The sequence below is a fragment of the Bradyrhizobium sp. SZCCHNS1022 genome (assembly GCF_032484835.1).
Lineage (GTDB): Bacteria > Pseudomonadota > Alphaproteobacteria > Rhizobiales > Xanthobacteraceae > Bradyrhizobium.
In genome coordinates, this window is the sequence record NZ_JAUETT010000007.1 from 365,001 (window position 1) to 421,923 (window position 56,923).

50 protein-coding genes, 1 tRNA gene and 1 pseudogene (2 of these 52 only partly in view) are annotated in these 56,923 nt (G+C 63.3%); 22 read left to right on the forward strand and 30 right to left on the reverse strand.

Annotation, left to right across the window (positions count from 1 at the left end; translation table 11 throughout):
- Positions 1–646, reverse strand: the start of a protein-coding gene (locus QX071_RS31960) for an NAD(P)H-dependent oxidoreductase (RefSeq protein ID WP_315706388.1). It extends 659 nt beyond the left edge of the window; the window shows 646 of its 1,305 coding nt (coding positions 1–646); its start codon is at positions 644–646; its stop codon lies off the left edge, out of view.
- Between the two features lie 153 nt (positions 647–799).
- On the opposite strand from QX071_RS31960, the gene QX071_RS31965 reads away from it, so the two are divergent.
- Entirely contained in the window at positions 800–1,342 is a 543-nt protein-coding gene (locus QX071_RS31965) for a methylated-DNA--[protein]-cysteine S-methyltransferase (protein WP_315706387.1), read from the forward strand.
- Between the two features lie 15 nt (positions 1,343–1,357).
- Here the strand turns inward: QX071_RS31965 and QX071_RS31970 are convergent, their stop codons facing one another.
- From QX071_RS31970 to QX071_RS31985, 4 genes are all read right to left on the reverse strand, one after another.
- Positions 1,358–2,227, reverse strand: coding sequence for an MBL fold metallo-hydrolase (locus tag QX071_RS31970; RefSeq protein ID WP_315706386.1), 870 nt, complete (start codon positions 2,225–2,227; stop codon positions 1,358–1,360).
- Between the two features lie 30 nt (positions 2,228–2,257).
- On the reverse strand, positions 2,258–2,872 hold the full coding sequence (locus QX071_RS31975) for a glutathione S-transferase family protein (protein WP_315706385.1): 615 nt from the start codon (positions 2,870–2,872) through the stop codon (positions 2,258–2,260).
- A 128-nt stretch (positions 2,873–3,000) separates the two neighbouring features.
- Positions 3,001–3,843, reverse strand: a complete 843-nt coding sequence (locus tag QX071_RS31980; protein ID WP_315706384.1) for a fumarylacetoacetate hydrolase family protein — start codon at positions 3,841–3,843, stop codon at positions 3,001–3,003.
- A 136-nt stretch (positions 3,844–3,979) separates the two neighbouring features.
- The gene (locus QX071_RS31985; protein WP_315706383.1) at positions 3,980–4,828 is read right to left on the reverse strand and encodes an MBL fold metallo-hydrolase; all 849 of its coding nucleotides are present in this window, start codon (positions 4,826–4,828) and stop codon (positions 3,980–3,982) included.
- Between the two features lie 113 nt (positions 4,829–4,941).
- Here QX071_RS31985 and QX071_RS31990 point away from each other — a divergent pair, with 113 nt between their 5' ends.
- Entirely contained in the window at positions 4,942–5,400 is a 459-nt protein-coding gene (locus tag QX071_RS31990) for a DUF3775 domain-containing protein (RefSeq protein WP_315706382.1), read from the forward strand.
- 24 nt (positions 5,401–5,424) lie between these two features.
- On the opposite strand, the gene QX071_RS31995 is transcribed toward QX071_RS31990, so the two are convergent.
- A complete protein-coding gene (locus QX071_RS31995) occupies positions 5,425–6,207 on the reverse strand; it encodes an SDR family oxidoreductase (RefSeq protein ID WP_315706381.1) in 783 nt (260 codons plus the stop codon).
- A gap of 152 nt (positions 6,208–6,359) precedes the next feature.
- Positions 6,360–6,875 carry a CvpA family protein gene (locus tag QX071_RS32000; RefSeq protein WP_315706380.1) on the reverse strand — a complete coding sequence of 172 codons (516 nt, stop codon included), beginning with the start codon at positions 6,873–6,875 and terminating at the stop codon, positions 6,360–6,362.
- A gap of 110 nt (positions 6,876–6,985) precedes the next feature.
- Between QX071_RS32000 and QX071_RS32005 the strand changes: the two genes are divergently transcribed.
- Complete coding sequence (locus QX071_RS32005; protein WP_315706379.1) at positions 6,986–7,747, forward strand: SDR family oxidoreductase; 762 nt, start codon at positions 6,986–6,988, stop codon at positions 7,745–7,747.
- Positions 7,748–7,811: 64 nt separating this feature from the next.
- On the opposite strand, the gene QX071_RS32010 is transcribed toward QX071_RS32005, so the two are convergent.
- Genes QX071_RS32010 through QX071_RS32020 form a run of 3 tightly spaced genes read right to left on the reverse strand, consistent with a single transcriptional unit; the run spans position 7,812 to position 11,032 of the window.
- Positions 7,812–9,410, reverse strand: coding sequence for a GMC family oxidoreductase (locus QX071_RS32010; RefSeq protein ID WP_315706378.1), 1,599 nt, complete (start codon positions 9,408–9,410; stop codon positions 7,812–7,814).
- Between the two features lie 10 nt (positions 9,411–9,420).
- Positions 9,421–9,546 (reverse strand): hypothetical protein, encoded by a 126-nt coding sequence (locus tag QX071_RS32015; protein ID WP_315706377.1) that lies wholly within the window; start codon positions 9,544–9,546, stop codon positions 9,421–9,423.
- A 52-nt stretch (positions 9,547–9,598) separates the two neighbouring features.
- On the reverse strand, positions 9,599–11,032 hold the full coding sequence (locus QX071_RS32020; protein ID WP_315706376.1) for a coniferyl aldehyde dehydrogenase: 1,434 nt from the start codon (positions 11,030–11,032) through the stop codon (positions 9,599–9,601).
- A 457-nt stretch (positions 11,033–11,489) separates the two neighbouring features.
- On the opposite strand from QX071_RS32020, the gene QX071_RS32025 reads away from it, so the two are divergent.
- A tRNA-Met gene (locus QX071_RS32025) sits at positions 11,490–11,566 on the forward strand.
- Between the two features lie 177 nt (positions 11,567–11,743).
- Here the strand turns inward: QX071_RS32025 and QX071_RS32030 are convergent.
- The 7 genes from QX071_RS32030 to QX071_RS32060 form a co-directional block, all read right to left on the reverse strand.
- The gene (locus QX071_RS32030; RefSeq protein WP_315706366.1) at positions 11,744–12,202 is read right to left on the reverse strand and encodes a helix-turn-helix domain-containing protein; all 459 of its coding nucleotides are present in this window, start codon (positions 12,200–12,202) and stop codon (positions 11,744–11,746) included.
- Positions 12,203–12,497: 295 nt separating this feature from the next.
- Positions 12,498–13,052 carry an isoprenylcysteine carboxylmethyltransferase family protein gene (locus QX071_RS32035; protein WP_315706365.1) on the reverse strand — a complete coding sequence of 185 codons (555 nt, stop codon included), beginning with the start codon at positions 13,050–13,052 and terminating at the stop codon, positions 12,498–12,500.
- Between the two features lie 86 nt (positions 13,053–13,138).
- Positions 13,139–15,046, reverse strand: coding sequence for a PQQ-binding-like beta-propeller repeat protein (locus QX071_RS32040; RefSeq protein WP_315706364.1), 1,908 nt, complete (start codon positions 15,044–15,046; stop codon positions 13,139–13,141).
- A gap of 4 nt (positions 15,047–15,050) precedes the next feature.
- Positions 15,051–16,127 (reverse strand): prolyl oligopeptidase family serine peptidase, encoded by a 1,077-nt coding sequence (locus tag QX071_RS32045; RefSeq protein ID WP_315706363.1) that lies wholly within the window; start codon positions 16,125–16,127, stop codon positions 15,051–15,053.
- A 90-nt stretch (positions 16,128–16,217) separates the two neighbouring features.
- On the reverse strand, positions 16,218–17,327 hold the full coding sequence (locus QX071_RS32050) for a helix-turn-helix domain-containing protein (RefSeq protein WP_315706362.1): 1,110 nt from the start codon (positions 17,325–17,327) through the stop codon (positions 16,218–16,220).
- 995 nt (positions 17,328–18,322) lie between these two features.
- Positions 18,323–18,598: a conjugal transfer protein TraD gene (locus tag QX071_RS32055; protein WP_315706361.1), complete on the reverse strand. Its 276-nt coding sequence runs from the start codon at positions 18,596–18,598 to the stop codon at positions 18,323–18,325.
- Complete coding sequence (locus QX071_RS32060; protein WP_315706360.1) at positions 18,595–18,921, reverse strand: conjugal transfer protein TraD; 327 nt, start codon at positions 18,919–18,921, stop codon at positions 18,595–18,597. Before QX071_RS32060 ends, QX071_RS32055 begins: the two co-directional genes overlap by 4 nt.
- A gap of 171 nt (positions 18,922–19,092) precedes the next feature.
- Between QX071_RS32060 and traA the strand changes: the two genes are divergently transcribed.
- From traA to thrS, 8 genes and pseudogenes are all read left to right on the forward strand, one after another.
- Entirely contained in the window at positions 19,093–22,104 is a 3,012-nt protein-coding gene (gene traA, locus QX071_RS32065; protein WP_316172175.1) for a Ti-type conjugative transfer relaxase TraA, read from the forward strand.
- Positions 22,105–22,222: 118 nt separating this feature from the next.
- Positions 22,223–22,411 (forward strand): annotated as a pseudogene (locus QX071_RS32070) (helix-turn-helix transcriptional regulator); the annotation flags it as partial.
- 264 nt (positions 22,412–22,675) lie between these two features.
- Positions 22,676–23,311 carry a tyrosine-type recombinase/integrase gene (locus tag QX071_RS32075; protein ID WP_315707299.1) on the forward strand — a complete coding sequence of 212 codons (636 nt, stop codon included), beginning with the start codon at positions 22,676–22,678 and terminating at the stop codon, positions 23,309–23,311.
- A gap of 137 nt (positions 23,312–23,448) precedes the next feature.
- Positions 23,449–23,739 carry a hypothetical protein gene (locus QX071_RS32080; RefSeq protein WP_315707298.1) on the forward strand — a complete coding sequence of 97 codons (291 nt, stop codon included), beginning with the start codon at positions 23,449–23,451 and terminating at the stop codon, positions 23,737–23,739.
- A gap of 301 nt (positions 23,740–24,040) precedes the next feature.
- Complete coding sequence (locus tag QX071_RS32085; RefSeq protein WP_315707297.1) at positions 24,041–25,288, forward strand: hypothetical protein; 1,248 nt, start codon at positions 24,041–24,043, stop codon at positions 25,286–25,288.
- A gap of 291 nt (positions 25,289–25,579) precedes the next feature.
- Positions 25,580–26,020 (forward strand): hypothetical protein, encoded by a 441-nt coding sequence (locus tag QX071_RS32090; protein ID WP_315707296.1) that lies wholly within the window; start codon positions 25,580–25,582, stop codon positions 26,018–26,020.
- Between the two features lie 280 nt (positions 26,021–26,300).
- Entirely contained in the window at positions 26,301–26,915 is a 615-nt protein-coding gene (locus QX071_RS32095; protein ID WP_315707295.1) for a hypothetical protein, read from the forward strand.
- A gap of 507 nt (positions 26,916–27,422) precedes the next feature.
- Positions 27,423–28,634, forward strand: a complete 1,212-nt coding sequence (gene thrS / locus QX071_RS32100) for a threonine--tRNA ligase (RefSeq protein WP_315707294.1) — start codon at positions 27,423–27,425, stop codon at positions 28,632–28,634.
- A gap of 266 nt (positions 28,635–28,900) precedes the next feature.
- Here the strand turns inward: thrS and QX071_RS32105 are convergent, their stop codons facing one another.
- A complete protein-coding gene (locus QX071_RS32105) occupies positions 28,901–29,776 on the reverse strand; it encodes an isochorismatase family protein (protein WP_315707293.1) in 876 nt (291 codons plus the stop codon).
- A gap of 408 nt (positions 29,777–30,184) precedes the next feature.
- Between QX071_RS32105 and QX071_RS32110 the strand changes: the two genes are divergently transcribed.
- The 3 genes from QX071_RS32110 to QX071_RS32120 all read left to right on the forward strand — a co-directional run bounded on the left by QX071_RS32110 (position 30,185) and on the right by QX071_RS32120 (position 33,324).
- Complete coding sequence (locus QX071_RS32110; RefSeq protein WP_315707292.1) at positions 30,185–30,730, forward strand: hypothetical protein; 546 nt, start codon at positions 30,185–30,187, stop codon at positions 30,728–30,730.
- A gap of 474 nt (positions 30,731–31,204) precedes the next feature.
- Complete coding sequence (locus QX071_RS32115; RefSeq protein ID WP_315707291.1) at positions 31,205–31,447, forward strand: hypothetical protein; 243 nt, start codon at positions 31,205–31,207, stop codon at positions 31,445–31,447.
- Between the two features lie 17 nt (positions 31,448–31,464).
- Positions 31,465–33,324: a recombinase family protein gene (locus tag QX071_RS32120; protein WP_315707290.1), complete on the forward strand. Its 1,860-nt coding sequence runs from the start codon at positions 31,465–31,467 to the stop codon at positions 33,322–33,324.
- A gap of 85 nt (positions 33,325–33,409) precedes the next feature.
- Here the strand turns inward: QX071_RS32120 and QX071_RS32125 are convergent, their stop codons facing one another.
- Complete coding sequence (locus tag QX071_RS32125; protein ID WP_315707289.1) at positions 33,410–35,719, reverse strand: phosphocholine-specific phospholipase C; 2,310 nt, start codon at positions 35,717–35,719, stop codon at positions 33,410–33,412.
- Positions 35,720–35,857: 138 nt separating this feature from the next.
- On the opposite strand from QX071_RS32125, the gene QX071_RS32130 reads away from it, so the two are divergent.
- Positions 35,858–37,852, forward strand: coding sequence for a tetratricopeptide repeat-containing sulfotransferase family protein (locus QX071_RS32130; RefSeq protein ID WP_315707305.1), 1,995 nt, complete (start codon positions 35,858–35,860; stop codon positions 37,850–37,852).
- A gap of 142 nt (positions 37,853–37,994) precedes the next feature.
- Here QX071_RS32130 and QX071_RS32135 read toward each other — a convergent pair whose 3' ends face one another.
- The 3 genes from QX071_RS32135 to QX071_RS32145 all read right to left on the reverse strand — a co-directional run bounded on the left by QX071_RS32135 (position 37,995) and on the right by QX071_RS32145 (position 41,655).
- The gene (locus QX071_RS32135; protein WP_315707288.1) at positions 37,995–39,260 is read right to left on the reverse strand and encodes an alkaline phosphatase family protein; all 1,266 of its coding nucleotides are present in this window, start codon (positions 39,258–39,260) and stop codon (positions 37,995–37,997) included.
- A gap of 417 nt (positions 39,261–39,677) precedes the next feature.
- Entirely contained in the window at positions 39,678–40,607 is a 930-nt protein-coding gene (locus tag QX071_RS32140; protein WP_315707287.1) for an AEC family transporter, read from the reverse strand.
- A gap of 151 nt (positions 40,608–40,758) precedes the next feature.
- The gene (locus QX071_RS32145) at positions 40,759–41,655 is read right to left on the reverse strand and encodes a LysR family transcriptional regulator (protein WP_315707286.1); all 897 of its coding nucleotides are present in this window, start codon (positions 41,653–41,655) and stop codon (positions 40,759–40,761) included.
- A 309-nt stretch (positions 41,656–41,964) separates the two neighbouring features.
- On the opposite strand from QX071_RS32145, the gene QX071_RS32150 reads away from it, so the two are divergent.
- On the forward strand, positions 41,965–42,768 hold the full coding sequence (locus tag QX071_RS32150; protein WP_315707285.1) for an MBL fold metallo-hydrolase: 804 nt from the start codon (positions 41,965–41,967) through the stop codon (positions 42,766–42,768).
- 36 nt (positions 42,769–42,804) lie between these two features.
- Here QX071_RS32150 and QX071_RS32155 read toward each other — a convergent pair whose 3' ends face one another.
- Complete coding sequence (locus QX071_RS32155) at positions 42,805–44,031, reverse strand: MFS transporter (RefSeq protein ID WP_315707284.1); 1,227 nt, start codon at positions 44,029–44,031, stop codon at positions 42,805–42,807.
- Positions 44,032–44,288: 257 nt separating this feature from the next.
- Between QX071_RS32155 and QX071_RS32160 the strand changes: the two genes are divergently transcribed.
- Positions 44,289–45,065, forward strand: coding sequence for a hypothetical protein (locus QX071_RS32160; protein ID WP_315707283.1), 777 nt, complete (start codon positions 44,289–44,291; stop codon positions 45,063–45,065).
- Between the two features lie 33 nt (positions 45,066–45,098).
- Here QX071_RS32160 and QX071_RS32165 read toward each other — a convergent pair whose 3' ends face one another.
- Genes QX071_RS32165 through QX071_RS32175 form a run of 3 tightly spaced genes read right to left on the reverse strand, consistent with a single transcriptional unit; the run spans position 45,099 to position 48,902 of the window.
- Complete coding sequence (locus QX071_RS32165; protein ID WP_315707282.1) at positions 45,099–46,421, reverse strand: MFS transporter; 1,323 nt, start codon at positions 46,419–46,421, stop codon at positions 45,099–45,101.
- 25 nt (positions 46,422–46,446) lie between these two features.
- Positions 46,447–47,928, reverse strand: a complete 1,482-nt coding sequence (locus QX071_RS32170) for an NAD(P)/FAD-dependent oxidoreductase (protein WP_315707281.1) — start codon at positions 47,926–47,928, stop codon at positions 46,447–46,449.
- Entirely contained in the window at positions 47,925–48,902 is a 978-nt protein-coding gene (locus QX071_RS32175; RefSeq protein WP_315707304.1) for a LysR family transcriptional regulator, read from the reverse strand. The genes QX071_RS32170 and QX071_RS32175 overlap by 4 nt, the downstream gene beginning before the upstream one ends.
- A gap of 128 nt (positions 48,903–49,030) precedes the next feature.
- Here QX071_RS32175 and QX071_RS32180 point away from each other — a divergent pair, with 128 nt between their 5' ends.
- The 3 genes from QX071_RS32180 to QX071_RS32190 are packed head-to-tail and all read left to right on the forward strand — an operon-like array spanning position 49,031 to position 51,248.
- Positions 49,031–50,191, forward strand: a complete 1,161-nt coding sequence (locus QX071_RS32180; protein ID WP_315707280.1) for a PLP-dependent cysteine synthase family protein — start codon at positions 49,031–49,033, stop codon at positions 50,189–50,191.
- On the forward strand, positions 50,188–50,679 hold the full coding sequence (locus tag QX071_RS32185; RefSeq protein ID WP_315707279.1) for a hypothetical protein: 492 nt from the start codon (positions 50,188–50,190) through the stop codon (positions 50,677–50,679). Before QX071_RS32180 ends, QX071_RS32185 begins: the two co-directional genes overlap by 4 nt.
- Complete coding sequence (locus QX071_RS32190; protein WP_315707278.1) at positions 50,676–51,248, forward strand: peroxidase-related enzyme; 573 nt, start codon at positions 50,676–50,678, stop codon at positions 51,246–51,248. Before QX071_RS32185 ends, QX071_RS32190 begins: the two co-directional genes overlap by 4 nt.
- Before the next feature lie 24 nt (positions 51,249–51,272).
- Here QX071_RS32190 and QX071_RS32195 read toward each other — a convergent pair whose 3' ends face one another.
- The 4 genes from QX071_RS32195 to QX071_RS32210 all read right to left on the reverse strand — a co-directional run bounded on the left by QX071_RS32195 (position 51,273) and on the right by QX071_RS32210 (position 54,328).
- Positions 51,273–51,659, reverse strand: a complete 387-nt coding sequence (locus tag QX071_RS32195; protein ID WP_315707277.1) for an MAPEG family protein — start codon at positions 51,657–51,659, stop codon at positions 51,273–51,275.
- Positions 51,660–51,734: 75 nt separating this feature from the next.
- Positions 51,735–52,871: an MFS transporter gene (locus QX071_RS32200; RefSeq protein ID WP_315727966.1), complete on the reverse strand. Its 1,137-nt coding sequence runs from the start codon at positions 52,869–52,871 to the stop codon at positions 51,735–51,737.
- Positions 52,872–53,108: 237 nt separating this feature from the next.
- Complete coding sequence (locus QX071_RS32205; RefSeq protein WP_315707276.1) at positions 53,109–53,519, reverse strand: hypothetical protein; 411 nt, start codon at positions 53,517–53,519, stop codon at positions 53,109–53,111.
- Positions 53,520–53,671: 152 nt separating this feature from the next.
- Positions 53,672–54,328, reverse strand: coding sequence for an Mpo1-like protein (locus QX071_RS32210; protein ID WP_315727546.1), 657 nt, complete (start codon positions 54,326–54,328; stop codon positions 53,672–53,674).
- A 739-nt stretch (positions 54,329–55,067) separates the two neighbouring features.
- On the opposite strand from QX071_RS32210, the gene htpG reads away from it, so the two are divergent.
- Positions 55,068–56,923 carry the 5' portion of a molecular chaperone HtpG gene (gene htpG, locus QX071_RS32215; RefSeq protein WP_315727548.1) on the forward strand. The gene runs 19 nt beyond the window's last position, so 1,856 of the gene's 1,875 nt are visible here — the first part of the coding sequence; its start codon is at positions 55,068–55,070; its stop codon lies off the right edge, out of view.

The window sequence follows — 56,923 nt, forward strand, 5'->3', positions numbered from 1 at the left end:
TCGCGGATTTGGTGCCGTCGAGGAATGAGTTGAACATCTGCGGGTTCATGCCCGCGGATTGCGCCGCGGCGGCGGTCAATCCGTAATGCTGCCAGACGCCTTCCGGCGTCACGTCGTGGTAGGCCGGCAGGTACTTGGTGCCCTTGCCTGCGGCCACGACGCGAAAGCCGGTGGCGCGGGCCCAATCCACCATCTCGGCCGTCAGCGCCGGCTGGTCGCCATAGGCCAGCGAATAGACCACGCCGGCCTTGCGCGCTTCTTGCGCCAGCAGCGGGCCGGCGAGCACGTCGGCCTCGACGTTGACCATCACGATATGCTTGCCGGCGGCGATCGCTGCGCGCGCATGCCGGATCCCAGCCGCTGGATTGCCGGTGGCCTCGATCACCACCTCGACATCCGCACTCATCGCCTTCGCCGCATCGGACGTGAACGCGGTCGCGGCGATCAACGCCTCGTCCCACCCCACGGTCTTGCACGCGTCCTTCGCACGCTGCGGATCGAGATCGACGATCGCCGTCACGTCCAGGCCGGGCACATGCGGGACCTGCGCCAGGAACATCGAGCCGAATTTGCCGGCGCCGATCAGCGCCACGCGCACCGGCTTGCCGGTGGCGTTGCGGGCCTGCAGGAGGGAGAAGAGGTTCATGGGATCATTCCGATTGGCGTGATTCCTGGGTCGCGTGGTCCTCAAAACGGCGGGACGGCCGGCCAAGATTGGCAGAATCCGGGTGGATCGCAACATTCTCCAAGACTAGATTCTGTCCATGTTGATAGGGGGCAGCAAACGATGGAGCCCGCCATGCAAGATGAATATTTCGCATTGTTCGACACCGCGGTCGGCGCCTGTGCGATCGCCTGGGGACCGCGCGGCATCAACGGCGTGCAGCTGCCGATGGGCAGTCCGGAGAAGACGCGCGTGCGGATGCGGCAGCGATTCGGCGAGATCGAGGAGGCCGCGCCGAGCTCGCAGGTCAGCCTCGCGATCGCGCGGATCACGCGTCTGTTAGCCGGTGAGGCCGATGATCTCAGCGACATCCCGCTCGATCTCGACGGCGTGCCGGCATTCCATCGCGGGGTCTATGCGATCGCGCGCACCATTCCGCCCGGCAAGACCATGACCTATGGGGAAATCGCCAAGAAGCTGGGCGGCGTCGAGCTGTCGCGCGAGGTCGGTCAGGCGTTGGGCCGCAATCCGTGCCCGATCGTCGTGCCCTGCCATCGGGTGCTCGCGGCCGGCAACAAGCCGGGCGGCTTCTCCGCCAATGGCGGCGTCGAGACCAAGTTGAAGATGCTGGCCATCGAAGGCGCCGCCGTGAATTACACGCCGAGCCTGTTCGGGTGAGCGCGGAGCGCGCGCTTACACCCACTCGCAGCTGAAGCCGTTGCCGTTGCGACGGATCCGGCCGATCGAGGGCGAGGGGAAATGCGCCGGGCAGCACAATGCGCCGCTGTCGCAACAGCGCTCCAGGAATTGCCGTCGCGTCGTTGCGGCCTGTCTCGGATCGACGTCGAATTTCGGCGACAACTCCGGATAACGCAGCTGCAGCGGCGAGTGCATCAGGTCTCCGCCGAATAGCGCCTCGTCCCGGCCCTTGCCGACGGCAATGGCGACGTGGCCCGGCGTGTGGCCGGGGTTCGGTAGGATCCGCACGTGATCGCCGATCGCGAAATCATCGCCGACGATATCGGCGCGGGCCGCCTCGACCACGGGCAGCACGCTGTCCGTGAACGGTGGGACCTCGGCCTTCGCGTTCTGCGCCGTCCAATGGTCGTATTCGTGCGCGCCGAAGATATAGCGAGCGTTCGGAAAGCTCGGCGCCCAGCGACCGTTGTCGAGCCGCGTGTTCCAGCCGACGTGATCGACATGCAGATGCGTGCACATCACGAAGTCGATGTCGTTGACGGAGACGCCGGCGCCGGCGAGCGCGCGCATATAGGTGTCGTCGGTCTTCATGTTCCAGGCCGGCCGCCCCGGTCGCGGCTTGTCGTTGCCGATGCAGCTGTCGATCAGGATGGTGTGATGCGGCGTCTTCACCACATAGGACTGGAAGCAGAGGATCAGCGTATCGCGATCGTCGATCGCCTTCGCCTGTTTCAGGCTCTCGCGGCTTTCATCGAGCATGCCAGGCGTAAGATCAGGAAACATCTCGTGTGCTGCGAGAAATGGGACTTCCTGCTCAACGATACGCTGTATGGTGAGATCGTTGACGGACAATGTCGCGCTCACGAGCCGCTTCCTTCGCCTGTTACGTGCCGGTTACGCCGCCGGGGGCGCCGAGACCCTGACGGACTCGCGCTCCTGCATCTTCTGATAGAACGCATCGAGCGTGGGATAGGCCTTGCGCCAGCCGCAATCGGCAAAGCGGAAATCGGCATAGCCGAGCACGCAAACCAGCCCGATCGCTGCGACGTCGAAGGGACGTGACAACAGATCCGCCTGCTGCGCAAAGCGCGCCATGCCGGTCCAGGCCCGGTTCCAGTGATCATCGCTCCAGGCCTTCCAGCGCAACGCCTCCGGGCGCACCAGCGCCTCGTAACGGCACAGCAGCATGGAATCGAGCATGCCCTGCAGCATCGAATGCTCTGTCTTCACCTTCCAGCGCGAAGGGCCGGATGCGGGGATCAGCTTGCCGCCGCCCGCGAGCTCGTCGAGATATTCGACGATCACGTAGGAATCCAGGATCACATCGCCATTATCGAGGATCAGGACCGGGAGCTTCTTCAGCGGCGTCAGTCGAGAATATTCGTCGTTCGGCTGGCCCGGCGTGACCGCCGCCGGCACGAACTCGATCTGATCGATCAGCCCGAGCTCGATCGCGGCGATGCGCACCTTGCGCGCGAAGGGTGAAGCGGGAGAGAAGGTGAGTTTCATGATGGTGCCCCTTACTGACGCGAGCAGAACGTTGTCATTGCGAGGAGCGTCAGCGACGAAGCAATCCTGGGTCTTTCCGCGGTGACAGTTCTGGATTGCTTCGCTTCGCTCGCAATGACGGCGTCGGCTTAGGCCTCGATGATCACCTGGCGCTGCTCGCCCAGCCCTTCGATGCCGAGCGTGACGACGTCGCCAACATTGAGGAAGGTCGGCGGCTTCATGCCCATGCCGACGCCCGGCGGCGTCCCCGTGGTGACGATGTCACCCGGCAGGAGCGTCATGAATTGCGAAACATAGGAGATGCACTTGGCGATCGAGAAGATCATGGTCGCCGTGGTCCCGGTCTGGCGGCGCTGGCCGTTGACGTCGAGCCACATCGAGAGGTTCTGCACGTTCGCAATCTCGTCCTTGGTGACCAGCCAGGGGCCGACCGGGCCGAAGGTGTCATGCGACTTGCCCTTGGTCCATTGTCCGAGCCGCTCGATCTGGAAATTGCGCTCGGAGACGTCGTTGCAGATGCAATAGCCGGCGACATGATTGAGAGCATCGGCCTCAGAGACGTATTTGGCGCGGGTGCCGATGATGACTGCAATCTCGACCTCCCAGTCGAGCTTGGTCGAGCCGCGCGGCTTCTCGACAGCGTCATTCGGGCCGCACAGCGCCGTGTTGGCCTTCAGGAAGAAGATCGGCTCAGCCGGAATCGGATTATTGGTCTCCTTGGCATGGTCGGAGTAGTTCAGGCCGATGGCGACAAATTTCGAAATGCCGGTCACGGGTGCGCCGAGCCGCGGATTGCCGGAGACGGCGGGCAGGGAGGCGGGATCGATCGCCGCGAGCTTCTTGAGGGATTCCGGCGCATAGGCGGCGCCGTCGAGGTCCCTGACATGCGCCGACAGGTCGCGCAGCTGGCCGGATGTGTCGATCAGGCCCGGCTTTTCCGCGCCCTTGTCGCCGTAACGCACAAGCTTCATCTGGTTTCTCTCCCTAGACCGTCTCTGGTATTCCAGAGGGCATTGTCATGGAGCAAGAGGACATGAAATTCAATCGCAGCCGCGCATGGCTGGCCCTGGCTGCCCGGCGTTTCCGCATCCCGCGCCGACCCGAGGATCAGGCCAGCGCCTCGAAGCGGAAGGCGCTGTGATCCCGCCTGATGTGCCCGGCATCGAAATGGCCGCCGATCACCAGCACGTCCTGGTCGGCGACGCGGCCGAACAGCGCGCGCCGGGTCTCTGCCGCTTGCGCGGGGTCCGAATCCGCCGTGGACGACCAGTCCAGATGGGCCATCTGGCAGGGGTGATGGGCGACGTCGCCGGTCAGCAGCCCCTGTTCGCCGGCGGAGCGGATATGCAGGCTCATATGGCCCGGGCTGTGGCCCGGGGTCGGAATGAGGCTGATTTCGTCGGTGAGCCGGGCGTCGCTGGCGACGAGCTCCGCCCGGCCGGCTTCCATGACCGGCTGCACCGAATCCTCGAAGACGGCGATCTGCTCCGGCCTTTCGCTATGGTCGCGCCAATGCTCATATTCGGTGCGGCCGAACACGTAGCGCGCGTTGGCGAAGGTCGGCACCCATTTGCCGTCAGCGAGCCGCGTATTCCAGCCGACGTGATCGACATGCAGATGCGTGCAGACCACCATGTCGATGCTCTCTGGGGGAAAGCCTGCGGCGTCCATCGTCTCCAGGAACGGCGTGCTGCGGTTGTTCCAGGCCGGCACGCTGCGGTCCTGCTTATCGTTGCCGAGCCCGGTATCGACCAGGATGCGGTCGGTCGGAGTTTCCAGCACCAGTGCATGGATCGAGAGCTTCAGCCTGCCTTCGGGATTGGCGAAATGTGGGATCAGCCAGGGCAGTTTCGCGATTTCCTCAGGCGTCGCCTGCGGCAGGATGAAGCGGGTGTGGCCGATCGTCTCCAGCTCCACCAGCTTGGTGATCCGCACCCGCCCGACCGTCCATTGCATGATCTCCTCCCCGATCTCATCTTGTCGTTGAACCGCGACGATGCGGGCTTATGCTGGCCCGTGCAATGGATCATCTTTCGAAAGCCGGCGTTATCGGCGAAGAGGAGAGCGAGATGCCAGAGCTGACCATATCGCCCGAGAAGGTCGCGTTCCTGATCGAGAAGGCGCGGGAGTTTGACGTCAAGGAGGACGCGAGCGATCCGGAATCGGGATCGAATGCCGCCGATGACGACATGGTCGACGTGCTCGAGGATACCCCCGACGATCCGGTGGTACGGGAGATCACCGGCTTCATCAATGCGCTCACCGAGGACGAGCAGACCGATCTCGTCGCCTTGATGCGGCTTGGCCGCGGCGACGGCGATATCGAGGATTGGGACGATCTGCGGGCCGAGGCGGCCGGACAGCGCGATCGTCACACCGCGCGCTATCTGCTCGGCGAGCCGATGCTCGGCGATCTGCTCGCCGAGGGGCTCGCAGCGTTCGGCGTCGATTGGACCGAGGAGCGCACGACTGCTGACTCCGCCAGTCCGAGCGAGCGCGACGAGGACGAGATCACCAAGCGGTCGTGATCGTCGCGCCGCTCGCGCGTCCCGTTACAGCGTGCCCGGGAAAGCGCCGCCATCGAGCAGGATGTTCTGCCCGGTGATGTAGCCGGCCTTGGCCCCGCACAGGAAGGCGCAGAAAAGGCCGAACTCTTCCGGATTGCCGAAGCGGCCCGCCGGATTGGTCTTGGCGCGATCGGCGAGGATCTGCTCCGGCGGGATCCCGCGTTTTTCGGATTCGGCCTTCGCGGTGCCGATCAGGCGGTCGGTCTCGAACGGCCCCGGCAGCAGCGCATTGATGGTGACGTTGTTGATCACGGTTTTGCGCGACAGGCCTGCGACGAAGCCGGTGAGGCCGGCGCGGGCGCCGTTGGACAGGCCGAGAATATCGATCGGCGCCTTCACCGCGGCCGAAGTGATGTTGACGATGCGGCCGAACTTGCGCGCCATCATGCCGTCGACCGTCGCCTTGATCAGCTCGATCGGGGTCAGCATGTTGGCGTCGAGCGCCTTGATCCAGTCGTCGCGGGTCCAGTTGCGGAAATCACCGGGCGGCGGACCGCCGGCATTGTTGACCAGGATATCCGGCTCCGGGCAGGCCTTCAGCACGGCCGCACGCCCCTCCAGCGTGGTGATGTCGCCGACCACCTCGGTCACGGTGATGCCGGGCGAGGCGGCGCGGATCTCGGATGCCGTCTTGGCCAGCGCCTCGGCGCCGCGGGCAGTGATCGTCACATCGACGCCCTCATTGGCGAGCGCGAAGGCACAGGCGCGGCCCAGTCCCTTGCTGGAAGCACAGACGATGGCCCGGCGGCCCTTGATCCCGAGATCCACGATTGATCACTCCACGATATCAGTTGAGGCTTGAAAGAAGCTGGCATTCTAGCCAAGGCAGGCGGCGCTGATAAGCGCAAACGGCCCCTGCCGAATTGCATGCCTCATTGCAGGCCTCGCCTCGCACGCCGATGCCGTGCCGCAACGCGGCATCAGATGCGCTGTTGCTGCTTCAGGCGCTCGATCGCCGCGGCGGCTTCCGGAGGCAGCGAGCGGAAACCGCGCTGTGCCGCCAGCGAGAACAGCGGCCGCAGCTGCGAGCCGGTGAGAAAACCTGGCTGGCGTTCGGCCGGCACCAGCTGATCGAATACCAGCACCAGGGTGGTTGCGACCATGCCGACGCGCACCGCGCCGAGCGCCGCCCCGCCGAGCCGGTCGCCGAATCCGGCCTCCGGCCCGATCGCCTCGTCCAGGAGCATGCGCGCGAGTTGGCCGAAGGCCATCCCGATCAGGAGGAAGGCGGCGAAGAACAGCACCCAATTCTGCAGGAAGGGCGAGACCGGCTGGGCCTGCAGAATTGGCCCGAGGCTTGCGGTCGCCGCCGCAGCGAGCGGCATGGCCAGGAGATAAGCGAGGATGTTGACGGCGCTGCGCAACAGCCCGGTGCTGAAGCCGTTATAGACGGCAATCACAAGTGCGACGTAAACGGCGAGGTCGAAGCTGTTCATGGCTGATCCGCCTGGGTTGTACGCGGCGTGCGTAAACAATTCGCCTTTGCGCGCCTTCAAATCGTCTGTATCAATCCGCGCCAACACATAAAGGAAACGCAAGGTCGCCCATGTCCGATCTGTTCGATGTCAGCCGGGAAGTGATCCTCATCACCGGCGCGAGCCAGGGCCTTGGCCGGCAATTCGCGCGGGTCTTGTCGGCGCATGGCGCGGCCGTGGCGCTCGCGGCCCGGCAGACGTCCAAGCTGAAAGCGCTCGAGGACGAGATCAAGGCGAAGGGCGGCCGCGCTGCGGCGGTGCAGATGGACGTCACCAGCACGGCGTCGATTGCGCAAGCGATCGATGCGGCGGAAGCCACGCTCGGCCCGGTCACGGTGCTGATCAACAATGCCGGCATCGCGGTGGAGAAGCTCGCGATCGAGCAGAGCGAGGCCGATTGGGATGCCGTGATCGGCGCCAATCTGAAAGGCGCCTATTTCGCCGCCACCGAGATCGCGCGCCGCATGATCGCGCGGCAGTCGGGCGGCAACATCATCAACATCGCCTCCGTGCTTGGCTCGAGCGTGGTGAAGTTCGTCTCGCCTTATGCGATCTCCAAGGCGGCCGTGATCCAGGCGACCAAGGCGCTCGCTCTGGAGCTGGCCGCCAACGACATCCGCGTCAACGCGCTGGCGCCCGGCTATATCGACACCGAGATCAACCACGACATCTGGAATACGCCGGCGGGCGAGAAGCTGATCAAGCGCATCCCACAGCGGCGCGTCGGCCACGAAAGCGATCTCGACGGCGCCATCATGCTGCTCGCCTCCCCCGCCTCACGCTACATGACCGGCAGCGTCGTCACCGTCGATGGCGGGTTCTTGCTGACGTAGTGCGCCGCTGATTCAAAGCTCTCCGTCAAGCCCGGCCATGACGGCGCAGTCGCAGCTTTATCGCTCACCGCATCTCGCCTCTGATCATATCGGCCGCTTTCTCCCCGATCATGATGGTTGGCGCGTTGGTGTTGCCGCCGATCAGCGTCGGCATGATCGAGGCATCGACCACGCGCAATCCTGACATGCCCCGCACCTTGAGTGTGGGGTCGACGACGGCGAGTGGATCGTTCACGCCCATCTTGCAGGTGCCGACCGGGTGATAGACCGTGTCGACGCGGGCGCGCAGGATGGCTCTGATGTCATCGTCCGTTTTCACGTCGGCGGTGAACAGATCGCGCGTCTGCAACCCGCGCATCGCCGGGGTTTCCATCAGACGGCGTGTCGTCTTGTAGCCGGCGACCATGGTCGCGAGATCCTCGTCTTCACCGAGGAAGTTCGGATCGATGAGGGGGGCCGCGAGCGGATCGGCGTTCTTCAGCGTCACCGTGCCGCGGCTCTTCGGCCGCAACAGGCAGACATGGCAGGAGAAGCCGTTGCCGTGCCGCTTGCGGCCGTGATCCTCGGTGACGGCCATGCCGAAATGCAGCTGGATGTCCGGGACGTCGAGGTCCGGCCGCGTCTTCAGGAAACCGCCACACTCGGCGAAGTTCGACGTCATCATCCCGCGGCGTTCGCGCCGATATTGTCCGATGCCTCGGATCAGCCGCGCGAGCCCTTTCGGCGACAGCGAGGAGAAGTTCGGATTGTCGGAGGTGTAGGCGAAGATGAAATCGGGGTGGTCCTGCAGGTTCTTACCGACCCCGGGCAGATCGTGCACGCTCGCGATGCCGAGCCGTGACAGCTCGGCGGCATCGCCGACGCCCGATAGCATCAACAGTTGCGGCGTCTGGAAGGCGCCGGAGGCCAGGATCACCTCCCGCCTGCAGCGGATTTCCTTCACCTCCTTGCCTTGCCGATACTTCACCCCGACCGCGCGCTTGCCGTCGAACAGGATCAGTGTCGCGCGCGCGCTCGTCTCGACGCGCAGATTGCTGCGCTTGCCCAGATGCGGCTGCACATAGGCGCGCGCCGCGCTCCAGCGCTCACCATTGTGCTGGGTGACCTGGTAGAGGCCGAGTCCCTCCTGATGCTCGGCATTGAAATCGTCGCGGATCGGAAACTGCGCTTCCCGCGCCCCCTGCAGGAAAATCTCATGCACGGGATTGTCCGTGCGCAGCCGGCTGACATGCAACGGTCCGGTCGTCCCGTGATAGTCGCCGTCGAAATCGGCGTTGTTCTCGGCACGCTTGAAATAGGGCCGCACGTCGGCGAACGACCAGCCGGTGTTGCCGAGCGCGGCCCAATGGTCGTAATCGGCGCGATGTCCACGGATATAGACCATGGCGTTGATGGCGGAAGAGCCGCCGAGCCCGCGTCCGCGCGGCTGATAGCCGGTGCGGCCGTTCAGGCCCTTCTGCGGCAGCGTGGTGAATCCCCAATTGTTGACGGGACCCGCCACCATCAGGAACAGCATATAAGGCGTGGTGACGATCCAATTGTCGCAACGCCCGCCGGCGTCAAGGAGCGCAACGGACGTTCCGGAATCCTCCGACAGCCGCCCGGCCACGGTGGCGCCGCCGCTACCGGCGCCGACCACGATGAAATCGACCTCGTTCGCCACGTATTTCTCCCTAGGTGTACCAGTTTTCTTGTGTTGCTTCCGTCGTCATTGCGAGGAGCTGAAAGCGACGAAGCAATCCAGCTTTCTCGGCAAGACTGGATTGCTTCGCTTCGCTCGCAATGACGACGTCGTGCATTCGAGATCCCGAGTTCGGACTTCGCGTTCCTCGGAACGATGAATGGGTTTCCTCAGCTCAGCCAACGCAGCAGTTTTTCGATCCGCGCGATCTTGGCGCCATAGGGCGGATAGAGATCGGCCATGCGGTTGAGCGGCGACCGGTAGAACACCGGTTTCAGCTTGCTGAAAGTGTCGAAGCCCCATTGGCCGTGATAGCAGCCGGTGCCTGAGGCGCCGACCCCGCCCATCGGCTGGTTGATTTGCGCGAAATGCAGGAGGCAGTCGTTGATGGTGACGCCGCCGGAGACCGTGCGCGAGAGCACCTCGTCACGCGCGGCGTCATCGGTGCCGAACCAATAGAGCGCGAGCGGCCGGTCATGCGCGTTGATGTAGGAGACGGCCTCCTTCGGCTCGCGGTAAATCAGGACCGGCAGCAGCGGCCCGAAGATTTCCTCCTGCATGATCGCCATCTCTGGCGTCGCGCCGACGACCACGGTCGGCGGGAATTTACGCAAGCCTTTCCAGGCGGGATCGCCGGCAGCTGCCGGCTGCAACAGTTTCGCGCCTTTCGCCACAGCGTCATTGGCGAGGCTCTCGAGCCGGCTGTAATGGCGCTCGGAGATGATCGCGGTGTAGTCCTTATTGGCGGGATCGGTGCCGAACATCGCCTGCATGTGCCCATGTACCTTGCCGGCAAACTCAGCCAGCGAGGCCTCCGGCACGAACACATAGTCCGGCGCGATGCAGGTCTGCCCGGCATTGAGCAGCTTTGCATAGGCGATGCGTTGCGCGGCTTCGTCGAGATTTGCGGAGCGATCGACGATGGTCGGTGACTTGCCGCCGAGCTCGAGCGTGACCGGCGTAAGATTCCTTCCGGCGGCTTCCGCGACGATGCGGCCCACCCGGGTCGAGCCGGTGAAGACGAGGTGATCGAACGGCAGGCGTGCGAAGGCTTCCGCGACGCCATCCTCGATGCCGGTGACGGTCAGTTCCGCCGGCTCGAAATCGGCGGCAATCAGCTCCTTCAACAGCGCCGAGAAGCGCGGAGTGAGCTCGCTCGGCTTGATCACGACGCGGTTGCCGGCGGCGATCGCGCCGATCGCCGGCGCCAGCGTCAGCTGCAGCGGATAATTCCAGGGCGCAATGATGCCGACCACGCCGAGCGGCTGTGGCATCAGCCGGTTGGCGGCCGGCCAGAATTGCAGCGCGGTGGCAATCCAGCGCGGCTTCATCCAGCGCGGCAGCATCTTGATGGTATGCCGGAGCTCGCTCTGCAGAAACAGCGTCTCGGCAATGGTGGTCTCGATCGCGCAGCGATGGCCGAAATCCTCGGAGATCGCCGCGACGAAGCGCTGCTCATTATCGGCGAGCAGCTTGCGCAGCCTCTTCAGCCGCGACAGTCGCGCCGGCAAAGCGGGCGGTGGCGCGCTCCGCGATGCCTCGACCATGGCGTGGAAAGTGTCGTCCAGCGCGGATAAAGGCGGGCTTTTCAGCGACCGGTCCATGGACGTCTCCTTCACCGTTTCCTGCGGATGCGTTTATCGTCTCGGCCTGCGCGACCGTCGTTTGCGCCGAAAGCTCGCGCTTTGCGGAACCGTTGGCAAGGGGAGGGGAAGGGCGTGGCCAGGCAATGGCGGGTTCAGCCAGGCGCGGTGCTGAGGCATGCGCTTCAAGCCGATCCGTGCCGGAGGCCTGTGCCGGTCGTATCCTATTGACGTATCATCAGAATTCGATCTTGGCCCCAGCCGTCCCCGAGTGTCACAAATCTGGAAAAAAACTTGCGCCAAGCCCCTTTCCAAACCGGTCCGGCGTTGGTACATACCGGCCGCGCCCCACAGCCGACCCGGCCGTCGGGGCCTAAGCCTTCTCAGGAAGCCTTAATAGACGGATGACTGGCGCGCGAGGAGCGTTAGCCAGGATCATTTGTCTCTTCGGTTTGTTGGCAAGCGCGCTTCGGTTTATCGCGGGGTGGAGCAGCCCGGTAGCTCGTCAGGCTCATAACCTGAAGGTCATAGGTTCAAATCCTATCCCCGCAACCACTTCTGTCATGACTCGCTCACCGTCCCGGTCTAACTATCGGGGCGGTATTTGCGGTCGTGCCGGCTTGAATGGCCAGAGCCCAGGGCGGTCTTAGCTGCACCCGCCGAACCAGAGTTCAGTCAAAACCCGGGCAGGTTTTGACCGAGACCGACACTTGTTGGCCGTGGAAATCTAGACTAAAGATTGCCCCTGCAACCATTTTTTATAGCCCATTCCGCACCTTCTCGACGAACAGGGGATCGCTCGACAGCCTGAAGCTCTCCGTGCGGTGCGGCTGAAGGCCGAAGGCTTTCCAGATGCGATGGATGGTCGAGGGCGCATGGTCGACGGCCCTCGGCCATCGCGCGCAGGCTCCAATGCGTGGAGCCTCTGGGCGTCGCCTCCAAGGTCTGCCGGACCGTCTCGGCGATCTCGTCATCCCCGATCTCGCGCGGCCGGCCCGAGCGCGCCTCGTCAAGAAGTCCATCCACACGCTTTTCGGCAAAGCGCCGCCGCCATTTGCCAACCGTATTCTCCACGGCGCCAGTGCGATGGGCGATGGCCTTGTTCTCCAGCCCCTCGGCCGCCAAAAGCACGATCCTCGCCCGCTGCGCCAAGCCCTGACCCGTGCGCCGTCGCCGCGACAGACCCTCCAACTCACTCCGTTCCTCCGCGCTCAGCTTGATGCCGCCGCAAGCTTGCCCATCGATCCGCCTCCATCCAAATCAGAGGTGAACAGAATCGCACAAACTATTCGATCAGGACACTAGGTGCGCTGTTTTCCGATCGCCCTTCAAATGTCAGGAGGACGTCTACTAGGTGTTCGACGTCACGCTGATCGACCGGAAGCGAGCGACAAGAGACTGTGGCCACACAAGATGGTTGATGGCGATCAATGGAATGGGAGATCGGCTGCGCGATCGTACCGCGTGTTACTGGCGAAGTGGTCCATCACAATTGCGGCTCCGCCGTTCCGAGCTTTGGCCAAAGCATTCCGGCGGTCTTGCGATACTTCGCATACTCTTCGGTGAGCGGGGAAGTTTCGAACGAGCGCTCCTCGCGATAGGCAGCGGTCACGTTCATTGCGCTGAACGCAACCAGAAAAAGAAGCATAACAGGGTGCAAAGTTGCGATCATGCACCCAAACCAAAAAAGGATATAGGACGTATAGAAGGGATGCCGGATGTAGCGATAAGGGCCGGTTCGCACGACAGAGCCGGGTGAACCGGGGTCGAACGCCAGTCTCAGCCGCTCCGATCGAGTTGTTTTGGCCGCCCACAGGAATAGCGTCAAGCTGGTCGCGAAGATCGCGAGCGCGGCCACCCGCGCCGCGACCGCATGCGGGTCCCGCAGCGTCAGGTAGACGAATGCGGCAATACCGCCATAAGACGCTATGATGCTGAGACGGGTCACGGGCGGCGTCGTCGCCGATGCGAAGTGGCGCCGCACGACCGCACCCATCGTCAGATAGCACAGCAAACCAAAAATCAGGACTAGCTTGTCCATGGCGTACCCCAGCTTGTAGTTCAGAGCGTTTGGCTCCGACAACGGACTATGTCCTACGCGATGACGCTCCTCGCTGCCTCCGCGCGCTATCTGCCATCGACCGAAAAGGCGATCAGCAAGTTGCCTTCCTTGCCCTTGAGGTCATAGATGTTCGCGGTTGATCGTCCGGCATAGCCCGAGTGGACGTAGACTATGCCGTTTACGATCGTTGGTCCCGCACCATCCATCACGCCGCCATAGGCGGGCTTGTCCAGCACATCGTTTATAGCTTCGGCCGCCGTGTTAAAGTCCCAGATGACGTTGCCATTTGCCGTTGCATAGGCGCGGAAGTGCCCGTCCATTGAGGCAGCGAACACCGCGCCGGGGATGACTGTGACCGCCATGGAGATGGCACCGGAACAGTAGATGTTGGTCCAGCGGCAGGACGTTTTGGGCGCAGGTGTGTTCCAAAGAATCTTGCCGTCGGCGATGCGGATCGCGGTTAACCCGGGCTTGGGGTCGCGGAAGTTCGCTACGTCGGAAATGCCGACATAGACATTGTCGTCGTCCGCCGCCGAGCCAAACTCAACGCCGCCAAGGGCGCTACCGCTGCTCAGGCGATGGCGCCAGATGATCTTGCCATCGGCATCGGGATCAAGCGCATAGACATCGCCCGATTTCTGACCCGCGATTAGCATCTGCCTTCCGTCCTTAAACGTATGGAGGATGACGGAGTCACCCAGTGCGAAATCCGGTCCAACCGGATGAGGACAATTGGCGGCGGCCGGGCAGCCGATGATGTAGTTGTCGTCCTTCAGGAGCTGGTTCTTCCAGCGGATCGCGCCAGTCTTGAAATCCATCGCGATTACGGAATCGGCGCCGTCATGGAAGGCGTCGGTGTGCGAGTTGGAGGTGGCGACGTAGATCAGGTCCCGTGCCGGATCGATCGTCGGGGCACTCCAGATTGAACCGCCCGACGGGCCCCACAATGGCTTGCCCTTGGTATTCATTCGATATGGCGCTGGCTTCTTGTTCGTCGTGTAGGTTTTCCAGAGAATTTCACCGCTGTTCGCATCAAGCGCGACTAGCGAGCCGATGAACTTGCAGCAGTCATAGTCATCATTGCGGGCGAAGGCCTCGTTGCCGGTCGAAATCGGCACTAGCAGCACGCCGTTGTACAGCGTCGGCGATCCCGTCATTTGGAGCCCGGAACTGTCATCGACTTTCGTGCGCCACAGAGGCTCGCCGGTTTCGGCGTCGATCGCGACCGCGCTCTTGGTCCAGTCGGAGAAGTAGAGCGCGTAGCGATGGCCCGGTCTGTTCGCGATCGGACCGATCGAGACGCTGGAGCGGGTCGCTGCCAGCGAGTCGAAGCGCCAGTAGACGCAGCCAGAGCGCGCATCGAGCGCGTACACCGCGCCCGACATGCTGGTGACATAGAGTCGATTGCCGATCACGGTGGCCTGGCCGTTCTTCGAGCCGGCATAGTGGAAGGCCCATTTGACCCTGAGCCGCGGCACGTCGGCGACAGTGAACCCCGGATCAGGCTGATAGCGGGCGTTGTCCGGCCGCGGGCTCCAGCCGTTCCACTTCCGGTCTGAAAGATCGATCGGTGGTGGCCGGCCGCCGCATTGCGGGCCGTCGAGCGGCATCTCGGCCGATGACGGCCCCCAGATCGCGTACGGGTTAGGATCGCCGGGTTGCGGCGCAGCGGTGCTAAGAAAGAGCGCGATCGCCTTCATTTCGTCTTCGGACAGGCCGGCAGCCATCGGCGCCATTACTGCGCGCATAGCGTTGAGGATGAAGGTGGGGGGATTGTGCGCCAGGATGTCGCGCGACGGCGTGCGGTCGCTGGCGCGATCGTGGCAACCGGCGCAGCGCGCTTCGTACAGCATCTTGCCGGACGCGGCGGCCGGCGCGGAATCATCTGTCGCGGCTGCCGCGAGTGGCAAAGCCACGCAGCCAAGCAACGCCAGCAGCACCGATGACCATTTGCTCACGCGGGAGATCCCCATGCGATCAATCCCTCTGCGGATAATGATCGGTGAATCGGCCGATGCGGCATTGATAACCGTCTGGCGGCGGCGTCAGGACGAAGTCCTTGGCGCTTGTGCCTTTCGGATGCGAAGCCATCGTCTTCAGAGCCCAGATGTTAAAGGCCTGGGTATTGATCTGCGGCCACATGTGTCCGTGGGTAGAACTGCATGCGACATGCACCACATCAGGCTGAGCGGCAAAGAAATTGGAGCTTGCCTGCGTCGCCGGCCGGTAGTCCGCGCACAAGCCGATCGATGGACCACAATCCCAGAGGTCCTTGTCGCCGCCCCACACCGTGATGACGATCATCGATCCAAGCCGCGCCGGCAGCGGATAGGGGCCGACCCTGCCTTGCACGATTTTCGTGGGATCGGCGGCGACGAAGCTGCGCGCGTCATTGAAGGACAATCTGCTACCGTCATCCCGCGTCACATACCACTCGCCCGAGATAGGCATTCCGCCGGCCCAGAAATCCGAGTCGAACAGCAGGGCCCGATTGGTCATCGTGCCGCCGGAGGAGATGCCGCCGATATAAAGGCGATCGGGATCAAGCCGCCATTTGTTCCCGGCACACTTGACCGCTGCCTGGAAGAAACTGGCGTCGGGACCGGCGTCTTGCTTCCAGCGGTCGCCGATCGCGTTCGCGGCGCGGCCCTCATTCCATGGCCGCCAGTTCCAGCCATCGGTGCCAGGCCCGTTGCAGCGCCCTCCGGTGTAGGTGGGATCACCGTCGGCGCATTGGCGCACCGGCCCGATCACCAGAAAACCCTGCTTGGCCATCAGCGCATTGGCGCCGCTGCGGGGCGCGGTGAGGTTTGCGTTAGTGGATTCGACGGTGCCGGTGAGCGGCACCCAGACCGGGGCCTGCGAGGCGCCGCCGGTTGGCGGATAGACCCAGAAGGATCGCTGCAATCCCTTGTGGGGAAACCCAACATTCAGGCGTTCATGGACCTTATAGCCCTCGGGACACTCCCAAGTTAGCGTTGGCGAGGCAGCGGCCGCGCAATGCTCCGCCAGCAAACTTATCGCCACGGCGGCGAATATTGCACCCTTGTTCATCGGCGAGGTTCCGAAGCGATGTCGTCATCGCGAAACTAGCCGGATCGCACGAGGGCAGACCTATCGAATTTTGAAATCGAGGATCGAATATCAGCTCGAATGCGCAATTTCCCGATCGTCGCCCAAATTTTTCGCTGCGGCTGCCGTCCGCCGGCGAAATTCGGTCGGCGTCACTCCGGTGTCCGCCTTGAACGCGCGGTTGAACGGCGCAAGCGACTGGAATCCAGCATCAAGTGCGATCGTCAACACCGGCACCTCGGCTTGGCTGAGATCGGCAAGCGCCGCCTTTGCCTCGTCGATGCGATAACGGTTGAGAAACGCGTTGAAGTTGCGGTGGCCGAGCCCGTCATTGATGAGGGTGCGCAACCGGTATTCTGGCATCCCAAGTCTGGCTGCCAATAGACCAATGGTGAGCCCTTCCTGCCGGTAGGTCCGCTCGGTCGTCATCAAGTATTGCAGGCGATGGAGCGACGCTCGGTCCGTCACCGATGGACGCACGAACGATCTGGAAGCCCGACCGGCGTCATCGCTTCCGACGTGCGCGCCAGCAACGGCCGCCTGGCTCTCGGGCGGATCGAACAGCATCATCCAGATCGACATTAGCGCGAATGCGCCAAGGCCGCATGCGGCGGTTAGGCTGGTGGAGCGCATTGGAATTGCGGCAAGCCCTGCGCTGGCGCTGAGCACGACCTGACTGCTGATGCCGACCACCAGCGCAACCAGCAGCCGGCCGTGCGCCGTCGCCATGGCCTTACCCCATCTCTTCGCCGTCTGGCAGACCGCCAGGAGGGCGAACCCGATGGACACTACCGCCAGCAGGCGCCCACTCGTTGCTGCAACACCGGGCCAGACGGTCCAGCCGTTGTAAGCGACAACGCCGAGGCCAGCCGTGAGCACCCAAATGGCCGCATGCCAAGGGCGCAACGAGAAGCGCTCGTCGAAGATCATGCGTGCCCACGCCCACAGGATTACGGGGCCGCTCATGGCCAACGCGACAAAAGGCGAACTCCAGCCGAACGACCAGGCGGGAAAAAAGGGAGCTGTCGAAATTGCATACGCCGCACCGGCCACACTCATGGCGGCACCCAGACGCGCGGCGCGGTGAACCGTCGTATAGCGCAACAGCAGGACGGCGCAGACCACAAGGGATAGCCCGACTACCGCACCGCGGAGGCCGAGATCAAGAGCCGTTAACGCCATCGCAGTTGCCCTCCGCGCGAATTCAACTCAAATCCACAGTCGCCTTATTATATCTTGCCGGACGATCCGCAAGAAGTGTTCGGTTTCGGCAAACAGGATGGGCACTGAGGGTCAGCCTATGGCCCATCGCATTGATACTAGCACGTCGGCCATATGCCGCCGCCAAGAGGTAAGCGGACCTGAAGAGATTTTGAGCGCATAGCATGCGGTGGACCAAACGATTATGTTGCCTTTGGGTCATTTAAAGTGCCCGACCATTCCTAACTGGTTTCCAATGTACCCATGAGAGCCCGAGATGCGGACGCACGGTTTCGTCAATAGGAGCCAAATCGACAGATCGCACCGCGTCATGCGCGGTAACCCACGATCAGGCAGAACGTAGCTTAGCGTCTCTTGCGGACAACCATCCGCATCCTGCGTGGCCAGTCGCTGGAGGCCGATTCAATCTCACCCTGGCTGCACGTTCAGTTTAGGAAGTTGGATTGCAAGCCACGCCGGACGTGGCCCGCAAATTTCAGGGGCTTGGCCCCGTGGACCCGAGAGGGACAGCGAAGTGCAGAGCGAGCTTATCAAGTTCAGACTCAGGCCCGAGGACAAGTAGCTTTTTTACCGAGTCCGCCGAGCGGGCGGGTGTGACGGTCTTGGAAATGCTGCGCCGAGTGGGCCGTGCGGCGCCAGCAGGCGTGAACCAGACGGGTGGCGAACAGGCTGGTTTCGCTGGCAGATGCTCCCGAAGCTGATGCCGCGGCGATCACCGCGTGCATCAAGGCGATGGCCGAGACCTGCATGCAATCGCAGCGCGGCACCTCGCGAAAGTCAGATGAATCATCAACGCAAACGCATCAAGGCAACGGGGCCGGCGCTTTAACGCATGCTGCGACACCCGGCCGACGGCCAGGACAATGAGCGCGACTTCCAAGATGGCGGCGCCGACGCGCCCCGTTTCAGCCGTGAATATGCGCTTCACCACTGAATTCTGTCGTCCGAGAAATTGATCACGGACGATCGTGCGGTGCTTTCCGTGAGTTAGTGGGCGTACCCATCGCTCGCTCCGTCTCGAACACTTGCGTTCCTTTGGCGGTCCATAGCTCACGAGCATATTCGCTCTGATCGCTTTGGAGCTTTTCGGCCATCCAGAGCAGCGCGCCGAGTATGGTGGCGCGGTCGTCGCCCGTGAGGTCTACGATTCCGGCCTTGACGACGAGCCCGCCCAACTCGATCAGATGCCGCGTTCGCTTGCGGCGCTCGACTTGCCATGCGCAGCATGTCATGCTGCGCCCTTGCTGCCTGTTGACGTTTGCGCGCCGCCCGGTTGCGTTGGAGCGCCATCGATGTTGCGGTCAGTTGTCGGAGCATTTCGCCGCGACCGTCCTTGAAAGAACGCGGCCCCGCGCCTGGCCCATGCCTCCCTCTTTCCGGCCTCTTTTGTTTCTGCCAGCACAATCAGCGCGCCCGCCAATTCGTCGGCGTTGAGCGCGTCGGCTCCAGTGGCGATAACGAGTTCGCCGAGCTGCTGCACTTTGCGGTTCTTGAGGTCACGCGCCCTGTCCCCAAGTGCCTTCAGGTCGGCATCAAAGTCCCGTGGCTTACGCATCGTCGTCTCCATCAGTGTTGATGGAGAAATGATAGTCGAGCGCCCGGCACAATGCTGTAACGTCGTTAGGACGGCCTGGGACGCCGTAGTCCCTCCCGAGAGTTTTTTGAGGGAGGGCGCGCTTATACGTCGTTCCGACGTACGCTTCGCTGTGCCAGTGATCTGATCGCGATGGCGATCTATCATCTTCACGTCAAGGTCATTGGCCGGAAGGCTGGGAGCAGCGCGGTGGCGTCGGCGGCGTACCGCTCGGCCTCCCGCCTGCGCGACGAGCGGCTCGGCCGTGAGCAGGATTTTTCCGCCAAGCGCGGTGTCGTTCATTCCAAGGTGATGCTGCCCGAGAATGCGCCGGTGGCATGGAGCGACCGCGAGCGGCTCTGGAACGATGTCGAAGCGTTCGAAGTCCGGAAGGACGCGCAGCTTGCCTGGGAGGTCGAGTTCGCCCTTCCGCGAGAACTGACTGAGGCTCAGGGCATCGAGCTGGCTCGGGACTTCGTTCGCGGTGAGTTCGTCGGTGTGGGTATGGTTGCTGATCTCAACGTGCATTGGGACAAGGGTGAGGACGGGATGCCCAAGCCTCACGCCCATGTCATGCTGACGATGCGCGCGGTCGACGAGAAGGGATTTGGCCAGAAGGTGCGAGAGTGGAATCGCACGGAGATGGTCGAGCGCTGGCGCAAACGTTGGGCGGAGCTCGCCAACGAGCGGCTGGCCGAGCTCGACATCGACGCGCGGATTGACCACCGCAGTCTGGAAGACCAAGGCATTGCGCTCGAGCCGCAAAGCCAGATCGGCGCACCGGCCAAGCGCATTGAGGGTCGGGGCGTCGGAGACGAGGGCGCTGCGGCTGACCGGGCCGAGATGCACCGCGAGATCGCGCGAAACAACGGCAGGAGGATCATCGCCGATCCCTCCCTTGGACTGGACGCGATCACCCAGCAGCAATCGACCTTCACACGCGGTGACCTTGCAAAGTTCGCGCATCGGCACAGTAACGGGCTCGACCAGTTCAACCAGGTGGTGGGCGCGATTCAGGGCGCGCCCGATCTGGTCGAACTGGGCAAGGATGCCCGCGGCGAGGATCGGTTCACAACCCGCGGAATGGTCGAGGCAGAACAGCGCCTGCATCGCGCTGCTGAGCTGCTAGCGGACCGTGAGCGCTATAACGTCCGCGACGCGGCTCGCCATGGCGCTTTGGCGCGTGCGGAAGCACTCGGACTGGTGCTGTCATCCGAGCAGGTTGACGCCCTGGCGCACGTCACGGATGGACGCGGTCTCAGCGTCGTGGTCGGCCATGCCGGGACGGGAAAGAGCGCGATGCTGGGGGTGGCGCGGGAGGCCTGGGAAGCAGCCGGCTACGAGGTCCGGGGCGTGGCACTGTCCGGCATCGCCGCGGAAAACCTCGAAGGCGGATCGGGCATTGCGTCGCGCACGATTGCCAGCCTGGAGCATGGCTGGGAGCAGGGCCGTGATCTACTCAAATCGAGCGAGGTGCTCGTCATCGACGAGGCGGGGATGGTCGGCACGCGCCAGCTCGAGCGCGTGATGTCCCGTGCTGCCGAGGCGGGCGCCAAGGTCGTGCTGGTCGGCGATCCGCAGCAGCTGCAGGCCATCGAGGCGGGCGCAGCTTTCCGGTCGATCCATGAGCGTCACGGCGGGGCGGAGATCGGCGAAATACGCCGTCAGCGCGAAGACTGGCAGCGCGACGCCACGCGCAATCTGGCGACCGGCAAAGTCGGCCATGCGCTGGAAGCCTATCGGGCCAATGGCATGGTGCATGAGGCGATGACCCGCGAGCAGGCGCGGGGCGATCTGATCGCGCGCTGGGACCGCGACCGGCAGGTCTCGCGGGACCGGAGCCGGATCATCCTGACCCATACCAATGACGAGGTGCGCGCGCTGAACGAGGCGGCGCGCGGACGGATGCGGGCAGCCGGCGACCTGGGCAATGAGGTGGGTGTAACGGTCGAGCGCGGCGCGAGAAGCTTTGCCGGCGGAGACCGCATCATGTTCCTGCAGAACGAGCGTGGGCTTGGCGTCAGGAACGGCACACTCGGGACCATTGAACTGGTCAGCGCGCAATCCATGACCGTGCAGATCGACGATGGCCGGTCCGTGCGCTTTGACCTCAAGGATTACAACCGGATCGACCACGGTTATGCCGCGACGATCCACAAGGTGCAGGGTATGACGGTCGACCGGGTCCATGTACTGGCAACGCCCGGCATGGACGCCCACAGCAGCTATGTCGCCCTGTCGCGGCATCGCAACAGCGTGGACCTGCATTATGGCCGCGACGATTTTACCGATGCGGATCGGCTCAACCGTGCCCTGTCGCGCGACCGGTCGAAGGACATGGCCTCGGATTACGACCGTGCCGATCCCGTCCAGAGCTACGCCGAGCGGCGCGGGATCACGTTCCGCGAGCGCGTGGCCGAGATCGTGCGCAAGGCCGTGCCGGAGAAGCTGCGCGGCATGTTCGACGGCCTTAGCGTTCTTGGAGAGGTGCTCGACCGTGATGGCGGACGACGGCCCGAGCGGGGATCCCCCGAAAGAGAAAACAGCGGCACGGCAGCCGACCGGCGCGAAGCCGAAGTGCCGGCAAGGACCGTGGCGCAAGATCCCGAAGCGGAAGCCCGTCGCGTGCGGACCCGGGCGCTGGTGCGCCATGCTCGTGCCGTGGATGCGATCTTCGCGGCGCATGAGACGGGCGGCAGAGCGAGCCCCGAACAGGTCAAAGAGCTACAGACCGCCCGCCAGGCCTTCGAAAAGGTGCGCCCCTATGGCTCCCACGACGCTGAGGCCGCCTACAAGAAGATCCCCGAGCTGGCCCGCGAGGCCGCTGGCGGACGCCTCAACCGCGCCATCCGCGCGCTCCAGCTCGAGACCGAACTGCGCATCGATCCGAGCCGCCGCGCCGCGCGCTTCGTGGAGCGCTGGCAGAAGCTCGAGCACACCAGCCAGCGACAGTATCAGGCCGGCGACATGTCCGGCTACAGGGCGACGCGCGCGGCGATGGGCGACATGGCCAAAGGCCTCGAACGTGATCCGCAACTGGAGTCCATCCTCGCCAGCCGCAGGAAAGACCTCGGCATCGCCTTCGAATCAGGTCGCCGGCTCGGTCAGCAATTGGCCCTCGCTCACGGCATCGGCTTTGGAAGAGACAGAGGCCTCGAACGTTGACCCGGTCTATTTGCCGCCGTCTCTACGCCACAGCACGAAGCTGTGAAAAACGCTCTTTCGCGCGCGTGACTGCTTGCTCTGTGTAGATCAGGAGCAGTCAGCGGGAGGCAGCGCAGCCATGCGCGAACCAGACCGGATCGTCCGCCTGAAAACCGTTCTTGCCCGTACCGGCCTGTCCCGATCCACCATCTACCGCAAGATCGGCGAAGGCACATTCCCGGCCCAACTCAGGATCAGCGTCAACGGCGCAGGCTGGCGGGAATCCGATATCAACCGCTGGATCGCCGATCCCGCGGCGTGGCGTCCGACATGCCTGTCCGTCGCCTGCACGGACGATGTCCGCTCCGGGAGCCAACCGGAAGTAGTGCACGGCAGGACCGAAAGGCGACATCTGACCCGAAGCTGAATCTTCGATCAAGTCAGCAGCGTCCCCTTCCAGCCCATTACGGACGTTGGCTACCGGCATTTGTGCAGTGCGGATCCAAGTTTGCCGTGACCTGAGAGTCGCACCAATTCCAACGCCTCAGCCCGCCGCTCATGCTCTTCGGCCTTCCTAACCGAGGAGCGTGACATGCAAGATCAAGCGAATGCTATCCCAACGACCCACAAGCACACGCCTTGGAATAAGGGCAAGCTGACGGGGGCGAAGCCTCCACTGCGGCCCAAACATGTTTGGTCCATTCGAACGAAGCTCCAGATCGAAGGTCGTATCCGAGACCTCGCGATGTTCAATCTGGCGATCGACAGCAAGCTCCGTGGCTGCGATGTCGTGGCGATCAAAGTAGAGGACGTCGCCGCGGGCGGATACACTGCAGATCGCGCAACCGTGCGCCAGAAAAAGACCGGTCGACCGGTCCGATTTGAATTGACCGAACAGACTCGTCAGGCGGTCGATGAGTATCTGAGGGCCACCAACAAGAAGCCTGGCGAGTTCTTGTTCGCGGGCCGTCGTGGTCCGCAAAAAAGCATCACCACACGCCAATATGCGCGCCTGGTATCGGATTGGATCGGCAGTGTCGGGCTTGATCCGAGACTATATGGGACGCACTCACTGCGACGAACCAAAGCGACCCTGATTTATCGGCGAACCGGAAATCTCAGAGCGGTCCAGCTTCTGCTCGGGCACACCAAGATCGAAAGCACCGTCAGATATCTGGGCATCGAAGTAGATGACGCCCTGGCAATAGCGGAACAAGTCGACGTCTGAAATACCCGGGCGGAGCGGGCATGCTCCGCCCGATTTTCGACGTACGGATCGGGCCAGAAGGCGACATCCCGATCGGGAACGTTCGGTTGTCGAATTGTGCTAGACTGCGGCCGGCGCGGGGGCAGGCAGGCATTTTGATGGGCACATTCTATACGGACAAGCAGATCCAGGAAGCGATCGCGGCGTTGGAGAGTAACTCTCCTGGTATCTGGGAGAGGATGAAGAAGATGACCGCCTTGCCACCAGGGCCTCTCACCGAGGAAGAGGAGCTTGAACAAGGAGCCATTGTGCGCGTGCTCACCATTGTCCTGCCTCAGGTGTCGTTTGTCGTGCAAGCCGAAGACAAGAATGAAGCAAGAGCCCGTCTGAGCATTGATCTGGGCAACGCTGTTCGTGCCGCAGTCGTCGGCGATCGGGATGCTGTCTAGATCACAACCGCCGCAGCGGGTCAGGGGCCGCCGTGGCCGGCAGGCTGACGGCACGGCCGGTCTACCCCCAGCTCCGGAAATATCCGTGTACTCTGGCACTTACGCTTCGGGCCAAAACCGGACTTATAGTATTTCAAAAGCCGATCCGATCCCGCACGAGGAGTCGATTGAAGAACGGCTAACCATTATTAACTGCGAAACAATAAAGTCTTAGTGAAGCACCCATTACTTGCGCAAATTCCGTTTGCTAAGGGACTGAAATGCTACGGCGGTCGAGGCCGTGATTGCTCGGGTGTTTGTCATGAAAACGGTCACTATCCGGATTATCGTAATCGCTCTCGTGCTCGGCGCGGGGCTTCTGGTGGTGAACAACGAACTGCGGGCCCTTGGCAACTTGGGCTTCACGAAGTCCGTCAAGGTCACATCTCCTGGTCAGGATCGCGGCTACTATTACCGGCTCAAAGCCAGTCTGGCGTACAAAGGCGAACCGCTCGATTTCGATATCGTGGTCGGCTGCAACGTCAGCGTCACGACCTACAAGGACAATGATCGGACCGTCGAAGTCGGTGTGGCGCCGATGGCGTACGGCCTGAAGATGAAGGATGGGCACGGCGTAGTAGTGCGTCCGCCCGAGGCTTGTGGCGGTGAGACCACCGAGAATGGAAAGGTGCCAAAGAGCCTGCTGCCACTAGTTGTGACTTACGAAAGTGCTGACGCACCATGGTTCGGCATAGCTTATGCGTCCGAAGATGCCTACGAGAGCCCGCTTTCCGAATTGAACTTTTTCGGTGCTACGATCAGCAAGGCGACACGCGAAGAATGGCAGGAATGGCGTCGTACGGAGGCTTCGAAGAATTTCGTAACCTACGAATTGCTTGGTATCAATGACAAGAATCGCTGGGAGAAGCCCCGTTGGAAGCCCGGTTATCGAGCGATGGGGTCGATATGTAGCGGCCTTTCGCGCTTGAAACTGCCGGAGCCCGTGAGCGAAGCGATTCGTCTGTACTGGCCAGCTAGTAGGCCTGATTACTGGTATCCGAGCGGGGACGCGCGACGCGCGTTCCGTTCTTCAGGCGACTACTATGGAAAAAGGATCCTCTTCGAGGGGAACCCCCTTCGCGACTATTCGCCTACAGAATCAACGTTTTTTCCCGGGCTCCCGCGTCACAAGCCGGGAGCGCTGATATTCTTCACTGGGCACGTAGTCGGCGACCTATATCCGGCAAGCTCCGATCTCTCGTTTAACCATCTCGATGCTGCCGGTGAGCTGCCCGCTGAAATTCAGACGAAGTCGCGAAGGAGCTACACCGACGTGAATGTCCGTCCCGAGCTCAAAGGCTTCGCTTATTGTGATGTCGTCTGGAACATTGATGGCGTGCCATCCGAAATTAGTTCCAACAGCAACCCCAACGCAAATCGAATTAACGGGCAGCCAATCAATGAAGATCTAGAGCGGCATACCGGCGATTTTGACTATGCATTCGAACGCGATGAATACGTCTACTTCCGCAAGCGCTATTCGTTCGTGAACATTTTTGGAGGCTTATAGCTCTTCTGCTGGCGGCTCACGCGCGTGATGTCATGTCAGCTTCGGGTCAAAGACTGAAACTCTCATGCCGAGTAAATCTCTTCTGCACCACCTCGGATAACCGACATGGCGCGACCCTGAAGGCTTTCTCTGCCGGATCATTCCGGAACGGGTTGGCGCTATGGTCGATGTAACCCAGATAACTGCCGACTTGCCGCAGTGCCGCAAGTCGGCAGCCATGGGCCAGAAGGCGACATGGCTTCATCGAAACTACCGTGATAAAACGTGGCGTGGTCTTTAGTGGAGACGCCAATGCACTCAGACGAACCAGACCTTAAGCTCGGTGGGTTCTCGCTTTGGGTGTTTGGTCGTCAATTTCCCGAGGCCACCGACTATTGGGACGGAAACTGGCTGAATGTTCGAGCGCGGGTCGAAGCACCCGGTGCGGTGGTCGAAGCAAAGGGAGCATTCGTCAACATCCCAGAGTTAGCAGGCTTCGTTGAACAACTAGAAGCACTTCATGCGACTTTGGTCGGCGAAGCCGGGCTACGTTGTTTGGAGCCTAACTTGGAGATTGCGATTCGGTCCGGCTCTCGCGGCCACATGGCAGTAAAAATCATGTTGACACCCGACCACATGACCCAGTCGCACGAGTTCAATTTTGACCTTGATCAGAGTCATCTGGGTCAACTTCTTGACGGATGCAGAAGTGTTTTGTCGCGCTGGCCAGTCCGATCGAAGGCTTCTGCTTAGGGTCACGTGCTGCCGTCCCGGACGAGCTAGCGCCACGGCCGGTGTACCTCGGATAGTTGCCGACTCGATGCAGCGCCGCAAGTCGGCAGGCTCCAGGCCATTCACGGCACGGTCGGGCGGGCCCTATCACGTCCGCAATTCGCCCCGAACGGACGCCACCGAGGCAGGCAGATCACGTACGCTGTCAGCCCAGAGGCGACATCATAGCGAGGCGTGATATGAACAGGGGAAGAACCCGTTAATTCGCCTGACTTACGGCGATCCGGCAGGGGAAGCATGCATGTACAAGTCGCAGGACGGCCTCACAATCATTGAAGGACTCGAACCGATTCAGAGGCGGCCGACGATGTACATCGGAGCGACGTCCGGCCGATCGCCCTCCTGTCGTTTACTGGAAGTGCTCGTCGATGCCATCGCAAATGACGCGCCCGCCCCCCAAGAAATCCGCGTCCTATTATGGAGCGGGTCCGTAATCACCGTTGCCTGGGACGGAGTCCCGCTCCCTATCGAACCCTTGAGCGACGAAGGCGTCTCGCATCCAGCTCTCTATTACCTCTTCATGTATGTTGCCGCTGGCGCGCCGCCGCTCGGCCGCTTCTTCTTCGGTGCGATTTTGAATGCCTTATCGGAGCGGCTGGTCGTCTCAACCATGCACGACGATCGCCGATATCGCGTCGTGTTCTCGAGGGGCACAGTGGTTGCGCTTCTCAAAGCTACGACCTGCCGCCAGCCGCTCGGGACGACTTGGATCACATTTCGGCCCGACACAGCGATCATTGGCGGTGATGCGGTGACATGGGCCGATATGCAGCACATCGTCGCCTCAACTGAACGGCAGGGTAGCCCGCGTTTTTGTATCGAGGACCATTCGAGCGAAGAGGCGCATTGGTATTGAGGGAGACCCGCAACCTCACTGCATGAAAGTCGGCTCGGATCATTCGCGGCTTGATCGGGCTGCCTCGCCATGTCCGCAATTCGCCCATAGCCGACCTTCCGGGTGGGGTGCATCGACGGCTGCTTCTTCCCCATCAGCGAAGTGGCGAGCCGCCGCGTTGAGGTCCGCTCTGGGTTGGTCAACGGACCAGAATTGCTCAGATCGGATTTTCGCATTTTGACCCAAATGCAACATTCGCTGCGCAAATCATCCAGCCTGTAACCAGGCCCGCACCAGCCGTTTTGGGCCTTGACTTCCAACGGCTTTGCCTCCATCTCGTGAGCTATGAAGAAGCTTCGATCAGCCGCATCGACCACCACCGCGACCGCTTACGGCGGATCGCCTCTGGGTTGTGCGCGCTAGAGACAAGCGTACTTTCAACCAGAAAGGCCCCGCCGGCGACGGACGGGGCCTTTCTGGTTTTTGTTGTCTTCGTCCGCGCTCATTCCAATCACAAGGAACACAGCAATGGACGATCTCGATCACCGAAGCCTCGGTGTGAAGCTCAAGCTCTGGCACCTTCAGGAAGACGCACCCGGCATGGTGTTTTGGCACCCGCGCGGATACGCGATCTACCGGGTGCTAGAGGACTACGTACGATGTAAAATGCGCAGGGCCGGCTATAGCGAGGTCCAGACGCCGCAACTGTTGCCGCAAGAGATATGGGAACGCAGCGGCCACTGGGAGAAGTTCGGCGAGCACATGTTCCGGGTGGACGACAGCGAACTAGCGATGGCGCTGAAGCCGATGTCGTGTCCGTGCCACGTGCAGATTTTCAACAAAGGGCTACGCTCGTGGCGGGAGCTTCCGCTCCGCTATGCCGAGTTCGGTGCCTGCCACCGCAATGAGCCTTCAGGCTCGCTCCACGGTATCATGCGGACCCGTGCGTTCGAGCAGGACGATGCTCATGTGTTCTGCCGCGAGCAGGACGTGGAGAGCGAAGTCGCGCGCTTCATCACCCTGCTGGATGAGGTCTACCGGGACCTTGGCTTTCCCAACTACGAGGTAGCTTTGGCCACGCGGCCGGCGGTGCGCGCCGGCGACGATGCGACCTGGGACTGGTCAGAGGCGAAGCTCGGCGATGCCTCGCGGCGGTGCGGCCTCGCACCTCAAATCAATCACGGAGAAGGTGCGTTCTACGGACCGAAGTTGGAATTTGCGCTGCGCGACCGGCTCGGACGATCCTGGCAGTGTGGCACGGTACAACTCGACGGCGTTCTGCCGCAGCGGCTCGAAGCCTCCTATGTCGCCCCCGATGGCAGCCGTGCCAGACCCTTGATGATCCACCACGCGATATTTGGATCGCTCGGCCGCATGATTGCTATCTTACTTGAGCAACATGGCGGCGTGCTTCCGTTCTGGCTGTCGCCGGACCAGGTCGCGATTGCGCCGATCTCGAAAGACCAGGTCGAATATGGTGCGGATGTGCTGGCGGCGTTCGAGGATGCCGGGATCCGAGCCGTTGCCTATGATGTCGCCGACAGCCTCGCGCGGCGCATCGTGACGGCGCGTGAAATGGCGGTGCCGGTGTTGGCGATCGTGGGCGAACGAGAGATGAGGGGTGGTCGGGTCGGCCTGCGCGAGCGCGACGGCTCACAGGCCGACGTTCCGCTGGCTGAAGCGGTGTCCCGCTTGCAGGCGAGAGCACGGCCGGGTGCCGTTGCGACTGAAGCGTTGTAGCACAATGCTTGAGGCGCTCGTCATAAAGTGAAATCTGTGTGGTGGGCGCTGTGTGAGATGGCCGCCTCCAGGATGCACGACCTGCCCCTCGGGCGTTGGCTCAGCGCTCGACGAGCAAGGGGCGAGCATGCTCGGAAGAGGCCATGTCGCCTCTTGGCCCATCTCGGACCTTCTGGCCGGTGCTTACGACGTCTACTATCTGGGTGCAACCGGGCGTCGGCTACCCTCGAAGTGGCAAGTGGTTTCGGGCGGCATAGCTCCGGAGCTTAATTCGACGCGATGGTCTGGCGCGTGAAGGCCGCCCTGAGCGCTGCAAGCTGCGTGCTCGTTGCGCCTCTCTCCGCCTCGGCTCGATCAGCCGGGATGTCTGAGTACGGGATTGGTTGATCGAACTGGCTTTCAGTGAAATCGTATCGTACCCCTCCAATTTGATTGTAAAAGTGATCTCCTTGCACAAGGGGAGTTCTCAGTAAGTCACCCCCAAATATTTCATGGACGAGTAGCGAAGTGACATTGCACTGTCCGGCTGCCGGATTTTGCATGGTCCATTTGCTGGAGGTCGCCAACGACCACGACTTGCGCAATTTTCCTTGAATAGCGTTAGAATCAAAAACCGCAGCCGTTAGTTCGCTGGTTGGTATGACGCGGATGGATCGATTGGTAATCAGCTCTCCCCAAAGCCAGTTGTGATGCGCAATGACAACCGTCGCAGGCAAGTGAGGCCGGTCACTGAGCGTGTGACCGTCACTGACTGCGATCACGTCGTAACCATGAGAGACCGTTGAACGGACAGTCGCATCGACGCAAAGGTCCGTCGCCCATCCTGTGACAACCACGCGGTTTGGACAGATGTGAGCCAAGAGGCTGGCGAGAGACGTCCCGACGTATGGGTCGTTCAACGTCTTATCGACGACGAGATCGGCATCACTTCGGATTAGGTCTGGAAGGAACTCCCAGCCGGGCGCGCCCGGTTCAAAGACGTCGCCTGCATTACCGCAATGCCTAATCCAGATTATCTGGCCTCCATCGTCCCGCACCTTCTTCGACAGCAGATTGATGTGCTCGATCACACCCTGCAGATTATGCTTGGCGGGGCCTCGCAATAGCCCAACCTGCATGTCGACTACGATGAGAGTATCCATAAGCGATAGCCCTTGTGATGATCGTCGAACGACTTGTAACAGGAGACAGGCTAGTTGTCAGCTTATGGCCCATCGCGACGAAATCCGCCTATGGCCTGCATGGAGGCTCTGAGGGCGTAGACCGAACCTGCCAGAGATCGGGCAAAGCCGTCGCGATCGACCCATCGCGACATATTGCGCTTCTGCAGGAAGTCGGTCGCTATAGGGACAAAGCAGACATTGCTTTAGTCGCATCACGCCGTAGGGTTTATGGGTACACGGCCTGGCCGTGAGTGAAAACCGGATATCCATTGACGTAACGAATCGACCGTGATTCGATTCGCGGCACTGGCCGCTACAGGCCAGACAAGCGGCCCGCACAGATGCAGCAACACCTGCGCGAGCCTAACCCTCAACATGGAGTGACCCATGTCTCAGGCTGATTCTGCCTATACCACGAGTCGTTTAATCTTTCCTGCCGGCCCTGCCGTTCGGCGTCGGCAGTTCGTCACTGGTAGCGCCGCCATCCTGGCCGGGGTCATCACGCCCTCGCGGGCTGAAAGCGTTGGCGTTTCAACCCCGCCCGACCCGGTCCTTGATGCCATCGAGGGCCACCGCCGAGCCTTTGAGGAACTGGGGCGCCTGCTCACCGAGCAGGATGCTGCCGAGCGCGAGCTGCGCCGTGCGCCCTGCAGCAGGCGGGCCGAGCTGGAGGTCAAGTTAAGTGGCCTCTGCGAGGCTGAAGGCGCACTCGGCCGGGCTGAGATGAAGGCCTCGCGTCAGCTCGCCGGCACCGTGCCGGGAAGCCTCAAAGGAGCGGCCGCGGCGTTAAAGTATGTGCGCGAGTGTTACGAAGCTCGCCAGTACCCCCTTTACGAGGAGGATGGCTACCGGTTGCTGCTGCTCTCAACTGAACGCGCGATTTGCGCGGCCGTTGGTCTCGCTATTCCGAATCGTGGTGTTGATCCTCGATAACGATTGCGCGCCTTCCTGCGAGCGGGATGTGGAAACGAAGGCCTGGTCGAACCGCTAAGGCGCCGCCAGACGAAAGCGGTGCGAACGGATATCTCCGACCTACGACCATCGTGCCACATCTCAGCTCCGCAAACGGCCGAAGAATCGACGTGAAGGCGACCCGGGTGCGCTTAGACCTGACGCAGGAAGAGTTCGCAGCTCGCTTCGGATTCAGCGCTCAACATGCTATGCCATTCGGAGCAAGGTCGCGACAGCCGGAAGGGCCGGCACGCGTTTATCTTCTCGCGATCGAGCGCGCCCCGAAGGCAGTGCAGAAGGCTTTGCAGGCTGTGTGATGCGTTCGAAACCTACGCCAAAACGGCCGTTCGCAAGTATCTGCGCGCTCCCGTACGATGGCAGGATTTCTGGTCTTCTCTTCCTGAATTCGTCGCCGCTTGATGCTCGTTTGACTTCATCAATCGGGCGAGTGACGGCATGGCAGATGACACAGAACTGGAGCTGGACGACATCAGACCGGCCAACGACAATCAAGGTCCGGAGGATGGAACGAGCAAGGCGGATAACAAGACGCGGCGACAGTTGGAGCAGGTGACGTTGACCATTGCCCGGCTGATCGGACGCCGGATTGCACGGAAGCAGTTCGCGGCGCTCAGCGCCGCCAATGATAACGGGCCTCAGGCCGCGAGGGATGCGGAGGACGAGGCCGGCGAGGATTAGACAGAACGGAGACCGCCATGCCCCGCGTTGCGCTTTACGCTCGCTACTCGTCCGACAATCAGAGCGAAAGCTCGATCGAGGATCAGTTCCGCCTCTGCCGAGAGCACGCCAAGCGCGAGCGATGGAAGGTCACGAGCACCTATCACGACGCCGCCATTTCGGGCGCGAGCATGATCCTGCGGCCCGGCATCCAGTTGTTGTTGCAGGATGCGCAACGCGGTCTGTTCGATGTCGTGTTGGGCGAGGCGCTGGACCGGATTTCTCGTGACCAGGCGGATGTCGCCACGCTGTTCAAGCATCTGCGCTTCGCGGGCGTCTCCATCGTCACCCTGGCCGAAGGCGAGATCAGCGAGCTTCACGTTGGCCTCAAGGGCACTATGAATGCCCTGTTCCTCAAGGACCTTGCCCTGAAGACTCATCGTGGTTTGCGCGGCCGAGTGGAGAAGGGCAAGGCCGGCGGTGGCCTCTGCTACGGCTATAACGTCATGAAGGGGCTCGACGCCAACGGTGAGCCGATCCGGGGCGATCGCGAGATCATCGTGGAGGAAGCGAGGATTGTCCGACGCATCTTCCGCGCCTTTGCCGCCGGCAAAAGCCCGAAGGCCATCGCGGTCGAACTGAACAAGGACGGCATTCCCGGCCCGCTCGGCCGGGCCTGGGGCGACACCAGCATCCGAGGCCACGTCTCGCGCGGCACCGGCATCCTCAACAACGAACTCTATGCCGGTGTCCTGGTCTGGAACAGGCAGCGTTTCGTCAAGGATCCGGCGACTGGCAAGCGCGTGTCACGGCCGAACCCGGAAAGCCAGTGGATCAGGACCGAGGTGCCGCATCTCAGGATCGTGGACGATGAGCTGTGGCAGGCCGCGCGGGCGCGGCAGCAGCAAATCTCGGCCCTCTTCGGTCCCAACCCGGCCAATACGCGGGAGGGCAGGGCCAAGCGGCTGCACCTCGCCAACCGGCCCGTCTCCCTCCTTTCTGGCCTTCTCACCTGCGGATGCTGCGGCGGCAAGATCGGCATCCTGACGCCGAACCGCTACGGCTGCCTCAACCACCATCGTCGCGGGACCTGTGCCAACAACCGCACCATCATGCGCGAGAAGATCGAGGCGCGGGTGTTGGCGGGACTGAAGGATCGCCTCGTCTCGTCCGAGGCGGTCGCAGAAGCGGTGCGTGCCTATGCTGAGGAGATGAACCGCCTCAACCACGACCGGCGGGCACGGGCGGAAACAGACCACCGTGCGCTTCAGAAGATCGAGCGGGCGGTTGCCGGCATCATGGCGGCAATCGAGGATGGCCTCTACCAGCCGTCGATGAAGGCGCGGATGGATGAACTTGAACGGCAGAAGGCGGAGATCACAGCGCGCCTGTCACAGGCTCCCGCCGACGTTCCCGACATGCATCCCAACATTGCCAACGTCTACCGCAAGAACGTGGCCCGGTTCACCGAGGCGCTCACCGATCCGGATGGCGGGCGCGAGGCAGCCGAGGCGCTGCGCTCGCTCATCGGCGAGATCGTACTCAATCCCGGCAAGAAGCGTGGCGAGGTCCATGCTGAGCTGCGTGGCGAGCTGATGGGTATCCTTGAATTCTCGAATATCCAGGAAAATCAGAGAAGTAGTCTTGTTATGCCGGCAGTGGCTGCACGTCCCCGCAACCAAATTCGGACATCACCGGTTCCGATACGAAAATGGCCCGCATTGCGCGGGCCATTTTTGTTTGGCGAGATGATTTGCCGGCCGTGTCATGCACGACGAGTCTCACGCCAGTTCGCCGCACCAGCGCGGTGCCATTGCTCTCGTGCTTCCGCGATTCTGCACGCAAGAAGAACGGCCGCGCCTACCGGCACGGCCGTTCTAACGCTTAGTGAAGCGTAGGATTTGACGTTCGCCTGAGCAGTCCCGCGAACTGCGGAGCAAACGTCAAATCAGCTTCATCCGTTATTCGACGCGCGGCGCCCCCTCAGGCCTTCAACGCCAGCAGACCGCCCATCGCCGGGTCCGACTTGCTGTCGCGTCCGGTCTCGACATGCCCGGTCAGCCGGTACTCGAAATGCGGGTCTTCCGCGACCGTGACGACGAGGTCGTACCAGCCGTGGAAACGCTCAAGCGGCAGCCTGCCGTCGGCACGCCCGTTCGGGCCAAGCGTGCGGACCATCTTTTCGCCGGTATACGCATCGAACAGGGTCACGGTGGCCTTCTGCGGCCGCGTGTTCCGCACCGACAGCGAGATCAAGTTGTCGTCGTCATCTCCATAGCCAGAGCGGATATCGAGCGCTACCGCGCCAGAGCCGACGCTGCCCTTGAACGAGCGGGTGAACCCGTTCGGGCCGTAGACGGTGAGGTCGTACGTTCCGGTGACGGTCCAGGATCCCGACAGGGTCTTGCCGGCCTCGACCGTGTAGGTCCGGACCGGGTCGGTGGTGCTGCCCGAGCGGACGTGGAACACGGCGCCGGCCTTGCCGCTGTTGATGAACTGCAACGCGATCGTGCCGGCGGTAACGTCGACCTTGCCATAGACATTCAGTTCGTAGGGCAGGGCGCGCGCCGGGCGAATGCCCTTTTCCTGCTCAGGAATACCGATGATCACGTTGTTCGGCTTGATTGCGACCGTCGGCGGGCTGACGGTGCCCGACAATTCGCCGACCGACGGCAGATAGCCGGCGGTGGACGGCAGCTTGACCTGATCGTCGTCGTCCCGATCCCGATCCGGGTTCTTGAAATTGAACACCGAAGTCAGGTCGCCGCAGACGGCGCGGCGCCAGGGCGAGATGTTGCGTTCGTAGACACCGAAACGCTTTTCGATGAACTGGATCGTCGACGTGTGATCGAAGACTTGCGAGTTCACGTAACCGCCCTTGCTCCACGGCGAGATCACGAGGCACGGCACCCGGGTCCCCAGTCCGATCGGGCCGGCCGGCGATGCGGTCGTGACGATCTCGTTGTGGTAGTCGACCGTCGAGGCGCCCATGTCGGGCGTAGCCGGCACGGCCGGCGGCGGTGAAGGCGGAACGACGTGGTCGAAGCTGCCGTCGGCTTCGTCGTAGTTGATGATGAAGACCGTCTTGCTGAACACCTCCGGCTTCGACACCAGGATGTCGAGCACCTGCGAGATGTACCAGGCACCATAGTTGACGGGCCAGGAGGAGTGCTCGGTGTAGCCGGCCGGCGCGACGATCCAGGAGACCTGGGGCAGCGTCCCGTTCTGCACGTCGGCCTTGAACTGGTCGAACTGGCTGAGAGCCCAGGCTGTCCAGGCGGAGGCCGGAGCGTTGGCCGCAGGCTGATTGTAGGCCAGCTGTGTGCCGGTGCAGGCATTGTCGAACAGCGGGTTGCCGGCGCTCGAGTTCGCGTATTGGGCAAAATACAGCAGCGAATTATCCGTATAGTCGCCGCTGAAATCGCCGGCCGGGCCTCCATCGCCGAAGTCCGGCGCGAACGTGCTACCCGCCAGGTCCTGATAGACTTTCCAGCTCACGCCGGCCTTGGTCAGCACCTCGGGAAACGTCTCCCAGCTCAGGTAATGCCCCTGAGGAAGGCCATTGCTGGTGATCGGGCCTGCGCCGAAGCCGTCCGTTCCGCCCGCGCCCACGTAATCGACGTTTCCGATGCTGCCGGTCCACATGTAGCAGCGGTTCGGATTCGTCGGGCCCAAGATCGAAGAGTAGTAGTTGTCCAGCACCGTGAAGGCGTCGGCCAGCGCGAAGTGATAGGGAATGTCGGCGCGCGTGAAGTACTCCATCGCGACCGCGCCTTTTTGCGCTGCCCAGCCGTCGTACTGCCCCATGTTCCAGGCGATGTGGTTACGGCTCCAACCATGGTCGGTGCCGCCGAGATAGGTGAGGCCGAGGCTGTTGAGGCCGGCGCTGATCTTTTGCGGGTCGATGCGCAGCGGCGGAATCACGGGAACGCCGTTGGCCGGGCCGCCGAGGTTGCCGTAATTCGGCGGAACGGAATAACCGGCTGCGATATTTGCCGCGCTGGCAGGCTGCAGGAAGACCGACGCCTTCACGGCGCCTCCGGTCTGAAGCGGCAGGTTGATCTTGACGGCGCGCGGATCGGCGAAGCCGCGGACGCCGCGCAGCGTGCCGAAGTGATGGTCGAACGGACGATTCTCCTGCATCAGGATCACGATGTGCTCGACATCCTTGATCGTGCCTGTGCGGTGATGAGCGGGAATCGCGAGCGCCTTCGCGACGTTTGTGCTGAGCGTGGTCGCTGCAGCGCCCGCCGCCAACATTTGCAGAAACTGACGACGATCGGTATTGGTCAACGAGCTAGCCCCCAAGTCATGCTGTGTGAAGATTGATCGAGGCAAGCCGAATGGCATCGCTCGAAATCAGGTGAAGGGCGCACGCTAGGAACCGATCATTGCGCGCAGATGAAATATCTATGAAGCGAGAGTGAAGTGATGGTGACCGAGCTCGATCGCCGCGATACGAATGCCGATACGTTAGCCGCGGAGCTGCGTCACGTTCAGGATCTGACCTCCGCTCGTCGGCACACGGAAGCGCTGGCCGCGGCCCGCGCAGTGCTGCAGCGGGCGCCATCGCAGCGGCGCGCGCTTTATTTTTCGGCCCTGAACCTTCGTTTGCTCGATCAGCCGAAGCAAGCTCTCCAGGCGCTGGATGGGTTCGAGCGCGCTCAGCCAAGCTTCAGCCTGCTGTTCCAAGAGCGCGGTCATTGCCAAGTGGCGCTGGGAAATCCGGCGTCCGCGATCGAGTCGTTCGAACGCGCGGTCGAACTCAATCCTGCACTCGGATCGAGCTGGGCGATGCTCGAACGACTGCTCGGCGCTGCCGGCCAGAGGCGGAGAGCGCAGGTGGCATCACAGCACCTTTCGAAACTGAGCGAATTGCCGCGCGCGGTCGTGGAGGCGGGCAGCTGGTTCTGTGACGGCGAGTACTTGGCAGCGGAGAACCTTCTGACGAGCTACATCGAGCAGGATGGAAGGCATGTCGAGGCGTTGCGCCTGCTCGGGCGGATCGCGCAGCGGCGCGGCGCAACGGATCGGGCCGAGAGTCTTTTCCGCGAAGTGGTGCAGAATGCACCCGGTTATTCCGCCGCGCGGTTGGATCTTGTGCGCATTTTGATCGGGCGCCAGAAATACGCGGCGGCGCTGGACGAGATCCAGCCGCGCCTGCAGACGGAGCCGTCCGATTCCGATGCCCGATTTTTGCGCGCCACGAGCCTCGCGGGCCTCGGTCGCTATGACGTTGCGGTGCCGATCTTCCGCGAACTGCTCTCGGAGACGCCGGAGCTTAATCATCTGCGCATCGTGCTTGGGCATTCGCTGAAGGCGCTCGGCCGGGCCGACGAGGCGGTGCAAGCCTATCAGGACGCGACCAACGGCCGAGCCGATATCGGCGATGCATATTGGAGCCTCGCCAACCTGAAGACATATCGGTTCAGCGACGACGAGATCAGGCGGATGCGGGAGCTCGAGGCGCTACCGGCTCCGGGGCTGCCGGATCGCGAACATCTTTGCTTCGCGCTCGGCAAGGCGCTGGAGGATCGGGCCGAGTTTGGCGCGTCCTGGTCGTTCTACGAACGCGGCAATTTGCTGGTGCGAGCGAAGAGGGGCTATCGCGCCGAGGTCACGGATGATCGCGCACGTCGCCTGATCGAGACCTGCAGCGAGGAATTCCTTGCGGCCCGCAGCGGTGCCGGCGCCGCCGACCGCGATCCGATCTTCATCGTCGGCCTGCCACGCTCGGGTTCGACGCTGCTCGAACAGATCCTGGCCTCGCACCCGGACGTGGACGGGACGCAGGAACTGCACGACATTCCGCGCGCCGTTTCGGAATTCCGCGGACGCTATCCGGATCTGTTGCCAGGGCTCGACCCGCTTCTGTTCGAACGCCTCGGGCGGCGCTACGTGGACGAGACGCGCGTCTACCGGTGTGGGCGGCCGCGTTTCATCGACAAGATGCCGAACAATTTCTGGCACATCGGCCTGATCCACCTGATGCTGCCGAATGCGACTATCATCGACATCCGGCGCGAGCCGATGGCCTGCTGTGTCAGCAACCTCAAGCAATTTTTCGCGAGAGGGCAGGAGTTCTGCAACGGAATCGAGGAGATCGCGAGCTATTACAGGACGTATCTGGAGTTGATGCGTCACTGGGATCGAGTCCTGCCGGGCCGGGTGCTGCGGGTCAGTTACGAAGACCTGGTCGAAGATCTCGATGGCAGCGTGCGTCGGATCCTTGCGCATTGTGGGCTCGCATTCGACGCCGCCTGTCTGGAATTCCACAGCAACCGCCGTGCGATCAATACCCCAAGCTCGGAGCAGGTGCGCCGGCCGCTGTTCCGCGACGGACTTTCGCAGTGGCGGAACTACGCGCCCTGGCTCGATCCGTTGAAGGACAGTCTGGGCGATGCAATCAATCGGTATCGGGACTAAAAGAAAGACCGCCTCGCGGGCGGTCTTCCATTCGTCGATCGTGAGGCGGTGATGGCGGAATTCGTCGCCTTCGGCGCGGTCCGCCCGTGCTGGATATGTGTCGAGACGGGCGGCTGAGCGTGGACATGCGACGAATGCGATATTACTTCCGCCCGTCGAAGAGATCGTTCATCGTATCGGTCGTGGCATCGCATGCGTGATTGAGGCAGGGCAGCCCGAGCGCCCCCTCGATCGACTTCAGCAGCGAGTAGTGCGTATAGTAACGACCGCTCTTGCGTGCATGCGAATCATCGGCGTCGTGATCGTGGTCGCCGTCATTGGTATCCACGATCAGCGCCACCTGGTTGGTGATCGGAGCGTTGGCGTAGTCGCTTTCATCCCAGACGATGACGATGGCGTTCCTGCCTTCGTTCCATGACGGCGAGGCCTTGATCGCACCGACGATCCTCTCCAGTGCGACGTCGCCCTGATACATCAAGGCCGGGTTGAGGCCCTTCTGCGTTCCGACATCGTTCGGATCGTAATCGCACTGCGGGCCGGCGCCGCTGCGGCCATGCTGATCGTTGCACTGGTTCGGCGCGATGAACGAGAACGTCGGCACGTGACCTTTGCGGAGGTCCGCAAACAGGCCTGTGTTGCCGTCGAAGCTTGCGACATTGCCGAGGCTCAGCCCGGGATGCGTCCCGTTCTGGATGTCCAGGAAATAGGCGAACGGATTATGCTTCACGGCATACAGTCCGACGACGCCGTCGGTTACGCCGGCGCTGGTTGGCGGGTTGAGGTTCGAGAACACGCCGTCGGCACTGTTGACGTTGTCGGCGCCGGTCGGCGGGAGGCTCTCCTGATAAGTCTTCCAGGTGCCGCCCTTCGCGACGATCTGATGCGCGATCGTCTTCGCGACGGTCGGTTGCGCCGGGTACGACGCCGAGCCATTGATGTTGATCACGGGCCCCGGCTGGTTGCCTTCGAGGTTGCTGGTGTCGATCGCAGGGGTCGCCGCATCATTTCCCGCGCCGCGGAAAGGGCAGATGTTCGGATACGAGCTCTGATCCAAAGCCGGCTGGCCGGTGCTGAGGTTGGTCTGGCAGCTCCCATTGTGCCAATCCGGCGAATGATCGTTCAGCACGCCGAAATTCGAACCGCCGACGACTTCCAGGTAGTTCGTCAGGCTGGGGTGGCCGACGGCGAAATAATTGGTCGCGAGCCCGGCCTTGTTCGCCAGCTTGTTGGTGAACGGCATGTTCGGGTTGTTGATGATCTCCGCGTAGCCGTGGTTTTCCATCATGATCAGAAACACGTGATCGAGATGGCGCATGCCATAGGGGACCGGGCCTTCCTTCGCGAACGCGGTCGCTGCGACCGACGCCGTTGCGACTCCGGCGAGCAGGGCGATAACAGTCTTTTTCATTTAAATGGTGCCTCCTGATGGCTGGTAAGCAATGACAGCCGAGTGTGATGCGTGAAGAGGATGCGACGAGAGCCGGCCCCGATGCACGGCGCAATCGAGCCGCCGCGTGCAACGCGTTGCCCATGTCGCGATTGCTGCTGGGAGCAGCGCGACGAATGAACTCTGATCGTGTAACGGCTGCGTGACGGCTGAGTGACTCGGAAGTGAATAACAGAGAGTGCGTTCAATGGCGCGCCGCCACACGTGATCGCTCGCGACGCTCAAGGTGCAATCAGGCACTCAGTCGTTGTGGCACGGGTCGTATGTTCGACATGCGGCAGCTTCATCGAGTCGGTCAGCACATTTCGTCCGACGGAATCTCGAGCGACGTTGCTTCGGTGCGCGGACGCTGCAGTTCGCCGCTTTCCAGGCGTCTCGTCAAAAGTCTCTTGCCGCTCCAAGCAGAGCCAGCACGAGCGGGATCGCCGGAATTGCCAGGATCGTCTGGGTGGCGGTGATGCCGGCCATCAGCGGTGCATCGCCGCCGAGCTGCCGCGCCATGATGTAGGCCGAAGAGGCCGTCGGCAGCGCCTGAAACAACAGCACAGTGAAGAGGCCCTGGCCCGTGAGCCCAGTGGCTGCAGCCGCCGCAACGGCCGCCAACGGCATGGCGATGAACTTGGCGAGCGATGACACCGCGACCGGACCGACCCAGGATCGAATCGCGCCGAACTCCAGCGCGGCGCCGACGCACAGCAGGCCGAGCGGCAGTGATGCGGCACCGAGCGAACGCAGCGCGGGTTCGAGCATGGACGGCAGGCCGAGGCCGAGCGCCTGCAGCAAGATACCTCCGGCTGAGCCGAGCACCAGCGGATTGACCAGGATCTGCCGCAGCATCGCGGTCGCGTTCATGCGCGCGGCGCCGAAGGCTGCAAAGATCATGACGCAGAGCACGTTTACGGTCGGCACGATGGCGGCGTTGCAGATCGCCGCAAGTGCGATGCCTTTGGCGCCGAACAATCCGGCGACGATCGATACGCCGACATAGTTGTTGAAGCGGACGCTGCCCTGGAACACCGAGGTGAAGGCGGCGCCATCGATCGGCAGCAACGGTCTCAGCAGCACGACCAGGCCGGCCACCAGGATGGTGGAGACGACCAGCACGGACGCCATCCCGAACACCGGCAGCGCGTCGAGCCGCGCAGTCGCCAGCCCGTGCAGGAACAGAGACGGCAAAAGCACGTAGTAGCCGAGGCGCTCGGCCTGCGGCCAGAATGCCTCGGCGAGAAAGACACGCCGGCGCAGGAAAGCACCGAGCGCGATCAGGATAATGACCGGCACCAGGGCCAGGAGGACGGCGCCGGTCATGCCGGTCGCTCCAGCTTCACTGCGAAGCTACGGCAATCGACCTGCGGCAACAGGGAACCCGGCGTTGCGGTCAGGATGAGCGTGGATGAGAGCATAGCGATTCCTGCGACGACGGCACTGATTAGCCGCCAGCAGGCTTGATGAAAAATTCTTATTTCTTTTGCTTTACTTGAGAAATCCTCATCGATTGGCGCACTGCCTCGGCAATCGCCTCCGCCAGCTTCTTGGCCGGCCGCTCGCGTCGTTCCAACAGCACGACGTCGCGCCGCAGCTGCGGCTTGCCGAACGGGGCGCGGTGAATCGCCGGTAAGGCCGGCAGCATGGCTTCCGAGACCGGCACTACGGCGACGCCGAGGCCGCGCTCGACCATGCGGACGATCACGTCCCGGCTGTCCAGCACCATGCCTTGCTGAGGCTCCAGGCCCTGTCGCCGCAGCTCCCGCGCGATGGTGCGCCCAGCCCAGGCCCGCGGATCGAATTGGATGAAGGGGAGATCGCGCAGCATCGCCTGCAGAGGGCGCCCAGCCTGGCTCTCCGGCGCGAGCACCCAGAACCGATCCTCGTAGAGGGCGGTCCAGGTCAATCCACCCGGGTGGGGCCGCACCGGTTCGGTGGTGATCGCGGCATCGAGCTCGTCGGCCGCGACGCGCTGTGCAAGCTCGGCAGACATGCCGGCCGACACGTGAATCCGCAGACCCGGATGTGCCTGACGCAGGGTGGCAAGCGCCTCGGGCAGCGGCCCGGCCAGCGCCGTCTGGATTGCACCCAGACGCAGGCGCCCGGTCAGATTCCGCTCATCACTCAGCGTCTCCGGAATCGTGTCGTAGAGCGAGACCAGGTTCTCGGCACGGCTCAGCAGCCTGCGTCCGGCTTCGGTCAGGCGGGGGTGGCGGGTCGATCGATCGAACAGGGGCGTGCCGAATTCCCGTTCCAGCGCCTTCACCTGCAGACTCACGGCTGATTGCGTCAGCCCGATCGCGGTCCCCGCCCGCGCGAACGTTCCGTGCTTGGCGATGGCGAGGAAGGTGCGGAGAGCGCGAAGTGACATCAAAGCGGTTTCGGATTTCGTGCCTGAGGCGAGCGCTGCGGCTGCAGCGGATACTCACATCGTCACGCGGTGCAAAGCAACCCTCCGGGGGGACCGCTGCTTCCGGCGGGGACGAGCGTGGTGCGATGGAGCGGATTCGAGGCGGCGCCGGCCTGTCGAGATGTGAAGTCGAATCCGCCCGGCTCGTTTCCGGTCAGCTCGTTGCAACCAAATTGAGGTCTTGATCGGCTCGGCGGCCGAGGCATCTCGTGATAGAAGCGTGCAATCCGCCGCACTGGCGCGGCTTGCGTCTGTTTGATCGGTTCATCCATGCCCCTCTGGACCTGTTCCCAATGCGGTGCGCAGTTTCCCGAAACGGCAGGGCCGCCCGCCGCCTGCACCATCTGCGAGGACGAGCGGCAGTTCGTGAACTGGGAGGGACAAACCTTCCTCAGCCGCGAGCAGATGTTGCGCGATCATCGGCTGATCTGGCGCGACGACCTCGGAGTCCCCGGCCTTCAGCTCGAGCCTCGCTTTGCCATCGGCCAGCGCGCGCTGCTGCTGTACGAGGCTGACGGCTGCGTGATGTGGGACTGTGTGCCGCTCGCCACCGACGCCGCCATCGCCTATGTGCGCTCGCTCGGCGGGCTGAAGGCGATCGCCGTCTCGCATCCGCACTTCTATGGTGCGGTTGCCGATTGGAGCGAAGCATTCGGCGGCGCGCCGATTTATTTGCATGGCGACGACCGCGCCTTCGTCACCCGGCCACACGCCTCGATCGTGCCGTGGTCGGGCGAAAGCGTCCAGCTCTCGGCCGATATCGCGCTCCATCGCACCGGCGGACACTTTCCCGGAGCCACCGTACTGCATTGGAAGAAGGGCGCCGATGGACAAGGCGCATTGTTCGTCGGTGACATCGCGATGGTGGCGATGGACCGTCGCCACGTCAGCTTCATGTACTCCTATCCGAACTACATCCCGCTCGGTCCGGCAGCCGTCCGCCGCATCGCCGAGGTCGTTGCACCGCTCGCCTTCGATCGCATCTATGGCGGTTGGTGGGACCGCAACATTGCCTCGGATGCCAAGGCCGCATTCAATGTGTCGGTGCAGCGCTATCTCGCCGCGATCGCGTGAACGCCCCGGCGTAAACTCCGAACGCCGCTGTCCCGACTAGCCGTCCTTCACGCTTCTGGCGACGATGAGGTTGCCGACCGCGCCGAGCGCCATCAAGACACAGGTGCCGAAGAACACGGATCGCATGCCGATATGGCCGCCGATGAAGCCGCCGGCCACCGGCCCGACCACCTGCCCGGCATATTGGGCCGACACCGAATAGCTGAGCAGGGTGCCGGTGACGGCCTCCGGCGCGTTGTGCCGGATCACGCTGGCGATGCAGGGCAGCAGGCCGCCCAGCGCCAGCCCCATCAGGAAGCGCAGCACGATGAGCTGCCAGCCCGTGGTCACGAAGGCCTGCGGGATCAGCAGGACGGCCGATATCGCTAGGCAGATGATCACGATGTTCCAATGTCCGATGCGGTCTGCGAGCTTGCCGAGCTGCGACGATGACAGCGCCGCGCCCAGCGCTGCTGCCGACATGACGAGACCCGCGACGAAGGTGACCTGCGCGGACTCGACCAGTTGCGCGACATAGACCGTGATGATCGGCTCGATCGACATGTTGGCGATCATCAACAACGCGCCGGTCGCGAGCATCGCGACGATGGGACGCTTGTCCGGCACCAGCGACCAGCCGCCGCGCGACCTCGCCTTGCGCTCTTTCGGCGGCCGCTTCTCCTCATGAATCAGGAAGGTCGTGGCGAGGAAGGTGATGAAGATGACCGCGCCCGCCATCAGGAAGGTGGCGCGGATACCAATTCGGGGCGGCAGCACGCCGCCGATCAGGGGGCCGACCAGATTGCCCGCCATGATGCCGGACGAGAGCACGCCGAGCGCCCATCCTGTCCGTGATTTCGGCGTCTGCGCCGCCACCAGCACCGTCGAGCCCGAGGCATAGCCGCCGAGCAGGCCCGTCAGCAACCGCAAGCCGACCAATTGCCAGACATCGTGCGCCATGCCGATCAGTGACATCGCCACCGCCATGCCGAGGCTCGCCCGGATCAGCATCAGCTTGCGACCGTAGCGGTCCGCCAGCCATCCCCACAGAGGCGCGGTCAGCGCCGCGGTGAAGAACGCCGCGCCGAAGGCGATGCCGGACCATTGCACGATCGCGGCGTGGTCGCTCACGCCGAGCTCTTCGACGTAGAGCGGCAGGAAGGGCAACAGCAGCGTCATCGCGACGATCGTCGTGAACGAGCCGAACACGCAGACCCAGAGATTGCGCTTCCATGGGCCGGACTCGTCGAAAGCGTCGATCTCGGTTGCTGCGGGCTTGGCCATGCGAAGCTCTGTTGAATGGATATCGTCGCGGCTGCGGCCCGTGCGTATAGGTCGCAGCGTCCCGGGGCAACCGCCCGAGCTGCATGACTCGGTTGCGGTCGGAGGCTCTTAGGTCCGACTCCAGCTGTGATGGCCGCTTTGCAAGGCGTTTCTCCCGCGCATAAGGCGGTTGCACCGAGCTTGGAACGGATCCACTTGCGGCCCGCACCGCGGCGCGTCATGAGTATCGCAGAGTCGGATGCAGATGGGACGATGGGATGATGCTCGCCATCAAGCTCGCGGTGACGCCGCTGATGATGCTGGCGATCTCGCTTGCCGCACGGCAATGGGGCACGTTTGTCGGCGGGCTTCTGTCGGGCTTGCCGCTGACCTCCGGGCCGATCTCGGTGTATCTCGCGGTCGAGCAGGGCGAGCTGTTTGCGCAGCGGGCGGCGGTTGCATCGCTGGCCGGATTGGCGGCTGTGCTCATCGCTTACTTGGCTTACGCGCTGTTGACGCGTGTCTGCACGCTCGCGCTCGCCTGCGCACTCAGCGTAATCGTGTTCTGTGCTTCTGCCTGGGCCCTGCTGGCGCTGCAATCGCCGGTGCTGGCGGTGGCGGTCGTGCTGGCGATGATCGCGATCCTGCTCGGACTGACCAAGGACAACATCGGTGCGCCGCGCGGCGCCCATGGCGGCCCTGCGATCAGCCTGCCGGTGCGCCTCGTGACCGCGGCTACGATGGTGTTGCTGACGACGAGCTTTGCGCGGCTTCTCGGACCCGACATTTCGGGCGTCGTCTCGCTCGTTCCGGTGATCGCCTGGCCGCTCACGTTGTTTGCGCATCTCGAAGGTGGCCGCACCAACGCGCTCCGGGTCGTCCGCGGTAATGCGATCGGCGCGATCGGCGTGGTCTCGTTCTACCTGGTCGTTGCGCAGCTGATCCTGCCCTATGGTTCGCTCGTCGCCTTCTCTGCCGCAACCGCTGCGGCGGTGCTGGCGGCATTCGTCCTCGTGCTGTTGCTGCGGCCACGCAAAGTCCGCGCGCTGTCATAGCGGCTGACGCGCGCGGGAGAGATCATCCCGCTCTCAGCCGTTCGGCGTGCGCAGCGGAAGCGTTGCAGGCACGGGCGATTCGCCCACGACCTCACGCGGATCGCCGCGCATCGCGAGCACCGCGACGAGGCCAAGGCCGACGCCGATCATCACGTAGAAGATTGGCGCCAGTGGCGAGCCGGTCAGCGCGATCAGCCAGGTCACGAAGAACTGGGCGAAACCGCCGAAGATCAGCACCGCCACGTTGTTGACGATTGAGAGCGAGGTTGAGCGTATGCGCACCGGGAACAGCTCGACCAGCGTGGTGCAGTACACGCCGAGGAAAAAGGCACTGAAGCAACCGATCACGACTTGGCAGATCAGGAGCTTGCCGATCGAAGGCGCCGCAATCACCCAGGCGTAGAGCGGATAGAGCAACGCGAAATAGCCGATCAGCGAGGCGAGCAGCAGCGGCTTGCGCGGATAGCGGTCGGAGACGACGCCGGCGAGCGGCACGACGGCGATCATCACCGCTGCCGCGATCAACTGCACCAGGTAGCTCTGCATCAGCGGCAGCTTCAGCACCTCCCTGGCGTAGGTCACGGTGTAGCCGAAGGTGATGTAGAACGAGACCGCGCTCGCGACCACCATGCCCATGCCGATGAGGTAATTGCGCCCGGGATATTTCAGCGCCGCCGCAAATGTTTCGCTGTGTGTTGCCGTCTTGATGCGGGAGAACGCCTCAGGCTCGGCGAGCCTGGCGCGCATCACGAACAAGATCGGCACGATGGCAAGGCCGACGATGAAGGGAATACGCCAGGCGCCGGCGCTGAGCTGCTCCGGCGTGAATAGCAGGGTGATTCCGGCGCCGAGCGTCGCGCCCAGCGCATTGGCCATCAATTGTCCGCCGATCTGCCAGGATCCGTACAGGCCGGTGCGTCCGGGCGGCGCCGCCTCGATCAGATAGGCGGTGGAGGTGCCGAACTCGCCGCCGACCGAAAAGCCCTGCAGCAGCCGCGCGATCAACACGATGAACGGCGCGGCGAGGCCCGCGGTGGCGTAGGTCGGCGTCAGCGCCAAGAGTGCCACCGAGAGCGCCATCAGCGCCATGCCGAGCGTCATCGCGGCTTTGCGCCCTTTGATGTCGCCGAAATAGCCGAGTACGAGTCCGCCGACCGGCCGCATGAAGAACCCGGTCCCGAACAGCGCCGTGGTCAACAGCAGCGCATTGATCTCGCTGCCGGGCACTTTCGGATCGACCGGGAAGAACAGGGTCTTGATGACCGGCGTCATCAGCGCGAACACCGTGAAATCGTACCATTCCATCGCATTGCCGGCGATGGCCGCCACGACGGCCGTCCTGTTGGTCTTTTGCATAGGCGCGTGCCCGTTCGGTTCGAAGTCAGGTGGAAGCGTCGAGCGCCGCCGGCTGCGGCGCGGCCGGTGCGTCGGCGTCGGTCCATTCGTCACCGAGGATCTCGGGCGTGGCGAAGGCCTTCAGATTTTCGAAATGCCGCTCGCGATCATCGACGAACAGCCGTCGCACGATGCCGCGTGCGAGCCGGTCTGCGCCCTCGCTGATCGCGGGGATGTCGCCGGAAAGCTTGCCGTGACTGAGCGTGGCCGGATAGTTGAAGCAGTGCAGCCGCGACAATGCGGGGCAGACGCCCGGCATCTTCTCGAGGAATTCGAAGCTGTCGCCGAGATCGGGCGAGGATTCCAGCTCCGCATTTTCCATTCCTTCCGGGGGCGGAAAGCGATCGCGCCAGAAGCGGATGTGTGGGGCGAATTCGGCGAGCTCGGGCCGCCGCGCAAGATCCACCTCGAATCCGGTCCCGAAGATGATGAAGTCGACCTCGTGGCGGCCCTTCGGCGTGCTCACGACGACATGGTCGCCGCTTTCGGTGAGATCGATGATCGGGCTCGCCAGGTGAAAATGCGCCTGCGCGAAGGCCGAGACGCGCAATACCGAGGGACGTGGCGGCGGCGTCTGCGCCTTGATGGTGTGATCGAGGAAGCGCCATTTCCATTCGTCCGGCAGGCCGGCAAAGCCGTGCACGACGCCCTGGCTGCCGATGCCGGTGAACTTGTTGATGCGCGGAATGTCGGGTCTGCGGATGAACAGGTCGAGCCGCGCCGCGCCCGCTTCGAGCGCCATCGCCGCATTGTCCATCGCCGATGCGCCGGCGCCCACCACCGCGACCCGCTTGCCCGCGAGGCGAGCGAAATCGATCATCTCGGCGGTATGGGCCCGGAAACGACGGTCAATTCGCGCGGCGATCTCAGGCACGTACGGGCCGCCGAGACCGTCGCGTCCGGTGGCGAGCACGACGTGCCGTGCAAGGATCTGCCGCGAGGTCCCGGCCTTGCGGATGTCGAGCGCCAGCAGGTCATCGCTGCGCGCGCAGATGCGCTCGACCGCGGCCTCATTGTGCACCGGCAGATTGAGCACCTTGCGGTACCAGATCAGATAGTCCATCCAGAGCGTGCGCGGTGCGCGGTCGAGTTTCTCCCAGGAGTCGTAGCCGAACTGCGCCTCATAGAAGGCGCGGAAGGTGAGCGCCGGCAGGCCCATGGCGGGGCCGGTCAGTTCCTTCGGCGACCGCAGCGTGAGCATGCGGGCATAGGTGACCCACGGACCTTCGTGGCCGGCCCTGGCGCGATCCAGCACCAAATGATTGTCGACGCCGAAGCGCTTGAGCATCGCAGAGGCCACCAGCCCGGCCATGCCGCCGCCGACAATGACGACGTCGACGACCTCCTGCCCATCGATCACGCGACGCGGCACCCATGATTTGGCCGGCCATTCCAGCCAGGCGAGGTCCTGCCGCAGGCGCGCTTCCAGCGCAGCGAGTCCTGCGGCATCGGGCGTGGTCATCGTCATCGGTCGGCTCTTTCGAATTGATCGGCGTCGGGGGCGTCGGCGAAGGCAGCGCTGCCTTCATGCAGTCTGGCACCCGGCATCAAGGTCACCGCGGCGCGCACCGCCTGGTTCAAGGCGGCCACGGTCGGGCTGAGCTCTCGTCCGGCCGGCGAGATCGCAGCAAACAGGAACGGGATCGCCGCATCGAGCCGCCGCGTGACGACGCCGCTCATGTCGAGGCCTGCGGTCAGCACCGGTTCGATGATGGCGATGCCGAGCGACTGCTTGGCCATGGCGATCGCGGCCAGCGAGGCGTTGGTTTCGATCATCTCCCGCGGCCTGACGCCTGCACGCTCGAGTGCCGCTTCGACGCGACGCCGCAGTCGATATGGATTGGCCATGGTCAGGAGCCGGCGGCCGGTGAGGTCCTTCAGCCGGATCGCCTTCTTCTTCGCGAGCGGATGATCGGCGGCGAGGCACGCCACACAGGGCACCTCGCACACCCAGTGCACGTCGAGGCCGGGATGCTGGATCGGCAGGCTTGCCAGGCCGAAATCGGCCGACTGGGACAGCACGGATTGCGCGACATTCTCCGCCGAGAGCGACTGCACATGGACGTGGGCCGGCAGCAGATCGCCGTCGATCGCGGCGAGCGCACCCGGCACCACGCCGGCGGCGAGCGCGGGGATCGCGGCCAGGCTCAGCACCGGCAGAGCGCCAGCGCCGATCGCCGCCGCCCGTTCGCGGACGTGCTTCAGCCCGAGCAGCAGCCGCTCGACCTCGGCGTGGAACAGCACCCCTTTCGCCGTCGGCGCGATGCGCGGGCCGTTGCGCGAGAACAGCTGATAGCCGACGTCGGCTTCGAGATCCTGGATCTGCCGCGTCACCACGGGCTGCGATCGGCCGAGCAGCTTCGCCGCGCCGGTGATGCTGCCGGCGGACATCACCGCGGCGAAGGCTTCGAGGAGCCGGATGTCGATCACGTCATCATGCATTCCAGGCATTATGCACCAACATCAATTTGCTTGAAGCATAAAGTTCAGCCGGGCTTTGCCCGATCATTCACCACAAGAATGACAGATTAATCTTGATGCACAATTCGTATTATGGTCCCTTGCTGCCCATGTCGACACCACCTCCCGTCTTTCGCCATCCCGCCGCCGGACCGAACTTCCGCCGCGGCTGGGCCGACGATGCGGTCGCCGCGATCGAGGCTGACCAGTGCCGCACCGCCGATACGCATCTGATCCGGCTGATCGTGCCGGCGCTCGCAGGCATCGACCTTTATCTCAAGGACGAGTCGACCCATCCGACCGGCAGCCTCAAGCATCGGCTGGCGCGCTCGCTGTTTCTCTATGCGCTCTGCAACGGCCATATCCGCGAGGGCACGCCGGTGGTCGAGGCCTCGTCCGGCTCGACCGCAGTGTCGGAAGCCTATTTCGCGCAGATGATCGGCGTGCCGTTCTATGCGGTGATGCCGCGCACCACCTCGGCCGAGAAGATCGCCGCGATCGCGCATTATGGCGGCAACTGCCATTTGATCGACGACGGGCGCGCGCTCTATGCCGAGGCCGCCGCGCTCGCGGGTCACCTCGGTGGTCACTACATGGATCAGTTCACCTTCGCCGAACGGGCGACCGACTGGCGTGGCAACAACAACATCGCCGAGTCGATCTTCACGCAGCTCGCCGGCGAGCGGCACCCCGTGCCGGAGTGGATCGTGATGGGTGCCGGCACCGGCGGCACCTCTGCCACGATCGGGCGCTATTTGCGCTACCGGCGCTATCCGACCAGGCTCTGTGTCGCCGATGTCGAGCACTCGGCGTTTTTCGATGCCTTTTGCGCCGGTGATTGCACGCGCGTGTGCGAGCGACCATCGCTGATCGAAGGCGTTGGGCGCCCGCGCTGCGAACCGTCCTTCGTTCCGGGCGTGGTCGATCGCATGATGAAGGTGCCGGATGCCGCGTCAATCGCGGCCATGAACGTGTTGACGCGGCGGCTGCCACGTTCCGTCGGTGGCTCGACGGGGACGAACTTCCTGGCGCTGTGCCGGCTTGCGGCGGAGATGCGCCGTACCGGGCAGACCGGATCGCTGGTGACGCTGATCTGCGATTCCGGCGAGCGCTATCGCCAGACCTATTATGAGCCGAGCTGGCTCGCTGCGCGCGGGCTCGATCCCGCGCCTTACGAGGCCGCGCTGGCGGCCTTCCTGGAGACGGGGCAGTCTTTGACTGTTTCGGTTCAGGATGCCGACAATCCCTGCCATTCGAGAGGTGCCGCATGACCACGCTGATCGAAAAGCTTGCGGGCGTGCCGCCCGGCTCCAGGCTCGGCGAGGCGCTCAAGATCCGCGCCGAGGTGATGCGGTTGAGCGAGGCGGCGCATGATGCCGTGCTGGTGCCGCGCGATCCCGGTGGCCTGAGCCACGCCTTACGCGCGGCATTGGCGGCGCGGATGTGTCGCCATGTCGGCAACGACGCCTTGGTTGCGCATTATGAGGGCTATCTCGCGCATGCCGGAGACGCCGAGGTCGCGGTGCTTGCGCAGCCCGGCGCGGTGAGCGGCGATCCCCGGCAGGATGCGATGGCTGTTCACGCCGACATGCTGACGAGAGCGCCGCGGCAAGCGACGCGCAACGATATCGAGGCCTTGAAGGCGGCCGGCGTCAGCGAGCCCGATATCGTCCGGCTCTCCGAGCTTGCCGCGTTCGTGAACTATCAGCTGCGCGTGATTGCCGGCCTTGAGCTGTTGAAGGAGGTTGAGGGGCAATGAAGAAGCCGGTCCACGACTTCACGGCCGAGGTTCCGGAGTGGTCGCCTTATGTGACCCCGGTCGACATCGCGCAGGCCACGCCGGAACAGCGTGCTGCGATGAAGGTCACACCGTCCAACAAGGGCGTCTCGGCCTACGTCCTCACGTTGGCGCACGATCCTGAATCGCTCGAGGTCCGCTCGCCGCTGTTCAACCTGATCATGTATGGCAAGGACGGCCTTGCCTCCGCGGAACGCGAACTTGGCGCGACCGGCGCCTCGGTCGTCAACCGCTGCATCTATTGCACGGCGGTGCACGCCTCGCGCTTTCTCAACCTGACCAAGCGCAATGATGTGATCGAGGCGATCTTTGCCGATGAGCGCGAGGCCAAGCTCGAGCCGCGTCACCAGGCGCTGTTCGACTTCGCCGCCAAGCTGTCGACGACGCCGATCGAGGCCACCGTCGCGGACGTGCGCGCCCTCAAAGAAGCGGGGCTGAGCGAGCTCGAGCAGCTCGATCTGGTGCTCTCGGTGGCGATCTTCGGCTGGGCCAACCGGCTGATGCATACGCTCGGCGAACCGCTGGCTTGAGGTGCCTGCCGGAGCTGCGGGACCTCACAGCACCACGAGCGCGGCGGCGAGCACGAATCCGCAAATGTAAGTGAACAATGCACCGATCGCGCGCAGCGGGTTGGCCCGGTTCAGTGGCCCGCCCCACAGCAGCCCCGCCACGATCAAAACGCGGGCGGCGGTGGCGATGAGGATCACCGCATTGATCCAGGCCGGGGCGCCATGTGCCGCGTACCACAGGAATAGCACTGCCAGGAATGGCGCATATTCCGCGGTATTGCCATGTGCCCGCACCGCGCGGTGCACCGGATCGGTCGGTTCGGTATCGTGGCCGATGCCCTTGGCGTGGCGCCTGCGCGTGATGGAGACGTTGAGGCCGAGCCCGAACAGCAGCAGGCCAAGCACAGCGGTACAGGTGATGGCAATGGTCACGGCTAAAATCCCCCGGTCTGACGGACGCAACCGGAGACATAGCAGGATCGGAACCGGAGTTGCCAGTCCGGCCGTCTAGTTCACGAAGCTGATGCCGCGCGCCTCGCGGCCGAACGCCGTGAATACTGCGATCAGAACCGCGACCACCGCCGCGACACAGGCGAGAGCGAAGGCATAGTTGCCGCCGTAATGCGCGGCGATGCCGGCCTGGAGTGGCGCATTGACCGAGGCAATGAGATTGCCGAGCTGGTAGACGAAGCCCGGAAAGGTGCCGCGGGCATCGGCGGGCGACAGTTCGTTCAAATGCACGGGGATGATGCCCCAGGCGCCCTGCACCATGAATTGCATCAGGAATGCGCCGAGCGCCAACAGTGCGATGCTGCTGCCATAGGCCCAGAGCGGGACCACCGGCAGGGACAGGAGCGCGGCGGCGATGATGCAGCGCCGGCGGCCATAGCGTTCGGAGAGCACGCCGAACAGCAGTCCGCCGCAGATGGCGCCGATATTGTAGATGATCGCGACCAGGCTGACCTGGTGCGGCGAGAGCTTGTGCTGCAGCTCCAGGAAGGTCGGGTAGATGTCCTGGGTGCCGCGGCTGAAGAAATTGAACGCGGTCATCAGCACCACCGCGTAGAGGCCGAGCCGCCAATGCGAGCGCAGCAATTGCAGCGTGCCTGCGCCGCCAGCGGCGCGGCCTTTCGCAAAGGCTGGCGATTCCGGCACGCTCCGGCGGATATAGAGCACGAGCAGCGCCGGAATCACGCCGACCATGAACATGCCGCGCCAGCCGATCAGCGGGAACAACGACCCGTAGACGATCGAGGCGAGGAAATAGCCGGTGGGATAACCGGATTGCAGCAGGCCGGAAACCAGGCCGCGCGCGTGTGGCGGCACCGTCTCCATCGCAAGCGAAGCCCCCACGCCCCATTCGCCGCCCATTGCGATGCCGTAGAGCGCCCGCAGCAACAGCAGCGCGGTCAAGCTCGGCGCGAAGCCGGAGGTAAATTCGAGGATGGAGTAGAACAGCACATCGATCATGAGGGTCGGACGGCGGCCCCAACGGTCCGCGGCGCGACCGAACAGCAGCGCCCCGATCGGTCGCATCGCGAGCGTCAGCAGGATGGCAAAGCTGACATCGGCAATATCGGTGCGGAACTCGGCGGCGATGTCCTTCAGCACGAAGACGAGCAGGAAGAAGTCGAATGCATCCAGCGTTCAGCCCAGAAAGCTCGCCGCGACGACGTGTCTCTGCTCGCTGGTCCAGCCGGCGACGGGCGCCGCCGCTTCGGATGCGGAAACGTGACCGGCGATCGTCGGCATGCGGCGGCCGTCCCCCTATCCTGGCGCCACCACCCGATCACCGCGCCGCGAGCCTGCGGCGGGCAACGGCCGCGGGTCAGGCGTTGCGTTGAGGCGCTGCGCCTGACACCGGTGCGCTGGCGTTTGCCTTCAGGGCTGCGTTGCCCGCAGCTCGATCGTCACCGGGCTGGCGGTGCGCTTGGGTGCGTGCTCGGCCGGCAGTTGCAGCACGCGGGCGCGCTGGCCGGTGGCGAGGTCCGTGACCTTGACGATCCGGCCGTTGGAGAATTCCAGCGCGTCGTGATGTTCGGTCGGCCTATTGGTATCGACCTTGCGGAAGCGGGCGAGATGCGCACCGACCTTGCGCCGGAAGAACAGGCCCTTGATGCGGACGTCGTCGTCGAACGCGAGCTCGGTCCCCGGACGCAGGCAAACCGCGGTCAAAGGGTCTTCTTTGCTGCAGAAGCCGCGGGTCTCGGTGCCCGGAAAGCGGCAGGACATCAGCACGTCGGAAATTTCGGCATCGCGGGACGAGACGGTATGCAAGCTGTAGTCACACATGGCGAAGAACTCCTCATGCCACCAGCACTGAAGGCCGCAACGGCAGACATCGGGAGTTGTTCCATGTAGAGCGAGCTTTTCGGCGCCGTCGCTCTCGCCGGATACCGCTCCCGCCGCCGGCTTGCCAGCGGCGGGGCGATCGGATCGCGCCCTCAGGTCAGGTGCGCGGCTTCTTCGGCCTCGATCTCGTCATCGACCGCGCCCCAATGCGAGGCGTCCTTGATGGTCGGATCGATCAGTTCGCCGCGGGCAAGTGCGAGAGGCGATTTCCAGTACAGCGCGATATTGTGGAACGGGTCGGTCAGCACCTTGAACGCCCAGGTCAGTCCCGTTCCGACGTCCTTGATCGCGAACAGCTGGATGGTCCGGAACAGGCTGCCGCCGATCCCGACCGCAAGCCAGAGCAGGCCGACATGACGGACGAAGTCCATCCGGCTCACGGGCGAGGAGAACAGGCCGAACAGGGTCGGAAACACGAACAGCATCACCGGGACCATGCCCCAGACCAGCAAGAGCACAATCTTGCGCTTCTGATTGTAGCCGACCTTGATGGTCTCTTTGTACTCGTTGGTGACTTCGTTCACTTTGTCATAGCCGTTCGGCTCGAAGAAGAAGTGGCCGGTTTGCCGTGTCAGCATCGCGAGCCATCCGATCAGGCCGGCCATGGCCGGATCCTTGAACAGGAGGGCATAGGTGACCAGGAAGATCACCGCGCTGATCAGGTGGAGCGTCTGATTGATCCGGCTCTGATGATAGTAGCGGTAGTCGTCGAAACGCTGCGTTTGCAGGGTCCTGTAGTAGCTCGCCATGCGAATCCCCGTGCCGTTGTGGAGTGCGAGGCGAGCCGTAAAGCGCTTCAGTGAAGGTTGCGTGACATTATGATGTTGTCACAATGAAAGCGATCGCGCCGTGGATTATTTGTTGCATATGCAACTAAGTAGCTGGTCACTATCGAGGCGCCGATCAGGCAAAGTGCCCGCAGCGGAGCAATCCCGTCATTGATCCAGGTCAAAGGACGTCGGCCAAAGCGACCGCGGCATCGAAGAAAATGGCTGCTGCAGTCGGGTCGTCAGGTCGGAAGACGAGGGAGCGGTCGAACGGCTTCTCTCTCGGTGGGTCTCGGTGAGGCGTCGTTGTAGCCGGCGCTATTGGTTTCAACCGGCTGGTCGAGGGCCGGCACCTCCAGCGCCGGGGTCACGGCGTTCTCGATCGGCATGGCGGGCCGCGCGTGGGCGGGCGCATCCGCGGTGCAGTCAACAGCGCCATGTGGTACTCCGTCGGAGCCCGCCCGCTGGCGCCCGGTGCGGTTGCAGTCGATCTCACCATTCGCCGTACGAACGGGGAGGGGGCTCGCTGAGCGGGTGGATGCCAAGTCCGGATGCCAAGTCCGCATGTCAATGCCTGGATGCCAAACCTGGATGTCAAGGCTTGAATGTCGGGACTTGGATATCGCGGCTTGGATGCATTGCCTGGATACCAAGGCTTGATCCCGGTGGTCGCCGCGCTATATCGACGGTGCCTTCCAAAACCATTTCCTTGAGCTGACGCATGACGATGACCGACACCGCCACCGTGTCCCACCAATTTCAAGCCGAGGTCTCCGAGCTCCTGAATCTGATGGTGCACTCGGTCTACTCGGAGACCGAGATCTTTCTGCGCGAGCTGATTTCCAATGCCTCCGATGCCTGCGACAAGCTGCGCTATGAGGCGATCGCCAAGCCGGAACTGATCGGCGGCGGCGAAGCGCCGAAGATCCGCATCATCCCGAACAAGGCGGCCGATACCCTGACCGTCGCCGACACCGGCATCGGCATGGACCGGCAGGAGCTGATCGACCATCTCGGCACCATCGCCCGTTCCGGTACCAAGGCGTTCGTGCAGAAACTGGCTGAGGCCAAGGACGGCACCGGCCTGATCGGCCAGTTCGGCGTCGGGTTTTATTCCGCCTTCATGGTCGCAGACCGCATCGTCGTGACCAGTCGCCGCGCCGGAGCGGATGAGGTCTGGACCTGGTCGTCCTCCGGCGGCTCCGGGTTCGAGGTGGCGCCGGCCTCCGAGGCGGACGCCAAGCGCGTCACCCGCGGCACCGAGATCGTGCTGCATCTGAAGGAGGACGCCAAGAAATATCTCGAGACCTACGAGATCGAGCGTATCGTCACCGCCTATTCGGATAACATCCAGTTCCCGATCGAACTGGTGCCGGAGGAGGGCGAGCCGCGCCAGATCAACTCCGCCAGCGCGCTGTGGCAGCGCTCGAAATCGGAACTCTCGGCCGACGACTACAAGCAGGCCTACAAGTCGATCGCGAACGCATTCGACGAACCGGCCTTGACGCTGCATTACCGCGCCGAGGGCCGCTACTCCTACGCGGTGCTGCTGTTTGCGCCCTCGACCAAGCCGTTCGACCTGTTCGAGCCGGCGCGCAAGGGCAAGGTGAAGCTCTACGTCCGACGCGTCTTCATCACCGACGAGGCGGATATCCTGCCGGCCTATTTGCGCTTCATCCGCGGCGTGATCGACAGCGAGGATCTGCCGCTCAACATCTCGCGCGAGATGCTGCAGAACAATCCGCAGCTCGCGCAGATCAGAAAGGCCGTCACCGGCCGCGTGATCGGCGAGCTGGAGCAACTCGCCGAGAAGGACGCCGACAACTTCGACAAGATCTGGGACGCCTTCGGAGCCGTGATCAAGGAAGGCCTCTATGAAGATTTCGAGCGGCGCGACAAGCTGCTTTCGCTCTCGCGCTTCACGACGACGACAGGCGAGCGGCGGTCGCTGAAACAGTACGTCGCGGACCTCAAGCCCAACCAGACCGAGATCTACTTCCTGGTCGGCGACAGCGTCGAGCGGCTGAAGTCCAATCCGCGGCTGGAGGCAGCGAAAGCGCGCGGCATCGAGGTGCTGCTGTTGACCGATCCGGTCGACGCCTTCTGGACCTCGGCGCGGCTGGAGCATGACGGCAAGCCGCTGAAGTCGCTGAGCCAGGGCGACATCGATTTCGATTTGATCCCACTCACCGAGGACAAGACCGAGGACGAGGCCAAGCCGGCCGCCAATGAGGCCGAGACCATCGCGCTGATCAAGGCGAGCCTGGGCGATCGCGTCACCGACGTCAAGGTCTCGACCCGGCTTACCACCAGTGCCTCCTGTCTCGTCGCCGGCAGCCATGGTCCGGACCGTGAGCTGGAGCGCATCCTGTCGCAGCAGGCACGCGGTGCACGCTCCAAGCCGATCCTCGAGATCAATCTGCGTCACCCACTCGTGGTCGCCATTGCGAAGGCCGCCGCCGACAAGGCCAAGGTCGACGACATGTCGTTCCTGCTGCTGGAGCAGGCCCAGATTCTGGATGGCGAGTTGCCCGAGGACCCCGCGGCGTTCGCGGCCCGGCTCAACCGGTTGGTGGT

What these genes read in the sequence shown, in the direction of transcription:
- QX071_RS31965 (WP_315706387.1), top strand. Translation starts at nt 800, where the DNA reads ATGCAAGATGAATATTTCGCATTGTTCGACACCGCGGTCGGCGCCTGT.
- QX071_RS31975 (WP_315706385.1), bottom strand. Translation starts at nt 2,872, where the DNA reads ATGAAACTCACCTTCTCTCCCGCTTCACCCTTCGCGCGCAAGGTGCGC.
- QX071_RS31980 (WP_315706384.1), bottom strand. Translation starts at nt 3,843, where the DNA reads ATGAAGCTTGTGCGTTACGGCGACAAGGGCGCGGAAAAGCCGGGCCTG.
- QX071_RS31985 (WP_315706383.1), bottom strand. Translation starts at nt 4,828, where the DNA reads ATGCAATGGACGGTCGGGCGGGTGCGGATCACCAAGCTGGTGGAGCTG.
- QX071_RS31990 (WP_315706382.1), top strand. Translation starts at nt 4,942, where the DNA reads ATGCCAGAGCTGACCATATCGCCCGAGAAGGTCGCGTTCCTGATCGAG.
- QX071_RS32000 (WP_315706380.1), bottom strand. Translation starts at nt 6,875, where the DNA reads ATGAACAGCTTCGACCTCGCCGTTTACGTCGCACTTGTGATTGCCGTC.
- QX071_RS32005 (WP_315706379.1), top strand. Translation starts at nt 6,986, where the DNA reads ATGTCCGATCTGTTCGATGTCAGCCGGGAAGTGATCCTCATCACCGGC.
- QX071_RS32015 (WP_315706377.1), bottom strand. Translation starts at nt 9,546, where the DNA reads ATGCACGACGTCGTCATTGCGAGCGAAGCGAAGCAATCCAGTCTTGCC.
- QX071_RS32020 (WP_315706376.1), bottom strand. Translation starts at nt 11,032, where the DNA reads ATGGACCGGTCGCTGAAAAGCCCGCCTTTATCCGCGCTGGACGACACT.
- QX071_RS32035 (WP_315706365.1), bottom strand. Translation starts at nt 13,052, where the DNA reads ATGGACAAGCTAGTCCTGATTTTTGGTTTGCTGTGCTATCTGACGATG.
- QX071_RS32040 (WP_315706364.1), bottom strand. Translation starts at nt 15,046, where the DNA reads ATGGGGATCTCCCGCGTGAGCAAATGGTCATCGGTGCTGCTGGCGTTG.
- QX071_RS32045 (WP_315706363.1), bottom strand. Translation starts at nt 16,127, where the DNA reads ATGAACAAGGGTGCAATATTCGCCGCCGTGGCGATAAGTTTGCTGGCG.
- QX071_RS32050 (WP_315706362.1), bottom strand. Translation starts at nt 17,327, where the DNA reads ATGGCGTTAACGGCTCTTGATCTCGGCCTCCGCGGTGCGGTAGTCGGG.
- QX071_RS32055 (WP_315706361.1), bottom strand. Translation starts at nt 18,598, where the DNA reads ATGACATGCTGCGCATGGCAAGTCGAGCGCCGCAAGCGAACGCGGCAT.
- QX071_RS32060 (WP_315706360.1), bottom strand. Translation starts at nt 18,921, where the DNA reads ATGCGTAAGCCACGGGACTTTGATGCCGACCTGAAGGCACTTGGGGAC.
- traA (WP_316172175.1), top strand. Translation starts at nt 19,093, where the DNA reads ATGGCGATCTATCATCTTCACGTCAAGGTCATTGGCCGGAAGGCTGGG.
- QX071_RS32075 (WP_315707299.1), top strand. Translation starts at nt 22,676, where the DNA reads ATGCAAGATCAAGCGAATGCTATCCCAACGACCCACAAGCACACGCCT.
- QX071_RS32080 (WP_315707298.1), top strand. Translation starts at nt 23,449, where the DNA reads ATGGGCACATTCTATACGGACAAGCAGATCCAGGAAGCGATCGCGGCG.
- QX071_RS32085 (WP_315707297.1), top strand. Translation starts at nt 24,041, where the DNA reads ATGAAAACGGTCACTATCCGGATTATCGTAATCGCTCTCGTGCTCGGC.
- QX071_RS32090 (WP_315707296.1), top strand. Translation starts at nt 25,580, where the DNA reads ATGCACTCAGACGAACCAGACCTTAAGCTCGGTGGGTTCTCGCTTTGG.
- QX071_RS32095 (WP_315707295.1), top strand. Translation starts at nt 26,301, where the DNA reads ATGTACAAGTCGCAGGACGGCCTCACAATCATTGAAGGACTCGAACCG.
- thrS (WP_315707294.1), top strand. Translation starts at nt 27,423, where the DNA reads ATGGACGATCTCGATCACCGAAGCCTCGGTGTGAAGCTCAAGCTCTGG.
- QX071_RS32105 (WP_315707293.1), bottom strand. Translation starts at nt 29,776, where the DNA reads ATGGATACTCTCATCGTAGTCGACATGCAGGTTGGGCTATTGCGAGGC.
- QX071_RS32110 (WP_315707292.1), top strand. Translation starts at nt 30,185, where the DNA reads ATGTCTCAGGCTGATTCTGCCTATACCACGAGTCGTTTAATCTTTCCT.
- QX071_RS32115 (WP_315707291.1), top strand. Translation starts at nt 31,205, where the DNA reads ATGGCAGATGACACAGAACTGGAGCTGGACGACATCAGACCGGCCAAC.
- QX071_RS32120 (WP_315707290.1), top strand. Translation starts at nt 31,465, where the DNA reads ATGCCCCGCGTTGCGCTTTACGCTCGCTACTCGTCCGACAATCAGAGC.
- QX071_RS32130 (WP_315707305.1), top strand. Translation starts at nt 35,858, where the DNA reads ATGGTGACCGAGCTCGATCGCCGCGATACGAATGCCGATACGTTAGCC.
- QX071_RS32135 (WP_315707288.1), bottom strand. Translation starts at nt 39,260, where the DNA reads ATGAAAAAGACTGTTATCGCCCTGCTCGCCGGAGTCGCAACGGCGTCG.
- QX071_RS32140 (WP_315707287.1), bottom strand. Translation starts at nt 40,607, where the DNA reads ATGACCGGCGCCGTCCTCCTGGCCCTGGTGCCGGTCATTATCCTGATC.
- QX071_RS32145 (WP_315707286.1), bottom strand. Translation starts at nt 41,655, where the DNA reads ATGTCACTTCGCGCTCTCCGCACCTTCCTCGCCATCGCCAAGCACGGA.
- QX071_RS32150 (WP_315707285.1), top strand. Translation starts at nt 41,965, where the DNA reads ATGCCCCTCTGGACCTGTTCCCAATGCGGTGCGCAGTTTCCCGAAACG.
- QX071_RS32155 (WP_315707284.1), bottom strand. Translation starts at nt 44,031, where the DNA reads ATGGCCAAGCCCGCAGCAACCGAGATCGACGCTTTCGACGAGTCCGGC.
- QX071_RS32160 (WP_315707283.1), top strand. Translation starts at nt 44,289, where the DNA reads ATGATGCTCGCCATCAAGCTCGCGGTGACGCCGCTGATGATGCTGGCG.
- QX071_RS32165 (WP_315707282.1), bottom strand. Translation starts at nt 46,421, where the DNA reads ATGCAAAAGACCAACAGGACGGCCGTCGTGGCGGCCATCGCCGGCAAT.
- QX071_RS32170 (WP_315707281.1), bottom strand. Translation starts at nt 47,928, where the DNA reads ATGACGATGACCACGCCCGATGCCGCAGGACTCGCTGCGCTGGAAGCG.
- QX071_RS32175 (WP_315707304.1), bottom strand. Translation starts at nt 48,902, where the DNA reads ATGCATGATGACGTGATCGACATCCGGCTCCTCGAAGCCTTCGCCGCG.
- QX071_RS32180 (WP_315707280.1), top strand. Translation starts at nt 49,031, where the DNA reads ATGTCGACACCACCTCCCGTCTTTCGCCATCCCGCCGCCGGACCGAAC.
- QX071_RS32185 (WP_315707279.1), top strand. Translation starts at nt 50,188, where the DNA reads ATGACCACGCTGATCGAAAAGCTTGCGGGCGTGCCGCCCGGCTCCAGG.
- QX071_RS32190 (WP_315707278.1), top strand. Translation starts at nt 50,676, where the DNA reads ATGAAGAAGCCGGTCCACGACTTCACGGCCGAGGTTCCGGAGTGGTCG.
- QX071_RS32205 (WP_315707276.1), bottom strand. Translation starts at nt 53,519, where the DNA reads ATGTGTGACTACAGCTTGCATACCGTCTCGTCCCGCGATGCCGAAATT.
- QX071_RS32210 (WP_315727546.1), bottom strand. Translation starts at nt 54,328, where the DNA reads ATGGCGAGCTACTACAGGACCCTGCAAACGCAGCGTTTCGACGACTAC.